This window comes from Chloroflexota bacterium, assembly GCA_020161265.1.
Classification (GTDB): Bacteria; Chloroflexota; Chloroflexia; order Chloroflexales; family Herpetosiphonaceae; genus Herpetosiphon.
This window is the reverse complement of record JAIUOC010000005.1, coordinates 173,014-230,684: the sequence shown is the minus strand read 5'-3', so window position 1 is coordinate 230,684 and position 57,671 is coordinate 173,014. Positions and strand designations below refer to the sequence as shown.

At 50.1% G+C, this 57,671-nt stretch carries 48 protein-coding genes and 1 riboswitch (2 of these 49 only partly in view); of the genes, 35 read left to right on the top strand and 13 right to left on the bottom strand.

The features are described 5' to 3' along the window. The 3 genes from cobN to hemW all read right to left on the bottom strand — a co-directional run. On the bottom strand, positions 1–2,387 hold the 5' portion of the coding sequence (gene cobN, locus LCH85_13080; GenBank protein MCA0352924.1) for a cobaltochelatase subunit CobN. It extends 1,921 nt beyond the left edge of the window; only the first 2,387 of its 4,308 coding nucleotides appear in the window; its start codon is at positions 2,385–2,387; its stop codon lies off the left edge, out of view. After that, positions 2,387–3,418: a cob(I)yrinic acid a,c-diamide adenosyltransferase gene (gene cobO / locus LCH85_13075; protein MCA0352923.1), complete on the bottom strand. Its 1,032-nt coding sequence runs from the start codon at positions 3,416–3,418 to the stop codon at positions 2,387–2,389. The genes cobN and cobO overlap by 1 nt, the downstream gene beginning before the upstream one ends. A 135-nt stretch (positions 3,419–3,553) precedes the next feature. Further along, a riboswitch (cobalamin riboswitch) is annotated at positions 3,554–3,698 on the bottom strand. Positions 3,699–3,934: 236 nt separating this feature from the next. Next, positions 3,935–5,209, bottom strand: coding sequence for a radical SAM family heme chaperone HemW (gene hemW / locus LCH85_13070; protein MCA0352922.1), 1,275 nt, complete (start codon positions 5,207–5,209; stop codon positions 3,935–3,937). A 318-nt stretch (positions 5,210–5,527) separates the two neighbouring features. Here hemW and acs point away from each other — a divergent pair, with 318 nt between their 5' ends. Then, a complete protein-coding gene (gene acs, locus LCH85_13065; protein ID MCA0352921.1) occupies positions 5,528–7,489 on the top strand; it encodes an acetate--CoA ligase in 1,962 nt (653 codons plus the stop codon). A 58-nt stretch (positions 7,490–7,547) separates the two neighbouring features. On the opposite strand, the gene LCH85_13060 is transcribed toward acs, so the two are convergent. Beyond that, entirely contained in the window at positions 7,548–8,222 is a 675-nt protein-coding gene (locus tag LCH85_13060) for a DUF4397 domain-containing protein (protein MCA0352920.1), read from the bottom strand. Between the two features lie 258 nt (positions 8,223–8,480). On the opposite strand from LCH85_13060, the gene LCH85_13055 reads away from it, so the two are divergent. Further along, the gene (locus tag LCH85_13055) at positions 8,481–8,921 is read left to right on the top strand and encodes a YccF domain-containing protein (GenBank protein ID MCA0352919.1); all 441 of its coding nucleotides are present in this window, start codon (positions 8,481–8,483) and stop codon (positions 8,919–8,921) included. Here LCH85_13055 and LCH85_13050 read toward each other — a convergent pair. Next, a complete protein-coding gene (locus tag LCH85_13050) occupies positions 8,918–9,130 on the bottom strand; it encodes a hypothetical protein (protein MCA0352918.1) in 213 nt (70 codons plus the stop codon). The genes LCH85_13055 and LCH85_13050 overlap by 4 nt on opposite strands. Before the next feature lie 262 nt (positions 9,131–9,392). On the opposite strand from LCH85_13050, the gene egtB reads away from it, so the two are divergent. The 6 genes from egtB (at position 9,393) to LCH85_13020 (ending at position 13,534) form a co-directional block, all read left to right on the top strand. Further along, positions 9,393–10,697 carry an ergothioneine biosynthesis protein EgtB gene (gene egtB / locus LCH85_13045; GenBank protein ID MCA0352917.1) on the top strand — a complete coding sequence of 435 codons (1,305 nt, stop codon included), beginning with the start codon at positions 9,393–9,395 and terminating at the stop codon, positions 10,695–10,697. Beyond that, complete coding sequence (gene egtD, locus LCH85_13040; GenBank protein ID MCA0352916.1) at positions 10,694–11,674, top strand: L-histidine N(alpha)-methyltransferase; 981 nt, start codon at positions 10,694–10,696, stop codon at positions 11,672–11,674. The genes egtB and egtD overlap by 4 nt, the downstream gene beginning before the upstream one ends. 79 nt (positions 11,675–11,753) lie before the next feature. Then, on the top strand, positions 11,754–12,062 hold the full coding sequence (locus tag LCH85_13035; GenBank protein ID MCA0352915.1) for a hypothetical protein: 309 nt from the start codon (positions 11,754–11,756) through the stop codon (positions 12,060–12,062). Between the two features lie 115 nt (positions 12,063–12,177). Continuing rightward, positions 12,178–12,585 (top strand): hypothetical protein, encoded by a 408-nt coding sequence (locus LCH85_13030; GenBank protein MCA0352914.1) that lies wholly within the window; start codon positions 12,178–12,180, stop codon positions 12,583–12,585. Positions 12,586–12,614: 29 nt separating this feature from the next. Continuing rightward, positions 12,615–13,082: a hypothetical protein gene (locus LCH85_13025; GenBank protein MCA0352913.1), complete on the top strand. Its 468-nt coding sequence runs from the start codon at positions 12,615–12,617 to the stop codon at positions 13,080–13,082. 38 nt (positions 13,083–13,120) lie between these two features. Continuing rightward, a complete protein-coding gene (locus LCH85_13020) occupies positions 13,121–13,534 on the top strand; it encodes a hypothetical protein (protein ID MCA0352912.1) in 414 nt (137 codons plus the stop codon). Between the two features lie 74 nt (positions 13,535–13,608). Here LCH85_13020 and LCH85_13015 read toward each other — a convergent pair whose 3' ends face one another. Beyond that, positions 13,609–14,649, bottom strand: coding sequence for a glycosyltransferase family 4 protein (locus LCH85_13015; GenBank protein MCA0352911.1), 1,041 nt, complete (start codon positions 14,647–14,649; stop codon positions 13,609–13,611). A gap of 26 nt (positions 14,650–14,675) precedes the next feature. Next, positions 14,676–16,136, bottom strand: coding sequence for a serine/threonine protein kinase (locus LCH85_13010; protein MCA0352910.1), 1,461 nt, complete (start codon positions 16,134–16,136; stop codon positions 14,676–14,678). Between the two features lie 141 nt (positions 16,137–16,277). On the opposite strand from LCH85_13010, the gene LCH85_13005 reads away from it, so the two are divergent. The 17 genes from LCH85_13005 to secF all read left to right on the top strand — a co-directional run bounded on the left by LCH85_13005 (position 16,278) and on the right by secF (position 40,430). Next, complete coding sequence (locus LCH85_13005) at positions 16,278–16,472, top strand: hypothetical protein (GenBank protein ID MCA0352909.1); 195 nt, start codon at positions 16,278–16,280, stop codon at positions 16,470–16,472. Positions 16,473–16,474: 2 nt separating this feature from the next. Next, complete coding sequence (locus tag LCH85_13000) at positions 16,475–16,696, top strand: hypothetical protein (GenBank protein ID MCA0352908.1); 222 nt, start codon at positions 16,475–16,477, stop codon at positions 16,694–16,696. Further along, positions 16,696–17,562 (top strand): alpha/beta hydrolase, encoded by an 867-nt coding sequence (locus tag LCH85_12995; GenBank protein ID MCA0352907.1) that lies wholly within the window; start codon positions 16,696–16,698, stop codon positions 17,560–17,562. Before LCH85_13000 ends, LCH85_12995 begins: the two co-directional genes overlap by 1 nt. A gap of 128 nt (positions 17,563–17,690) precedes the next feature. Further along, on the top strand, positions 17,691–20,309 hold the full coding sequence (locus LCH85_12990; protein MCA0352906.1) for a PAS domain-containing protein: 2,619 nt from the start codon (positions 17,691–17,693) through the stop codon (positions 20,307–20,309). Positions 20,310–20,320: 11 nt separating this feature from the next. Next, a complete protein-coding gene (locus tag LCH85_12985; GenBank protein MCA0352905.1) occupies positions 20,321–22,432 on the top strand; it encodes an EAL domain-containing protein in 2,112 nt (703 codons plus the stop codon). 415 nt (positions 22,433–22,847) lie between these two features. Further along, positions 22,848–23,888: a LacI family transcriptional regulator gene (locus tag LCH85_12980; GenBank protein MCA0352904.1), complete on the top strand. Its 1,041-nt coding sequence runs from the start codon at positions 22,848–22,850 to the stop codon at positions 23,886–23,888. A 23-nt stretch (positions 23,889–23,911) separates the two neighbouring features. Next, positions 23,912–24,910, top strand: coding sequence for a glycoside hydrolase family 130 protein (locus LCH85_12975; GenBank protein MCA0352903.1), 999 nt, complete (start codon positions 23,912–23,914; stop codon positions 24,908–24,910). 230 nt (positions 24,911–25,140) lie between these two features. Then, complete coding sequence (locus LCH85_12970; protein MCA0352902.1) at positions 25,141–26,493, top strand: sugar ABC transporter substrate-binding protein; 1,353 nt, start codon at positions 25,141–25,143, stop codon at positions 26,491–26,493. A gap of 47 nt (positions 26,494–26,540) precedes the next feature. Then, the gene (locus LCH85_12965) at positions 26,541–28,316 is read left to right on the top strand and encodes a DUF5060 domain-containing protein (protein MCA0352901.1); all 1,776 of its coding nucleotides are present in this window, start codon (positions 26,541–26,543) and stop codon (positions 28,314–28,316) included. Between the two features lie 146 nt (positions 28,317–28,462). Further along, positions 28,463–29,476: a cellulase family glycosylhydrolase gene (locus LCH85_12960; protein ID MCA0352900.1), complete on the top strand. Its 1,014-nt coding sequence runs from the start codon at positions 28,463–28,465 to the stop codon at positions 29,474–29,476. Continuing rightward, entirely contained in the window at positions 29,476–30,726 is a 1,251-nt protein-coding gene (locus LCH85_12955) for an AGE family epimerase/isomerase (protein MCA0352899.1), read from the top strand. The genes LCH85_12960 and LCH85_12955 overlap by 1 nt, the downstream gene beginning before the upstream one ends. Before the next feature lie 5 nt (positions 30,727–30,731). Then, positions 30,732–31,718 carry an acetylxylan esterase gene (locus LCH85_12950; protein MCA0352898.1) on the top strand — a complete coding sequence of 329 codons (987 nt, stop codon included), beginning with the start codon at positions 30,732–30,734 and terminating at the stop codon, positions 31,716–31,718. Beyond that, on the top strand, positions 31,715–32,695 hold the full coding sequence (locus LCH85_12945; protein ID MCA0352897.1) for a class I mannose-6-phosphate isomerase: 981 nt from the start codon (positions 31,715–31,717) through the stop codon (positions 32,693–32,695). The genes LCH85_12950 and LCH85_12945 overlap by 4 nt, the downstream gene beginning before the upstream one ends. 136 nt (positions 32,696–32,831) lie before the next feature. After that, positions 32,832–35,303, top strand: a complete 2,472-nt coding sequence (locus tag LCH85_12940) for a glycoside hydrolase family 2 protein (protein MCA0352896.1) — start codon at positions 32,832–32,834, stop codon at positions 35,301–35,303. Between the two features lie 483 nt (positions 35,304–35,786). Beyond that, complete coding sequence (locus LCH85_12935) at positions 35,787–37,685, top strand: M14 family metallopeptidase (protein ID MCA0352895.1); 1,899 nt, start codon at positions 35,787–35,789, stop codon at positions 37,683–37,685. A gap of 215 nt (positions 37,686–37,900) precedes the next feature. Then, positions 37,901–39,421 (top strand): protein translocase subunit SecD, encoded by a 1,521-nt coding sequence (gene secD / locus LCH85_12930; GenBank protein MCA0352894.1) that lies wholly within the window; start codon positions 37,901–37,903, stop codon positions 39,419–39,421. A gap of 40 nt (positions 39,422–39,461) precedes the next feature. Beyond that, entirely contained in the window at positions 39,462–40,430 is a 969-nt protein-coding gene (gene secF, locus LCH85_12925) for a protein translocase subunit SecF (GenBank protein MCA0352893.1), read from the top strand. Positions 40,431–40,502: 72 nt separating this feature from the next. Here secF and LCH85_12920 read toward each other — a convergent pair whose 3' ends face one another. After that, entirely contained in the window at positions 40,503–44,132 is a 3,630-nt protein-coding gene (locus tag LCH85_12920) for a GAF domain-containing protein (GenBank protein MCA0352892.1), read from the bottom strand. 126 nt (positions 44,133–44,258) lie between these two features. On the opposite strand from LCH85_12920, the gene LCH85_12915 reads away from it, so the two are divergent. Then, complete coding sequence (locus LCH85_12915; protein ID MCA0352891.1) at positions 44,259–44,876, top strand: sulfite oxidase-like oxidoreductase; 618 nt, start codon at positions 44,259–44,261, stop codon at positions 44,874–44,876. Between the two features lie 62 nt (positions 44,877–44,938). Here LCH85_12915 and LCH85_12910 read toward each other — a convergent pair whose 3' ends face one another. The 3 genes from LCH85_12910 to LCH85_12900 all read right to left on the bottom strand — a co-directional run bounded on the left by LCH85_12910 (position 44,939) and on the right by LCH85_12900 (position 47,204). After that, a complete protein-coding gene (locus LCH85_12910; GenBank protein MCA0352890.1) occupies positions 44,939–45,895 on the bottom strand; it encodes a hypothetical protein in 957 nt (318 codons plus the stop codon). Next, positions 45,882–46,040: a hypothetical protein gene (locus LCH85_12905; GenBank protein ID MCA0352889.1), complete on the bottom strand. Its 159-nt coding sequence runs from the start codon at positions 46,038–46,040 to the stop codon at positions 45,882–45,884. Before LCH85_12905 ends, LCH85_12910 begins: the two co-directional genes overlap by 14 nt. A gap of 72 nt (positions 46,041–46,112) precedes the next feature. Next, complete coding sequence (locus tag LCH85_12900; protein ID MCA0352888.1) at positions 46,113–47,204, bottom strand: methyltransferase; 1,092 nt, start codon at positions 47,202–47,204, stop codon at positions 46,113–46,115. Between the two features lie 116 nt (positions 47,205–47,320). Between LCH85_12900 and LCH85_12895 the strand changes: the two genes are divergently transcribed. From LCH85_12895 to LCH85_12855, 9 genes are all read left to right on the top strand, one after another. Further along, entirely contained in the window at positions 47,321–48,178 is an 858-nt protein-coding gene (locus LCH85_12895) for a DUF1028 domain-containing protein (protein ID MCA0352887.1), read from the top strand. Between the two features lie 285 nt (positions 48,179–48,463). Next, on the top strand, positions 48,464–49,558 hold the full coding sequence (locus LCH85_12890) for an ATP-binding protein (GenBank protein ID MCA0352886.1): 1,095 nt from the start codon (positions 48,464–48,466) through the stop codon (positions 49,556–49,558). A 176-nt stretch (positions 49,559–49,734) separates the two neighbouring features. After that, positions 49,735–50,532: a VWA domain-containing protein gene (locus LCH85_12885; GenBank protein ID MCA0352885.1), complete on the top strand. Its 798-nt coding sequence runs from the start codon at positions 49,735–49,737 to the stop codon at positions 50,530–50,532. Between the two features lie 206 nt (positions 50,533–50,738). Beyond that, positions 50,739–52,244, top strand: a complete 1,506-nt coding sequence (locus LCH85_12880; GenBank protein ID MCA0352884.1) for a S1 RNA-binding domain-containing protein — start codon at positions 50,739–50,741, stop codon at positions 52,242–52,244. 138 nt (positions 52,245–52,382) lie between these two features. Next, positions 52,383–52,781, top strand: a complete 399-nt coding sequence (locus tag LCH85_12875; GenBank protein MCA0352883.1) for a hypothetical protein — start codon at positions 52,383–52,385, stop codon at positions 52,779–52,781. Between the two features lie 12 nt (positions 52,782–52,793). Next, positions 52,794–53,162, top strand: a complete 369-nt coding sequence (locus LCH85_12870; GenBank protein MCA0352882.1) for a response regulator — start codon at positions 52,794–52,796, stop codon at positions 53,160–53,162. Between the two features lie 125 nt (positions 53,163–53,287). Then, the gene (locus LCH85_12865; GenBank protein MCA0352881.1) at positions 53,288–53,674 is read left to right on the top strand and encodes a response regulator; all 387 of its coding nucleotides are present in this window, start codon (positions 53,288–53,290) and stop codon (positions 53,672–53,674) included. Next, the gene (locus LCH85_12860; protein ID MCA0352880.1) at positions 53,671–54,816 is read left to right on the top strand and encodes an FAD-binding oxidoreductase; all 1,146 of its coding nucleotides are present in this window, start codon (positions 53,671–53,673) and stop codon (positions 54,814–54,816) included. The genes LCH85_12865 and LCH85_12860 overlap by 4 nt, the downstream gene beginning before the upstream one ends. Positions 54,817–54,912: 96 nt before the next feature. Further along, positions 54,913–55,794 (top strand): SDR family NAD(P)-dependent oxidoreductase, encoded by an 882-nt coding sequence (locus tag LCH85_12855; GenBank protein MCA0352879.1) that lies wholly within the window; start codon positions 54,913–54,915, stop codon positions 55,792–55,794. Between the two features lie 212 nt (positions 55,795–56,006). Here the strand turns inward: LCH85_12855 and LCH85_12850 are convergent, their stop codons facing one another. Together LCH85_12850 and nuoH are read right to left on the bottom strand one after the other, a co-directional pair. Beyond that, the gene (locus LCH85_12850) at positions 56,007–56,555 is read right to left on the bottom strand and encodes a GNAT family N-acetyltransferase (protein MCA0352878.1); all 549 of its coding nucleotides are present in this window, start codon (positions 56,553–56,555) and stop codon (positions 56,007–56,009) included. A 120-nt stretch (positions 56,556–56,675) separates the two neighbouring features. Next, positions 56,676–57,671, bottom strand: partial view of an NADH-quinone oxidoreductase subunit NuoH gene (gene nuoH, locus LCH85_12845; protein MCA0352877.1) — the 3' portion only. It continues 78 nt past the right edge of the window; the window shows 996 of its 1,074 coding nt (coding positions 79–1,074); its start codon lies beyond the right edge, outside the window — the gene reads right to left on this strand; it ends in the stop codon at positions 56,676–56,678.

Sequence of the window (57,671 nt, the reverse complement as noted above, 5' to 3'; positions counted from 1 at the left end):
AGCAAGTTCCAAATTTGGCGCTGCAACAAGGGCAATTTATTGGGGTCGAGTTGCTCAACTTGATAATATTCATTGACCAACTGCGCCAATTCGGCCAGCTGGCCATAAGCTCCGGCGCTGGTCATTGGCGGAGTCATATGGTCGATGATCACCGCATGGCTACGGCGTTTGGCTTGATTGCCTTCGCCTGGATCATTGATGATAAACGGATAAATCACTGGCAAATCGCCAATTAACGCATCAGGGAAGCACTCGCGGCTCAGGCCAACGCTCTTACCTGGTAGCCATTCCAGCGTGCCGTGTTTGCCCATATGCACCAGCGCATCGGCCTGCCAGCCATCGCGCAGCCAACGATAGAGCGCATAATAGCTGTGCGGCGGCGGCAAATCGGGCATATGGTAAATTGCATTTGGGTCCATGCCATAGCCACGCGGCGGCTGCAACGCCACAAACACATTACCAAACTCCAAGCCAGCCAAGGCTAACCCATGCTCGCTCAAATAGGCTGTGCCAGGCGCTTCGCCCCATTGTTTGATCATGCTGGCTTGTAAATTGGCGGGTAGTTCAGCAAACCATTGTTGATATTGATCGACTGGCACATGCACCGCTTGGGCTAATTGTTGCTCAGTCAGCCAGGTTTCGTCATATGAACAACGATCGATCAAATCGAATAATAATTGATCGCTGCTAACTGGCAATTTGCCAACCTGATAGCCCTCGGCTTGCATGACGTGGAGCAAGGTCAATAATGAGGCTGGCGCATCCAAGCCAACCGCGTTGCCAACCCGTGAGGCTTTGGCGCTGCTGTTGGTAAACACAAAAGCTATGCGTTTTTCAGCGTTTGGTTTGTGGCGCAAATTGACTAAGCGTCGCGTAATCCCGACCACTCGTTCAACCCGCTCAAGATCTGGCATATAGCGCACGCCACCAGAATTGGGGTCTTGCTCCTTGAACGAGATTGGCACGGTGATAATCCGGCCATCAAATTCGGGAATCGCCACATTGATCGCTGTATCCAACGAGCTTAATCCACGGCCTGCTCGTTGCCATTGCTCACGTGAGCGGCCACTAGCAATCGCTTGGATAATCGGCACATTCAGTTGTTGCAGCATATCGATTTCCGCGCCAGCGAGGGTTGGGCCTTCGGTATTGACATTACCCAAAGCAAACGACAAACTGCAAATCAAGGCAGCAATTGGCCCATCGGCTTGCAAACATTCCAAGGCAGCGGGCAGATTGTTGCTGCCGCCTTCCTTGAGCGAGTGGGTATAGACCGCCCGTGGTTGCATGCCCTGAGCTGCGATCGCCCGACAAATGGCATCAACAAAATCGGTGTTGCCGCTGAGCATGTGCGCTCGATAGAACAGCACGCCCACGGTTGGTTGATCGGTTTGCACATTCGTTTGGCATTGGGCAGCGGCGCAGCCTTCACAGCGATTTAATGCTGGCGTGTAGATGCCATGGCGTGGTAATTCCTGTGGCGCGTCGTAGCCCCAACCGGTGAGCAATAAGTGGTCGCTCAAGCAAGCCAAAGCATTGACGACATTTTCCAAACCACCCTGCATAAAATAGCTGCTGATTAGGTGCGCCAGCGGCACGCCAACATTCGAAAGCGCCATCAATTCAGGGTCAAGCGCCTCGAAGCCAGGCAAATACAGCACAAAGCCATTGGTTTGTTGCGTCCACTGTTGCAAGCGCTCGATGCCATGCTCAAAGCCCCGACTGCCCGTAATCAAACGGACAACCACAATTTCGGCTTGGGGCAATAAGCGATCAAGCAAAGTATCAAGCGCCGTTTGATCTTCGGCATCGCCCACATTGGCAGTTTGCAAATTGGCAAAATCGCTGGGCAATTGGCGACGCGCTTGCTCAATTAAAAGGATATCGGTATCCGCTTGGGTCAAAAATACGATGCTATTGCCAAGGCTGGGCGGGCTGGCTGGTAATGCTGGCGCTGGGCTGATTGCGGCGGTCGCCTGAGCATCCCATTTAAAGCCATTGAAAACATGCGGCTTGAGATTGGAGGGCGCAGGCAAGACCTGATCGGCCTGAATCATGGCTTCGATGTAGTCGTAGAGCGCCACCACCAACTCTGGCTGATTGAGCGAATGAAACCAAATCGGCTGGCCATCAAACATCAGCATGGCCACATTTGCCAATGGGCATGGCCCCAAACAACCGCCCATATTCAAATGCACAATATTGCGCAGCTTGCGGCTTTCCCATTCGTGTTGGTGAATTTCGGGCCAAACCGGGGCAAAACCACGCTCGGTAATCCCACAGCAGCAGCCATGAGCGCAGATAAATAACATTCCGCGTTTATAACCAGCGTTAACCATGCGCCCATCGATGCGCTCGACCATATTGCGTTGCAAACGTTCAGTCATCAGAAGTCAATCCCGATCTGGGCACGAATGCCTTGAGTTGTAAACGGATGTTTGATCTCGCGCATCTCGGTTACCAGGTCGGCGTGCTCGATCAGGGCAGCGGGAGCATCACGGCCTGTAATAATCACATGCAATAGTTCAGGCTTGTTGGCCGCCAACCAAGCCACAATCTCGTTGACATCAAGCCAGCCAAAGGCCATCACATAGGTAAATTCATCGAGAATGACGATCTGATATTGATTCGAGCTAATCGCGGTTTTAGCCAATTCCCAGCCATGCAAGGCTTTGGCTTTGGTCGCATCAAGGTCTTTCGAGGTCCAAGTGAAGCCATCGCCAGTGCCACCAAACTCAATTTCCATTTTGGCAGCAGCCCGCGATTCGCCAAACTTGGCATTTTCGTGTTTGAGAAATTGAATGACTTTAACCTTGAGATCGCGACCCCACGCCCGGGTCATCACGCCCAAGGCCGCCGACGTTTTGCCCTTGCCATTACCGGTGTTGACGATCACAAGGCCTTTTTTGCCTTTGCGCAATTTGCGTACTTGTTCGCGATAGCGCTGTTTTTCCTCGGTTGAATGCAGTTGCGTGCCAGCAGCAATAATTGGCTCCAATTGCTCAACCGCATCATCGGGTTGTAATTCAATTGGATTAAATGCTTGATCGCCGCGCACTGCCGGAGCGTATTCTGGCTCTTGGCCCGCTGGATACAGCCGATGAAAAATTGCTGCTTCAACTGGCTCGCCATTGATCAAATGCTCTTGAACGATTTGTTCAACTAAATCGTGATCAAGCTGCTGATACCAAATGCCTTCGGGGTAAACCACCGCAATTGGGCCGCGCTGGCAGACACCCAAACAACTGACCGTCGAGCATTTGACCCGTTCGGGATTGCGTAATTTGCGCCGATCGCCAAGTTGTTCGAGGGCGTGTTGGGCTAAGGCCGCACCATCGGCATCGCCATTACATTGATCACCAGTACAAATAAATAAATGGCGCCCATAGGCTCGCATCGTCAGTGGGGCATCGCTCATGCTGGCTCCGTTGGGCGACACACCAGCATGCAAACAGCCAAGAAAAAACCTCTTCGGCTCATGCCAAAGAGGAAAAGAGGCACTAAACCCAGCAGGGTCTAGCAACTCCTTCCCTGATCCGCGAGGGAAATGTTGGAGTGTCGATGAGTTTGTGGCGGGTTATCGGGCTTGAAGCGTGGGCTTCCTACCGTTGCGGGACAGCGCCAGACTCTAACTGGCTTCCCCCATTGCGCGTGTGTGTCATCCGGGACAGCAACGCACCACAAACAAACTTGTAAATTGCAGTCGCGATTATACGGGCAATCGTAAGTTAAAGTCAAAAGGCCAAAGATAAGGATGAAGGATAAATTAGGAGGGATGAAACGATTGGGCTATAGGCTTTTGGCTAGCAAAGATTGGATTGCAATACCAACCATTGTGCCAATTGTCTATAGCCAATAGCCTTACTTCGTGCCCTTCGTGTCCTTCGTGGATCAAAAAACTGATCCCTGACCCCTGAAAACTGATCCCTCGTCGTCAATCGACCAAAAAGCGTTCGATCACTTGATTGCCGACCATGCGCCCACGCGGCGTAAAGCGAATCGCGTTTGGGGTTTGTTCAAGCATGCCTTGTGCGATCAATTGATCGATCACTGGTTGATAGCGTTCGAGTAAATCGTGGCCAGTGCGTTGTTGAAAATGCGCCAAGCCTAAACCACAATTCAGTCGCAAGCCCATCATAATCGTTTCAAAATCGCGATCATGTGGTTCGCACTGTTGAACATCAATTAATGGTGCATGGCCACGTTCAACCTGCTGAGCAAACGGCTCCAACACCCGTTGATCAACCCAGCGCCAGCCGCGCCAATGGCTATGAGCGCCTGCGCCAACTCCCAGATAATCGGCGTTGAGCCAATAAGCCACATTATGACGTGAGGCATAAGCTGGTAAGCTCTCGCTTGGATTAAAAGTTGCGCTTTGGGTTTTAGCCCAATTAGAAATCTCATAATGGCCATAACCAGCCGCCCCTAAAATGTCCATTGCAGCCTCGTACATCTCGCCAGTTGCATCATCATTGGGAATGCTCACCCGACCAGCGGTTACTTGGGCTGCTAGTGGGGTAGTTGGCTCAACAATCAACGAATACAAGGCAAAATGTTCAGTATCCCAACTGACAATTTCCTTGAGCATCGCTCGCCATTGGGCAATATCTTGGCCCGGCAAGCCAAACATAAAATCAAGATTGATATTTTCAAAGCCAACCTTGCGGGCCGCTTGATACGAAGCATAAGCCTCGCTGGCAGTATGAATGCGCCCCAAAACGCGCAAGGTTGGATCATGGAGCGTTTGTACGCCCATACTTAAGCGATTAATCCCCATCGAACGCATGGCCCGAAGATAATTCAGGTCAAGCACTGTACCTGGGTTGGCCTCGCTAGTAACTTCGGCCTGCTCCAGCGGAATAATTCGCCCGATTGTTTGCATTAATTGCTCAAGCAAAGGCAAAGGCAGGGCTGTTGGTGTGCCGCCACCCAAAAACACCGTTGCTGGCAAATCGGCTTGCTGCAATGGCCCAGCCAGATCCTGCAAGCGGTAGCTGGCCCATGGCATAGGTTGGGCAGTGGTTGCGGGCCAAGTTGGGTCAGGTGTAGTTTCGCCGCTCGCCATGCGCTCAAGGTGCAAACACAACGCATCGATATAGCGCTGCATAAAATCTTCACGATTGGCAAACGTATTGAAATCGCAGTAGGCACAACGAGTTTGGCAAAACGGAATATGAATATAGAGATGTTTTAAATCGTGTGTTGTCATAGCATTATTGTAGTGCGATTTGAGGCTTTGCGCCATGAAGAACTACTGAGATGCGAAAATTTAATCCACGAAGGACACGAAGAGCACAAAGGCTGTTTTAGCCACGAATTGCCCGAACTATCCATTTTATCTCGCATCATGCATCCTGTAGCTTTATTTCCGATCCCCAGTCCCCAACGACCAGTCCCCAAGCCCTCTGTTCTTTGCTCTATGTTCTCACTCCTGAGAACTTTGACATAACCCAAGCATCGACGCTACAATTGGGGCAGACCTCGCACTTGTCCCGCCGCTTGTGAGTAATAATTAGGAGGCATCTCAATGACTGAGCATGCTGCACCAACCACTGTTGGTCAATTTTCGGCAAGCAACGACGCTGAATCAGCATTCTACTACCCACCTGCTGCCTTGGTTGAAAACTCGAACGTGCTGGCCTACGCTCGTGAAAAAGGTTTCGCCGATGTCGAAGCAATGCGTCAATGGTCAATTGAGCATTACCAAGATTTCTGGGCCGACATGGCTACTCGGATGGTCGATTGGTATGTGCCATTTAGCAAAGTGCTCGATGATAGCAAAGCGCCGTTTTACCAATGGTTTAACGATGGCAAGATCAACATTGTGCATAATGCGCTTGATCGCCATGTCAAAACCTGGCGCAAGAATAAGTTGGCCTTGATTTGGGAAAGTGAAAAGGGCGATAACAAGACCTACAGCTATTGGCAATTGTTCAAACGGGTCAATAAATTTGCCAATGTGCTCAAATCGATGGGGGTCAAAAAGGGCGATACCGTGACGATCTATTTGCCACGGGTTCCCGAAATTGTCATTGCGATGTTGGCTTGTGCCAAAATTGGCGCGATGCATAGCGTGGTCTATGGTGGTTTTAGCGTCGAAGCGCTGCAAACCCGCATCCAAGATGCCCAATCGCGGGTGGTGATTACGGCTGACGGCGGTTATATGAATGGCAAGGTCGTTGAACTGAAAAAGATCACCGACGATGCGATTAAACATTCGCCAGTCGTCGAAATTGTGATTGTGGTCAAGCGCACTGGCCACGAAGTCGAAATGCAACAAGGCCGCGACTTGTGGTATGAAGAATTGATGGCCCTGCCGATCGCTTCGACCAAGTGCGAAACCGAGCAACTTGATGCTGAACATCCTTTATATATGCTCTACACTTCGGGGACGACTGGCGCTCCCAAAGGCTTAGTGCATACCCATGGCGGCTATCAGGTTGGAGTTGCGACAACTCTGCACTTTAATCTTGATATCAAAGAAGATGATGTGTATTGGTGTGCCGCCGATCCAGGCTGGGTCACGGGCCACTCCTACATTGTCTATGGCCCCTTGATGCTTGGCGCAACTCAGGTGATGTACGAAGGTGCACCAACTTTCCCCTTCCCCAACCGCTGGTGGAATATTGTCGAGCGCTATGGCGTAACCGTGCTCTACACTGCTCCTACCGCAATTCGCGGCTTGATGCGCTTTGGCGAAGCTTGGCCTAACCGCCATGATCTTGGCTCATTGCGTTTGCTTGGCTCGGTCGGCGAACCAATTAACCCCGAAGCATGGCGTTGGTATCATAGGGTAATTGGCCGCAACAATTGCCCAATTATGGATACTTGGTGGCAAACTGAAACGGGTAGCATGATGATCACGCCCAATCCAACCACGCCACTCAAGCCAGGCTCGGGCACTCGTGCCTCGTTTGGCATCGATGCCGATGTAGTCAACGATCAAGGTGAACACGCCAGCGACGATGAAGATGGCTTGTTGATTATCCGCAATCCATGGCCTTCAATGTTGCGCACGATCTATAACAACCCTGAGCGCTATATCGAGCAATATTGGAGCCGAATTCCAGGCGTGTACACCGCTGGCGATTCAGCTCGCAAAGACGAAGACGGCTATTTCTGGGTAATTGGCCGGATCGACGATGTAATCAAGGTTTCCGGCTATCGGCTGGGCACGGCTGAAGTCGAATCGGCTTTGGTCTCGCACCCATCAGTTGCCGAAGCCGCCGCGATTGGCTTGCCTCACGAAGTCAAAGGCAATGCGATTCATACCTTTGTAATTTTGAAGAATGGCTACGAAGCCAACCAAGATCTTGAGGATGCGCTGATTGCCCACGTTGGCAAAGTGATGGGACCAATTGCCCGACCTGAGGCTGTGCAATTTGTGCCAAGTTTGCCGAAAACCCGCTCAGGCAAAATTATGCGGCGGGTGCTTAAAGCTCGTGCCCTAGGCTTGCCCGAAGGCGATTTGAGCACCTTGGAACAATAAAAAATCAGCCGTGTGGTGATGGACAAGATCACCACACGGCTGATTCAATCAATTCAGTTTATTTCACCATATCGACGCGTGATTGAACCCAGAAATTCTTGCTGGCGAAACCGCTAGCGACCAAGCTATAGCCCCAACCTGATTCGAAGCGTAGGGCTGGCGTGGTAAACAACACGGTTGAGCTACCAGCTGGGCTGATATCAAAGCTATAGCTCCCTGCTGGAACTTCTAAAGTTGCTGCATCGCCGAATTTAGCCCCTTTGACTACAACATTTTGCGTGCCAGCAATTTTGATATCGACGGCTGGTGCATCGGGTGAGCCGTGAATAACCCGCACGCGGCTCATCCCAGCGCCAGTCATCGAGTAATTATCTTCATACAATTTGACATCAAAATTACCTAAACCCAAGCTGCCAACTGCGGCAACCGTGCCAGTATAGCCACCTTCAAGCGTTAATTTGGTTTCAAAGACTGATGCTGCGACACCTGCGCCAGCTGGAGCAATATCAATTGTATAGGTGCCATCTGGTAAGGCTAATTGGCCGCTCAGCGCAAAGAATGGCACGCTGGTTAACACGGCTTTGCCATCGACAAAAATATCGACTGCTGGAGCATCGGGTGAGGCGTGCATAACTCGAACATAATTCATCGTGGCGGCTTTGCTTGCCTGTGGTGTGCTTAACCCGACAACTGCTAACAAAGCCAATGTCATCAACATCAAACGTCGTACCATTTTAGAATCCTCCAAAAAACAACAATCTTCAGCGAAACTGGTTAACCCTGACCTATCTCAACTCGTTATAGCGCTATTGTCTTGTTTTACGCGAGTGAGCTTTTGATGGATGTACAAACTATCGACAAATCATGAACAATTTCTAAAACTCATCAATAATTAATCAAAATCTGATCTAGTTCAAGTACATAGCCCACATTTGTGAACATTGCATAGAGTATGCTAAGCCCAAGCATCTAGAGTTAGAAAGGGAATCCAATGAGTTATCCACCGCCAACCGTGATCATCAACAATGGCAATGCTGGGCCTGGCTGCTTGATTCGTGGCTTGTGGTTTATTTTTGTCGGCTTGTGGTTAGGAGCAGTGGTCACAGGCTTGGCATGGTTGTTAATTGTCAGCATTATTGGCTTGCCACTTGGCCTGATGTTGCTCAATCGGCTGCCGCAAATGATGACTTTACGCCCAAATCCCGCCAATGCCCAAATGGTGGTGCTCTCAAATGGACAGGTGGTCGTTGGCCACAGTCGCCCTCAACAATCATTCATCATTCGGGCGATCTACTTTATCCTCATTGGTTGGTGGTTTAGCGGCATTTGGCTGGCAACCGCATGGGCAATCGCTGGGTTTAGTTTTGGCTTAGGCTTACCGTTATCATTTTGGATGTTCAACCGCGTACCAGCGATTACGACTTTAGGCTAAGCTCGCCCACCGCTGGTTTTAAGGCTTGCCCGTGTTACTTCCAATTGTGGCACGGGCAAGCCATGCTGAATGCAATAATTTTGTAAGGCGGCCAACGCAGCATCCAAAGCAGCTCCAGGGCTGGCTCCATAGCCTACCACCCCAGCAATTTGCGGGCAGATTGCGCGATATTGCCCAGCCTCAACGCGCACAACAAGTTCATACTGCATCGAAAAACTCCTTAAAGAATGCTTGAACAAATTTGCGGATTTTGCTATGTTCAAGCGACTTGGGTTATGCTACACTGCCTTCGTCCATTTGTCATGGCATTGCCGGCTGCTATGACAACGCCGTTTATTTGGCACTCATCCCACCTTTTATCGCGTCGCGACACCAAGAGTTGCCTCACGTTGGTTACCGACCAACTGACCTCTGTTCGTCACCCGCCGCCCTTGAGTGTGTACTTCGGGGCAATAGCAAAGGATGCAGTCGATGGAGACACTGATGGATTCGTCGCTTTCAGCGATGCCTGTGCAAGCCCGCCAAGCTCGTTTGATTGAACACTATCAGGCAGTGCGCCAATTCTCGGAGTATCTTTGTGAGCCGCTTGTAACCGAAGATTATGTGATTCAGTCGATGCCCGATATTAGCCCAACCAAGTGGCATCTCGCCCATACCAGTTGGTTTTTTGAAACGTTTGTACTGACCCAAGCCGTGCCTAACTACCAAACATTGCATCCCCAATATGCCTACCTCTTTAATTCATATTATGTAACGCTCGGCAAACGCCATTGTCGCCCCAAACGCGGTTTGATTTCGCGGCCAACCGTCGAGGAAACCTACCGCTACCGTGCCTATGTTGATCAGCAGATGTTGGCCTTGTTGATTGCGATGGATGCCGAAACCTTTGCCCGTTGGGAGCCAATTCTCGATTTGGGGATTCATCACGAGCAGCAGCATCAAGAATTAATGTTGACTGACCTCAAGCATGTTTTTTCCGAAAACCCCTTGCGCCCAGCCTACCGTGAATTTGCCCTAAGCAACCACCAGCCTGCCGCGCCATTGCATTGGCTCAGCTATCCCGAAGGCATTATTTGGCTTGGTTACGAGGGTCAAAGTTTTGCTTTCGATAATGAATCGCCACGCCATCGCCAATTTGTACACAATTTTAAATTGGCCTCACGGCTTGTCACCAACGGCGAATATTTGGCCTTTATCGAAGATGCTGGCTATGCCCGCCAAGATTTGTGGCTCTCATCAGGCTGGTACACCCGCGAAGATGCTGGCTGGACTGCGCCGATGTATTGGGAGCAACTCGATGGGGTATGGCAGCAGATGACGCTTGGGGGTTTGCGTCCGCTTGATCTAGCCGAGCCAGTTTGTCATCTCAGCTATTACGAGGCTGATGCTTTTGCTCGTTGGGCGGGCAAGCGCTTGCCAACCGAAGCCGAATGGGAGTTGGCAGCCCAAACCGTAGCGCTCGATGGATCATACGCTGATGCAGGCCGCTATCATCCAGCAGCACTCAATCTTGATAGCAGCAATTTACCTCAACAAATGTTTGGCGAAGTTTGGCAATGGACTCAAAGTGCCTACTCGCCATATCCTAGGTTTCAGCCAGCAGCAGGTGCACTGGGTGAGTACAATGGCAAATTTATGTCGGGGCAATATGTGTTACGCGGCGCTTCATGTGCCACCTCGCGCTCCCATGCCCGCCTGACCTATCGCAATTTCTTTCCGCCCGATGCTCGTTGGCAATTTAGTGGTTTGCGCTTGGCAGCAGATGGTGAAGCATGAGCGAAACCCAACAAGTAGCCAAAGTACGTTTGCTTGATGCCGCCCCCACTGTAGCCTGCTTTCGCAGCGAAGTGCTTGAGGGCTTGCGTCAACCAATCAAAACCTTGCCTTGTAAATTTTTCTACGATGCAGAAGGTTCGCAGATTTTCGATGCCATTTGCGAACTAGTCGAATATTACCCAACCCGTACTGAACTAGCAATTTTGCAGCAAGCCATGCCCGCAATTCGCCACTGGGTTGGGCCTGATGTGCGTTTGGTTGAATATGGCAGCGGAGCCAGCCGCAAAACCCGTTTGCTGCTCGATCAACTTGAAGCGCCAGCGGCCTATCTGCCAATTGATATTTCGCGCGAACATTTGCTCGCCGCCAGCCAAGATTTAGCCGAGCGCTATCCAGCAATCGAAATTTTGCCCATGTGTGCCGATTATACCCAGCCATTGAGTTTGCCCCAGGCTCAACGCCCAGTTGGTCGCACGGTGGTGTTTTACCCAGGCTCAACAATCGGCAATTTTCACCCCGACGAAGCCTTGAGCTTTTTAAAGATGATGCGTGAACTATGCTTGCCTGATGGTGGCGTGCTGCTTGGCGTTGATCTTAAAAAAGATCCGAGCCTGTTGCATGCGGCCTACAATGATGCGGCTGGAGTGACTGCGGCATTTAATCTCAATCTACTGGCGCGAATTAATCGTGAGCTTGATGCCAACTTCGCGCTAGCCAACTTTCGCCATTATGCCTGCTACAACCCAATTCAAGGCCGAATTGAAATGCACTTGGTCAGTTTGCACGATCAAACAGTGTGGATTGGCGATCAGCAAATTGATTTTCGCCGTGGCGAGCCAATTTGGACTGAATGCTCTTACAAATATCATCTGCAAGAATTTGCCGCGTTGGCAGCCCAAGCCCAACTTGCGGTAGCCGAGGTTTGGACAGACCCCCAAAACCTGTTCAGCGTGCACTATTTACGCCCGATTGCTTAAACGAAAGCCGCCGATTGGCCAACAACATGCCGATCGGCGGCGTATTGAATTGCGAATTATGCTACGAGAGAGGACAATCATGATGCAACGTGATCATTCAGCGTCACTTTTTAGCCCAACCTCTTTAGGACTTAAGTTAATTGGTTGGCGCTATTACCTCAGCGCGGCAACAACCGTCTACCCGCTCATCAAGAATAGTGCTGCCTTTGATTTAGGGCTATGGCTGTTTATGAGTGGCTTGTTTGGCGCGATTGCTTGGCTGCTGGCTTGGGTTGGCAATGGCCTGATCAAGCGCAAATCCGAAGCTCACCGAACTGCGGTAATACTCGAAACCCGACGGATCATTGGTTGGTTATGGAACATATCGTGGTTTGGGCTGATCGATTAGGTCGTAAGTTGGGTTTGCCTGTGGTATCTCACCCGCCAAAAGCTTGTAGCGTTGTGCAACCATTAAGCAGATTGTGCGTATCAACCTGAGAATATTAATCTGAATTGGAGAGAGTATGTATAGCGTTCCCACAAATCAAACCAAATTGCCTGCCCCGCTTGGGCTGAAGCTCGTTGGCGTGCGATATGGCTTAGGCTCACTGTTGCTAGCAGTTCTAACGGTTTTATTAGGCTCAAGGTTGCAGACATGGTTTGGATCAGACTTCTTCATTCCCTTACTACAATTGTTGCTCTATGCTGGCATGACGATCTTATACGCAATCATTACATGGGGCATTTTCAAGCAACGCGAGCGAGTGCGCCGACTTGGTGTTTTTATTGAATGTGTGTCGTTGGCGTTTTCAGCCTTTGCTCTGCTGACAGGTGATTTTGAAGCATCGGATTGGTTTTCGGCTGGCCTCAGTATTGTCATCATTTGGTATTTACGCCGAACTGAAACCTTAGATTATTTCTATGGAGCCTAATCGCACTACAAACTAGAGGAGTGAGAATCATGCTACGAGGCTATTTTGTCCCATCATTAAAGCCAACTCCCTTACCAATCAAACTGATTGCTGGCTACCAATTTGTCACTGCACTCTTTGGTGGCTATGCCCTATTTTGGGCCTTACAACAAGGATCAGGTGTAGTTGACCCGCTAAGTGGGGGTAGTACGGGCGTAGATTTACTGCAACATTGGATTCAAACTCGCCATTGGTTGGCGTTGGTGTTTATCGGAGCGATCGGCGTTGCCATCACAATTCATAGCTTGCTCGGCATAGGCCTACTCAAAAAATACCCTTTCGCACGAAATGCCACAATTTGGTGGGATTGGACAGTGATTGGGTTGGCTGGGTTCAGTCTGGCTCAATCCAATTGGTATTTTTGGATTGAGGCTGCGGTGATAGCAATAAGTTATCTGATTATTCATTATTTGCAGCAACCGGAAATAATCGATGTGTTTCAGCCCGAAATAAATTAGCACTTGAATATTGATAAAAACAACGAGGAATAGTAGGTATGCAACAGATTCAGCAAGTAAAATATGGCAAAAAACCATTGGGAATTCTTTTGATTGGCTTTCTTTTTGCAGCACGAGCTACCTTTACAGGCGGTATGATGTTGATTTTTGCGCTGAGATTTCTTGACCTGCCGCCAGGCTATTTGCTGCCATATGGCTTTATGGTACTGTTTTATGGAGCTTTTACATTTTTTCATATCAAAATCGTCCAAGGTATATTTGGGTTTCGTGAAAAAATCAGGAAGCTTGTAGTTATCTTGGAATCAATTATTGTGGTTTTATATTGGATTTTACGATTCCTCTTTGATTATCAACCAGAACTAGCACAAACTATTTCGATAATAATTAGTATGGCGATTATTTGGTATTTATCGCGTGATAAAACTCGTGCATGGTTTGCCCCAAACAAGTAAAATTAGCAACATTAAATTAAACAAAAAAGCAGTAGTATCAAACTACTGCTTTTTTATTACGCAATAGCTAGTTTCTAGGCAGTGCCAAATAAAGCACGACGATACACTACTTCTAGCTCTCGCGCCAAGACATCGTAGCCAAAATTGCTGGCTACGCGTTCGCGGGCAGCTTGACCCATCTGCAAACGCCGTGCTGGATCTTCGCCCAACTCTTGGATGGCTTGAACAAAGGCTTGGACATTATCCAATTCGCAGAGCAGCCCAGTTTCGCCATGATTAACCACTTCGGGCAAGGCTGAGGCGTTGGTGGTGATGACAGGCTTGCCACAAGCTCCTGCCTCGGCTGCAACAATCCCAAAGCCTTCAACTCGCGCCGGAAACAGCAATACATCACAGGAACGATAGGCCGCAATCAAACCATCACGGTCGGGCGTGCCGATCCGCACCATCTGCGGATGCGGCGGCGCTGCCTGTACCCCTTGAAACGACTCGGTGTAATACAGCACATATTGCGGCCCCAGTTGATCCATAATTTTTGGCAGCAGATCAAAGCCTTTGCGCCGCGTGCGATTGCCAACAAACAGCAAACGAATCGGTGCGGTATGCTCAGGCAAATCGTTGGTGCGCTGAAACTCAGGAGCTGGAGTAAAAGCTTCAGTATCAATCCCATCATAAATCACGGTAGTTGGGCGATCGCCATAGGTCAGGCGGGTTTGCTCCTGCGTGTAACGGCTGACACAAATCACTTCATCAGCCAAACGTACCGATAAGCCATCGTAGGTTTTTTCAACCAAGCGATAAAACAAACGTTGTTGCGGTGAGCTATAAGGCTGGAGTAGCGGGTCAGTCACGATGTGATGCACCGTCGTGATGAGTGGCAAGCCAGGTGCGCGTAAGGCCCATGCGCAACGTGAACGTGCCTGAACCAGATCATGGCCTTGCCACCAATTGCGGCCAAGTGCTAATTTCGCTGCCATCGGGGCAAAATTAAATAGGTGCGATAAACGGCGTAAACTTGGTTGATGGCCAGCTCGTTGCATCGAACGGGTGATATTTTGAATGCCAATATCAACGCCGCCCTTGCCGAGCGGCGAAATGTAGAGTGGCTTTAGCATAAATGTCTGCAACTTCCTCGTGCGGATTAGGGCTTAGGAATGGCAACCGAGGCGCGAATTGTTACTTCGTAGCGGATGCCACTAGCATCAGTGCCGATATTGCGGGGATTTCCACCGACAAAGGTCAGCAATGCCTCGTTGATTTTAGCAGTATTGCCAAATTCAGCAACTATCGCTTGGCGATATTGCTGTTTCAATTGATTGGCAATCTCAGTATCGCTTGTGCCCTCAGCAACACTAACCACAATATTGCGCTCAACCCAGCGGGTGGTGGCCGCTTGCGGAATTGGCGTAACGCTGGTGGTAGTGCTTGAGTTGAACAAATTCAAAATCTTTTGATCCATGCCTGGAATGCCGAGCGCCAATAACACCCCGACAATGATAATTGTTAGCAGGGGAATCCATGGCCGAAAGCGCTTTTGCGGCTTGGCGGCTGGTTTAGGTTTGGCAGGCAAAGGCTGGCTTTTGGGCTTGGGTTTGGGCTTGGTGCTCGTGGTTGGTGCAGCCTTTTGCGGTTGCGGAATCGCGCCAACGCTGGCGGCCATGGCTGGTTTTTGCGGTTTTTGCTCCAGAATCACCGTTGCTTGTGGTTGAGGCTTGGGCTTAGGCTTAGGTTTGCGCAATGATTCCAAGGGCAAAGCGGCGCGAAAGGCTGCGGCACTTTTCCAACGCTTGCTAATTTCCATTTCCAAGGCTTTGCTGATAGCCTGCTCGGTGGCCGCCGAAACCTTGGGCGCAAGCTGGCGCACTGGTGGAAAGGAAAACGGCGCTTCATCGCGTGGGTCGCGGCCGGTTAATAAATGATGCAAGGTCGCGCCCAAGGCGTAAATATCCGATTGCGGGGTAGCTTGGCCTTGATATTGCTCAGGCGGCGAATAGCCAGGTGTGCCAATTAATGTGCCGCGCTCGTTGGGCTGAAATAATTTGGCAATCCCAAAATCAACAACTTTAACATCACCAGTTTTCCGTTCGATCATAATATTAGATGGCTTGACATCGCGATAGATCAAACGCCGTTCGTGCAAATAATCGAGTACATTGGCAATTTGCTCAGCCCAGTGCAACACAGTTGGTTCATCGAATTGTTCGTTGGCTTGATGGCGCTGCAAATCTTCTAAATCGTCGCCCTCGACAAAATCCATCGCGAGGTAGTAGCGCCCACCATGCAAAAAATCGCCATACACATGGGGAATTTGCGGGTGCTGCAATTCACGTAGAATCGAGGCCTCTTCTTTAAAACGTTCAATTGCCTCGTCACGTTCGGCTTTATCGTTAAACCGATCGATCAATGATTTAAGCGCATAGCGTTTACCACTTTGATCGGTGGCAGCATACACCGCGCCCATGCCGCCTTCCTTGATGGCACGGGTGATGCGATAGCGATTATTCAAAACTATATTATTGCCACATTGCTGGCAGAATTTGGCATCATTGCGATTATCGGTGCCACAGATTGGACACAACGTTCGCTCGGTTGCTATACTCATATCTATGGTTCCTTAGGCTCAGCACCATTTCCTGCTGTATGCTACGCTATGCTATGAGCAACTGTTGCACAGTCTAACACAGAAGTTTCAATGATGGCAGCAATCCTCAATTAACAAATTATTGGTGTATGGAGGTTGATGATGGCTTTATCGATTGATGCTATTTACGAGTATGCCGAGGCCTTGATTGCCCGTAAAACGCTTGATGGTGGCCAAATTGAGTTACGCCAGATGCAGCGTTTATGTGAATTTTTGGCCGATCTAGCCCGCCAAGCCGATGATTCAGCCAATGCCCAACGCTTTGCTCATTTAGCGCAGGCCGTGAAAGGAGCTTAATTATGTTAACAATTGAGTTTATTCAACAACACTTGCGCCAAGCAATTGCCCAAGCGATCGAGGCCAAAAACCCAGCCGAATTGGCGCATTTGCAGCAAATGGCTGGCCTATTGATGAAGCCGGCCCACTTGCATAACGATTCAGAAACCGAATATGCCTTGCGTTTGCTCGCTGCCAAAGCCGCCAATGCCCGCGAAACCTTACTGAAAAAAGAGGACGATTAATGGAACTTGAACATGCAACAGCCTTGATCAATGGGCTTAATTTGCATTATGTACGAGCTGGCAGCGGGCCGTTGGTGGTGCTGTTGCATGGCTTTCCCGAATTTTGGTATTCGTGGCGGCATCAAATTCCAGCCTTGGCCGAAACCCACACGGTCGTTGCACTCGATCAACGTGGCTATAACCTCTCGGATAAGCCAGCGTTGTGGCAGCACTACACAATTGATCTATTAATTGATGATGTACGGGCGCTCATCGAGCATTTGGGCTTTGAGCGAGCAACAATTGTCGGCCACGATTGGGGCGCAGCGGTAGCGTGGATGTTTGCCATGCGCTATCATGGTTATGTTGAGCGCTTGGTCATTATGAATGTGCCGCATCCGCTGCTCATGGCCAAAGGTCTTTTGACTAACCCACGTCAGATGCTGCGTTCGTGGTATATGTTTGCCTTTCAAGTACCTCATTTGCCTGAGTGGTCGGCCAAACGCAACAACTTTCAAGTGCTGACCAAAGCTTTAACTGGCGCGGTGCAACGGCCTGGCGTGTTTAGCGCTGAAGATATTCAGGCCTATCATCAGGCTTGGGGCCAACCTGGGGCATTACGGGCGATGATTAATTGGTATCGCGCCTATATCCGCCAAGGCTCGCGCTATCTCCGTCAATTATCGACGTATCATATTCATGTGCCAACGTTGTTAATTTGGGGCACTGCTGATACAGCGCTGGGCCAAGAATTAACCTATGGCACTGAGCGCTATGTAACCGATTTACGCATCCGCTACCTGAGCGATGTGAGCCATTGGGTACAACAAGAAGCGCCCAATGAGGTGAATGCTGTGTTGATCCCATTTGTACGGGGTGAGTGGTAGAACCATGGTGAAGCAGGGTAGACCAGATGTCTACCCTACAAATAAGGCGCTAGTCATCCTGACGAACCTGTGAAGCCTTGCTATGATCTGCCTTGCGCAATTGGCCGATTATGAAAGGTGGTAGCTGCATGAGTTTTCTGCAACAATCTGATGCCGATGCTTTGCCAACTATCGCCCTAGGCCAGCAAGCTACGCCTTGGCAATTGGCGCTTAATCAGTTTGTGACCTTGGTTGCCAATGAAAGTTTAGCTGGCGAAAGCCTGTCCCACTATTTTAAACCTTGGCTGACCCATTTGACCACTTGGCTGCTATTTATCCCCACCGATCCGAAAACATTGCTGCAAGGTTTTGTGCTCGGCCAAGCAGATCACTATCAACTTTTAGCTCAAGCAACCCGTTTAGCTTGGCTGGAACAGTATTATTTCAGTGCTCCGCAGGCACTTTTGGCTCCTCAACGCTTGGCTAAACCAACTGAATTTGGTTTACCACTGCCTAGCACAAACGAACCTGTGTGGCTGATTCCTTTGCAAGCCTATGGTCGTTTGTGGGGCATCGTTGTGCTCGAAGTCGCCGAGGCTAGCCCACCCAGCGAACATCCACTTTATGTTGTGTTAGCACAAGCAATTGCTAATCTCAGCCTGCATTTGGATGCTCGCTATGCCCGCGAATACGAGGTGCAAGCCTACCAGCGCATGCAGATGATGAGCGAATCGTCGCATATTTTGGCTCGCACTGGTTTGAATTTGGATCGTATGCTCATGGCGTTGAGTAAGCATTTGTGCCAGCATTTTAGCGATGGCTGTATGATCCAAATTCTGAGTATGAGCCAAACCAACCAGATTCAGCAAGAGATTTTTCATCATCATCAAGCCGATTATCGCACCCAACTCTATCGGATGTCGGCAGAATGGGCTGATCAATTATCACCAGATTCGTTACGCTATCAAGTGCTTATTTCTAATCAACCTTTAGCATTAAATATCTATGAGCATCAATTACTACTTGAATCAAGCGAATTTCAACCGCTATTAGGTGAATATAAATTACACAGCATACTTATGGTTGGACTCTATTGGAATGAACATCCAGTTGGAATCTTAAGTTTATTGCGTACTCACATCAATTTGCCATTTATGCAAGAAGATCTTGAGATTGCGCGTGATATTGGCACGCGTTTTGTTGAAGCACTCGAACAAACCCGTTTATATGCTGAGTTGCGCGAACAAGAGCAGGCATTAATGCTGATGGTTCGTCGTTTAGAAGAACAGGTTGAAGAACGCACAAATGAGTTATCAAATAAAAATGTCCAGCTCAATCGTGAACTCGATCGGCGACGTAAAACCGAAGAGGCCTTAGTCGAGAGCCAAGCCTTATTACGTAGTTTTTATGCTAGTACTCCCGTAATGATGGGAGTAGTTGAAATTACGCCTGAAGCTGATTTAGTGTTGTTGACCGCCAATACAATGACGGTTAAGCAATGGCAACTTGCAGCTAACTATGCTGAAATGACGATGAGCCAGCTTGGAATACCCCAAGCAGATATTGATCGTTGGATTCAATATTTTCAGCGCAGCCGAACCAAAGGTCAGCCTGAACGCTTTGACTATAACGATCCATTCGATTCGAACATTATCTATACTGCAACAATTGGGCCAGTTGTCATCACTTCGCCAATTGGCCAACGTTTTTGTTTTGTGCTCGAAGATATCACCGCGAGTCGTAATCTTCAGCAATCGTTGGAAGAAAGTAAGCATCTTGTTGAGCAAATTAACGCTTCGATTCCCTGTATTGTCTATAAATATGATGTAAAGCTCAATCAAATAACGTATATCAATCGCTCATTAGAATCGATGCTTGGGTATGGGACAAACGAAATGCTCGAAATGCAAGAAATGGATTTACGTAGCTTAATTCATCCTGATGATTTGATCCAAATTGATGCTTATTTGCCAAGTTTATATACTTCCAAGCCAGGTACAATTATTCAAAATCGCTTTCGCATTAAGCACCGCGATGGTCAATGGCGCTGGATTATTGGCTACGATACAGTATTTCAAACTGATGAAACTGGGTATGCCAGCTCAATTTTATCAGCATTGCAAGATGTTAGCGAACTCTATTCGCATCGTGAACAATTGCAAGCATCGTTGGAAGAAAAAATGGTGCTCCTACAAGAAATTCATCATCGAGTTAAGAACAATTTACAAATTGTTTCAAGCTTGCTCAATTTACAAGCTCGCCAAATTAGCGATCCAAATACCCGCGATCGTTTTCTCGAAAGCCAAAGCCGCATTCATGCAATGGCACTTGTTCACGAACAATTGTATCGTTCATCAGATTTACGGTATATCGATTTAGCCGAATATATCAAGCATCTTGTGCAGTTTTTCCGCCGTTCACATACTAATCGCCCAACAATTTCAATTAATATCCAGCTTGAGCCAGTAAACCTGAATACTGATACAACGATTCAGCTAGGATTAATTATCAATGAACTTCTGACGAATAGTTTCAAACATGCCTTTGTCGCCCAAGAGACTGGCCGGATTTGGTTGAAGGGCAGCTATGATCAGCAGTTTGTGGAGCTAGAAATTGGCGATGACGGCATCGGGATGCCAACTGATCGTCAACCATCCAACTCGATGGGGCTTGAATTAGTGCATGCCCTGATTCGCCAACTTGGTGCCTCGATTCAGCAACTTTCAACGGCTGGCACTGTGTTTAAGCTAACAATTCCACGTAAATAAAGGACCAGCATATGAGCAAAGCAAGCATTGTCATTGTTGAAGATGAAGTAATTGTGGCCTTGGATATGGCGCAAGCGCTCAAGGCAGCGGGCTATAACGTGATTGGCAGCTTTAGTTGCGGTGAGGCCGCGCTCGAATTTATTGCCGAACAATGCCCCGATTTGATCGTGATGGACATTCATTTGCAAGGCCAACTTGATGGCATCAGCACCGCCGAACAAATTCAAAAACGTTATGGTTTGCCGATTATTTATCTTACCGCCTACTCTGACCCTGAAACCTTGAGTCGCGCCAAGGCAACCGAACCGTATGCCTACTTGGTCAAGCCCTTTGAAGATCGTGATTTGCTAAGTGCAATCGAAATGGGCTTGTATCGCCATCGCGTGGATCAGCGCTTGCGGCGCATGGAACGCTTATATTCAAGCACTTTGAACAGCGTTGATGATGCAATTATTACAACAGATATCTATGGCTTGATTAAATTCGCCAATCCGACCGCCAGTAGCTTGTTAAATCGACCGAATGATGCATTAATTGGCCAATTTATAGGCGATGTGGTTAATCTTATGGATCGTGAAAGCAAAATAACCTATCAATTTGATTTGCCCTATCTAATTCAACAAGCTAATCATCATGTATTACTCCCGCGTCAAATTCTGATAAACGAGCAAGAAGAATTAGTAGTTGCACCGAGTATTTCGCAAATTCGCGAAGAAGATGAAGCTATTGCTGGAATTGTATTAGTGCTGCGTGATATGCGCGATCTTGATGCGGCAGAGGAGCATATTCGCCATCAAGCTTTGCACGATGCCCTAACAGGCTTAGCCAATCGGAATGTTTTTATCAATCGTTTGCAATATATTCTTGATCATTATCATTTACACCATCACCACGCCGTGCTATTTATCGATCTTGATCGCTTTAAAATTATCAATGATAGCTTAGGCCATATTGTTGGCGATAAATTGTTAATCCAAGTTGGTCAACGATTAGAGCGTTGTATTCGCTCCCATGATTTAGTAGCACGGCTGGGCGGCGATGAATTTACCATTTTACTTGATGGCGTTAATGATCTGCATGATGTTCTACGAGTTACCGATCGTTTATTAAGCGTTGTTGCTGAGCCATATCATATTGATGGCTATAAAGTTTTTACCGCAGCCAGCATTGGAATTGTGGTGATTGACGATCATTACAAGCATTATCACGAAGTGTTGCGCGATGTGGATAGCGCGATGTATCGGGCTAAATCACAAGGTCGTGGTTGTCGCGCCGTCTTTGATGAAGAGATGCATGTTGAGGCCTTGCGTACATTGCAACTTGAGGTTGAATTACGCCGCGCGGTCGAACGCGATGAATTGTGCTTGCATTATCAGCCAATTATCAAACTAGCCACGGGCGAGTTATCGGGCTTTGAGGCGTTGTTGCGTTGGAATCACCCAACTCAAGGCGTGATTGGCCCAGCCTCGTTTTTTGCTATTGCCGAAGAAACTGGGATTTTAGCCCAAATTGGCTGGAAGTTGTTACGCGAATCGTGCCAACAAATTTGTGCTTGGCAAAACGAATTTCAGTTTCATCCGCCTTTGGAATTGAGCGTTAATTTTACCCATCGCCAATTTTTCCAAGCCAATCTGATTCAGCAAGTTCAAAGCATTTTGGCTGAAACTGGCATGCCTGCACGGCATTTGTGTGCCGAAATTACCGAAGGCGTGATGATGCAAAGTAATCGTGCGGTCGAAGTGATGCACGAATTGCATGATTTGGGCGTCCAAGTGCATATCGACGATTTTGGCACTGGCTATGCCTCACTGAGTTTGTTGCATAGTGCCCCAATTGATGTTTTGAAGATCGATCGGACGTTTATTCAGCCTGAGAGCGGAGCCAGTAAGCACTCAATCGCCCAGTTAATTAGCTTGATGGCACGCTCGTTGGGTTGTGCCGTGGTCGCCGAGGGCGTAGAAGATGCCCAAACCGCGCAGATGTTGATCGAAATGGGCTGCGATTTTGGCCAAGGCTGGTGGTATTCCAAAGCGTTGCCACCAGAAGAGGCGCGGGCATTGATTCGCAACTTTGCCCAAGGCACGGTCATGGTTCCGGTTCCACTAAATGCCAAAGTTGCCTAAACGCAGTTTTGGGCATAACTGTATTCTCCTAAACTAAGCATCAACATAACAGAGGCGTAAGCGGGAATTAAACAACCTGCTTACGCCTTAGTCATGCGTAAAGCCCTAAAATCAACCGCTTAAACCAGCCTAAAACTCCATGCAAAGATTCGATCTAATTGCTAAAATTTAAGCTTGACATTTAGGTTGCAATACGCTATATTTAGTGAAATTCTACTAAAATTTTTAGATAAACTTTACAGAATTTTACAGTAGCAGTTGGGTTATGGCCGAAACAGCTAGCAATCTAAGCGGCTCCATGACCTACATTGAGTTGCTGAAACTATTCTAAATTTTTCAATAAAGTTGCTTGATAACCAAAGCGTTATTTTATGGCATCATGAGAGCCTATTCAAAGGTGACTAGGAGAACATGTATGACACAGCGGATCACGATGGAAGACATTGCGCGGCAAAGCGGTGTCTCGTTGGCCACAGTTTCATTAGTATTACGCGACAAGCCTGGGATTAACGACGAGACACGCCGCCGCGTGTTGGATATTGCCCGTGATCTTGGTTATCGCAAGCGCTTGAATCATGAGAAGTTGGTTTCGCAATCGTTGCACAACGCAGGCGTAATTGTTAAGGCCTCAATTGGCGACGATAGCCCACTGACCAACCCATTTTATGCCCCGATTGTCGCAGGTATCGAGGCCGCCTGTCGCAAAATGCATATTAACTTGATGTATGCCACTGTGCCAGTTGATATGGATAATCATCCTCAAGAGATGCCCCGTTTGCTCTCGGAAGATCACCTTGATGGGGTGTTGTTGGTTGGCGCATTCGCCGATGCAACTATCACCAAGCTCTTGCAACGTGAGGGCATTCCGGCGGTTTTGGTCGATGGCTACTCACACGAACATGTCTACGATTCAGTGGTTTCAGATAACTTCCGCGCGGCCTATGAAGCGGTCAGCTATCTGATTAGCTATGGGCATCGTCATATTGGCCTGATTGGGACAACCAAAGAGGCCTACCCTAGCATTGCCGAACGGCGCAAAGGCTATATTCAAGCCTTAACCGATCATGGCATCCATGATCAGTATTTTGGCGATTGCTTGCTCACAATGCATGAAGGCAGCGATACATCGAGCATTCTGTTGCAGCGCCATCCGCAGATCACCGCGCTGTTTTGTGCCAACGATATTATGGCAATTGGCGCAACCCAAGCTGCCAGGGCGTTGCATCGCCAAATTCCCCAAGATTTATCAATTATTGGTTTCGATAATATTGATCTGGCTCAGCATGTTGCGCCAGCGCTTACCACAATGCATGTCGATAAAGTCAGCATGGGGCGCTTTGCGGTGCAATTGTTAGCCAATCGAGCCGAATATCCAGACCAGGCTCCGGCGACAGTCTCGCTGCGGCCAAGGTTGCTTGAACGCCAATCAGTTCAACGTTTGCAACCACCAAAGTAGGTTGCCTTGTAGGAGTATCAGCTATGGAAGCAGCGACGCTTCAATCCACCACCATCCTTGGAAGTGCGCTCCCCTCAATTCCATGGGAAGAACGTCCGGTCGGCAATTCAGATGTTGTTTGGCGCTACAGCGGCAATCCTGTGATTCCGCGTGATGCCATTCCCACCTCAAATAGTATCTTCAACAGCGCTGTTGTGCCCTTCAAAGATGGCTTTGCTGGCGTGTTTCGCTGCGATGATAAACGCCGCGTGATGAACATTCACCGTGGCTTTAGCAAAGATGCCGTCAATTGGGAGATCGATCCCAAGCCATTGGAATTTTCGGGCGATCCCGAAGTTACGGCCTTTGAATATCGTTATGATCCGCGGGTCTGTTGGATCGAAGATCGCTATTATGTCACCTGGTGTAATGGCTATCACGGCCCAACTATCGGTGTGGCTTATACCTACGATTTTGAAACCTTCCATCAGTTAGAAAATGCCTTCTTACCGTTTAATCGCAATGGGGTGCTCTTCCCACGCCGAATCAATGGCAAATATGCCATGGTCAGCCGCCCCAGCGATAATGGCCACACGCCATTTGGCGATATTTACTACAGCGAAAGCCCCGATATGGAACACTGGGGCAAACATCGCTTTGTAATGGGCACGAAAGGCGGCTGGCAAAGCACCAAAATCGGCGCAGGCCCAACCCCGATCGAAACCACCGAAGGTTGGTTGTTGTTCTATCACGGCGTGTTGACTTCGTGCAATGGCTTTGTCTATAGCTTTGGGGCCGCCTTGCTCGATTTGGAGCAGCCTTGGAAAGTGATTTATCGCACCGCGCCATATCTGCTTGCGCCCCAAACCTTGTATGAATGTGTTGGCGATGTGCCGAATGTGGCCTTCCCATGTGCGGCCTTGACCGACGCTGCCACAGGCCGAATTGCCATTTATTATGGCTGTGCTGATACTGTTACCGGTATTGCTTTTGCCCAAGTTGATGAAGTGCTGAGCTTCCTTAAAGCCAATTCAGAGATCTAGAATGTTCTAGTACTAGGCCATTCGGTCTAGGGCGGCGTTCCAAACGAGGTAGGTTGTTCACCTAACGTACCTACCTCGTAATAGGAAGATTGATGCTGGCCCAAGGGATAGCGCTAGACTTGCACTAACATATATACTTAATTATGTTTGGGAAGGGTTATCGATGCACAACCTGCCAATACCCAAACAACCTGCATCGATGCATGTATAGGCCAAGGGAGGTCAGCGTTATGCACCGTAAGCCATCTCAGCCACCCCGCACAGTTCGGAGCCTCGGATTCAGTTTGATCGTTCTGCTGATTTTGGCAGCTTGCGGTCAAGCAGCCACGCCACCAACCCAAATCAACCCAACCAGCTTACCCACCGACACGCCGCCAACCGCCGTACCAGCCCTCGCCAACTCGGCAGATAAGGCCTTGGTTATTTGGTCAACTGGCTCAGAGGTCGAGGCACTTTCAATTCAAGCAGCAGCAGATGTTTTTGTGCAGAAAAATCCTGGGGTCTTGATCAAAGTTCAAGCCTTGCCTTGGAGCGATGCCCATACCCAAATTCTTGAGGCCATCGCCGCCGATCGCGGGCCAGATCTGATGGCTGGCGGCATGTCGTGGGGCATCGAGTTTGGCAAATTGGGCGGGATGATCGATCTGCAAAAGGCCTATCCTGATGTGGTAAGCGATGTTAAGCAAAAGATGTTGCCGCAACTCCAAGATTCGTTGATTTTGGATACAGGCGAGGTCTATGCATTGCAACTCGATGTGGCGTTGATGGGAATGTTCTATCGCACCGATCTGCTACGCGATTTAGTCGGTATGCAGCAAGCTCCCCAAAACTGGACTGAACTGACCAAAGTGCTAGAAAAAGCTCGCACGATCAATAAAAAAGGCTTTGCGATTGGCTGGGATAACGCTGGCTGGATCAGCTACTTTACCTTTTTATATTCAGCTGGTGGCAGTTTGTATAACGACGATTGCTCCAAAGCCACAATTAATTCGGCGGCTGGCTTACAAGCATTGACCTACTTCCGCGATCTCTACACCAAATATCAAATTCCCACCGATACCGCCCTCGATATTGAAGGTGGCCTCGAAAGTGGCGATTATCTGGTGAGCTATGCCGGAACATGGAGCGTTGCCAGCATTGAATTTAATCGGCCTGAGTTGGCGGGCAAATGGGATTTAGCTCCACTGCCCAAAAGCCCCAAAGGCCAAAGTGTCTCGTTCCTTGGCGGGCGGGTCATCGGCGTAATGGAAGCCTCGCAGAACAAAGATTTGGCTGCCGAATTTATTCGCTTTTTGTATACCGAAGAAGCGGTCGCCGCTCAATCGACCTATGCCCAAAGTGCCAGTAACTATTATGTGCCGCCAAGTTTGCCCTTGCTGAGCGCCGCCAAAATGCCAACCCATATCGAAGCTGGCTTCCGTGGCTTGTTGGAGCAATCGGCAGGTCCGCCCAAGTGCGTTGGCTGGGAAGAAAGCACCACCGATGTCCAAAAATTATTGCAAGAAGTCGTCTACAACAACGCTGATCCCCAAGATGCTTTAGATCAAGCAGCGGAGATCATGAATCGCAATTTACAACCATAGGGCAGTAATTGCGCCGCTTCGGGATTTGAAGTTGTACAGGGGGAATTATGCGTCGATGGCTCTATCGTTTGCACCTATGGATGGTTCTGCTGCTGTTGATTGCAGCCTGCACCCAAGCTGACGAATCGGGCGGCAACCAAACGCTCGGCTTACGTACCTTAACCGGCAATGCTGCGGTTTTTGGCACAATTGAGTTGGCGATCGATACCAATATCAAAGTTGCCAATCCTTACGATCCAAATCAAATCGATCTAATGGTGAGTTTTATCTCGGCAACCGGCCAAATTTATCGCGTGCCAGCCTTTTGGTATCAAGATTTTGATCAACTTTCGCTGCAACCCAAAGGCAACCCTGAATGGCGGGTACGCTTTACGCCGAGCGAACCAGGGGCATGGCAAGTAAAGGCCGAGCTAGCCAAGCCAGCGCTGAGCAGCGACGTGATTACGATTGAAGTTTCAGCGAATAAGCAATCGCCAGGCTTTGTACGGATCAACACCAGCAATCCGCGCTATTTCGCCCGCCAAGATGGCACCTTCTTTATGCCAATCGGCCTCAATTTGGGCTGGTCAACCCAACAAGGCACGGGCATTTTGCGCGAATATGAACACTGGTTTGATCAATTAAGCAAAAACGGTGGCAATATTGCGCGAATTTGGATGGCCTCATGGTCGTTTGGCATCGAATGGCAAGATACCGGCTTAGGCGATTATTCCAAACGCATGCAACAAGCGTGGATGCTTGACCAAATTTTCAAATTGGCCGAACAGCGCAACATCACAATTATGTTAACGCTGATCAACCATGGCGCATTTAGCACCACCACTGATTCAGAGTGGGCCAGTAATCCGTATAACGCTGCGAATGGCGGGCCAATTGCCGAGCCGCGCTTGTTTGCCACCGATATTCAATCGCGCGAAGTGTTCAAGCATCGAGTGCGTTACATCGCGGCTCGTTGGGCACATTCACCCAGCCTATTCGCTTGGGAATGGTGGAACGAAGCCAATTGGACACCAATCAATGATGCTTTGATGCAGCCATGGATCAGCGAAATGACCCGTCATTTGGCCCAGTTTGATCCCTATCAACATTTGGTTTCAACCAGCTATGCCAGCAATACCAGTACCTCGATGTGGGTACAACCAGAGATCAACTTCACCCAACACCACGATTACACAGGCCGCGATTTAGGCCAAGCCTTCCCCTTGGTAATCCGTGAGTTGAACGCGGCAGCACCACAAAAACCAGCCTTGGTCAGTGAACTTGGCTATGCTGGCACTGGGCGCGACGAGGTAATCAATCGGGATGTTTGGCAGTTTCATCAAGGCTTGTGGGCTGCGCCATTCAGTGGCTTTGCTGGCAGCGGCATGTATTGGTGGTGGGATACTTTGGTCGATCCCGACAACTTGTGGAGCGAATACAGCAAGTTGGCCGAATTTTTCAAAGACCAAGATCTCACGATCTACAGCCCAGTTGTGGCCCAAGTTTCACCGTTGAAAGCGCGGGCCTTGGCCTTACAAACGCAATCGCAGGCTTTAGTCTGGGTGCGCAGCAACGAATACGAGCCTGAAGCATTAACCAAAGCCTATGAAGAAGCGCTCAAAAAGCGTGAATTTAACGATACATGGGAATATGTACCACCAACCTACGCCGATTTGACGCTTAAGTTGAATGGGCTTGAGGCCGGCAGCTACCAAGCAACGTGGTACGACCCGCAAACTGGCGCATGGTCGCAACCAACGACGGTAACCCTTGAAGCCGACGCAGCCAGCATTGCGGTGCCAAGCTTCAACTACGATTTAGCCTTGAAATTAGTCAAGCAATAAACCTTATTGCGGGGCAAGCATTGGCCATGTAGGTGTTGGGTCGTCGCTATCAGTTGCACAATTATCAATCAGTGGCGTGCGTGATAGTGGCGCTCAGCGGCCTATGTGGCTTTTTATTGGCAAAAAATAGCCCGAAGGATGGTTTCATGCCACATTATGGCTTCAATTTACAATGGATGTATCATTATGTTCCAGGCAAGTTGCCAGCCGAGCCAGACCATAAAGCCTTAACCTGGATCGCCAAACAGGGCTTTAATTTCATTCGGATTCCAACCAATTATTGGTTTTGGACTCGCGATTGGCACTATACCAATCCCGATGAGACGATCATCGGGTATATTGACCGTTATATCGCAGCATGTCGTGAATATGGCCTGCATGTCAGCCTAAATTTGCATCGAGCGCCTGGCTATTGTATCAATGGGAACGATCTCGAACGGCATAATTTATGGCTGGATGCCGAAGCTCAGGCAGGCTTCGTGTGGCTGTGGGAGTATTTCGCCCAACGCTACAAGGGTATTTCGGCTAGCCAATTAAGCTTCGATTTGCTCAACGAACCGCCCAATGTCGATCAGTATGGCTTGACGCGACTCAACCATGCGGCGATCATGCAACGGACGGTCGCAGCAATTCGCGCAATCGACCCACAACGGGCGATTGTGATCGATGGGCTTGGTGGTGGGCACTTGGCAATGCCCGAACTCGCTGATTTGGGCGTAACCCACAGCGGTCGCGGCTATCAGCCAATGGCGGTGAGCCACTATCAAGCAAGTTGGTGGGATGGTCACGAAGGTTTAGCGGCACCAACCTACCCTGTAACCTGGCACAACCATTATTGGGATCGGGCCGGCTTAGTTGAATTTTACCAACCATGGCGCGACGTACAAGCGCGGAACGTCGCCATCCATATTGGTGAATTTGGCTGCTACAACCGTACCCCCAATGATGTTGCTTTGCGTTGGTTCCGCGATCTGCTCAGCGTTTATCAAGAATTTGGTTGGGGCTTCGGTCTCTGGGAGTTTGAAGGAGCATTTGGAATTATTAATCATGGCCGACCACATGCTCGCTACGAAGTTGTTGATGGCTATTCCGTTGACCGTGATTTACTCGATTTGCTCCTCGCTGCCCGTATACCCGAAGCGCCAGAAGGAATAAAATAATGGCGAATCTCGTAGATGGCGGCTTTGATCATGGCTTGCGCGAAATTTGGCAAGCCCAGTTTCGCGATGAAGTGTTGGGCAATATTTTGCCTTTTTGGGCAAACCACACGCTTGATCATGAGCACGGTGGCTTTTATGGCGGCTTAACCAACGATCTGACAATCCATAATGAGTTTCCTCGCTCAGCCGTATTATGTGGCCGGATTCTCTGGACGTTTGCCTGTGCCTATCGCATGCTTGGCGATCCCCGCGATTTGGCGGTGGCTGAGTATGCCTATGCCTACCTCAAACAGGCTTTTTGGGATCAAACATACGGCGGATTGTATTGGTCGATCGATGCCAACGGCCAGCCTTTGGCCGACCATAAACAAACCTATGCTCAATCGTTCGCCATCTACGGGTTGGCTGAATATGTCCGAGCTACAGGTGATCAGAGCGCCTTAGAATTGGCGCAAACCCTGTTTCACTTGATCGAAAATCATGCCTTTGATGCGGTTTATGGTGGCTATATTGAGGGCTGTGATCGGGTTTGGCAACCCTTGGGCGATAGCCGGCTGAGCAAGCTTGAGCCAGAAGCTCGCAAAACCATGAACACTATGTTGCATATGATGGAAGCCTATGCCAACTTGGTGCGGGTTTGGGATGTGGCTGATGTGCGCCAGCAATTGGCTAGCCTGATCGAGGCCTGCTGCGAACATATCATCGATCCGGTTCAAGGTCGTTTTCATCTCTTTTTCGATGACCAATGGAACCACCACGAACATGGCATTTCCTATGGCCACGATATTGAAGGCAGTTGGTTGTTGATGGAAGCCGCCCATGTGCTGGGCGATGCTCGGTTGATTGCCAAGACCGAAACTTTAGCCCTTGGCATGGCCGATGCGGTCTATCGCAATGGTCGCCACGCCGATGGCAGCATTATTCACGAACGCGCTCCCGATGGCTCAATTAATTTAGAACGCCATTGGTGGCCCCAAGCTGAAGCCGTTGTTGGCTTCTACAACGCCTATCAGGCTACTGGCAAACCTGAGTTTGCTCAAGCCGCCTATGATAGTTGGAGTTTTATTCAACGCTATTTTATCGACCACGATCATGGTGATTGGTTCAAAATTCTTGACGCTCAAAACCAGCCGTTGGGAGCGATTCCAAAAGTTGGCCCATGGGAATGCCCGTATCACCATGCCCGCGTTTGTTTTGAAATGATCGAACGTTTAGCTGAACACAATGTGAGTGTTCAGATGCGAGGGTAACTGCCATGCATTTTGATATGCCCTTAGAACAACTGCGCGAATATCGGCCTGATCGCAACGAGCCAGCCGATTTTGACCAATTTTGGCAAAGCACTTTAGCCGCTGCCCGCCAATATCCATTAAACGCCAGCTTTGAGCCTTACGATATGGGCTTGCCCTTGATCGAAGCCTACGATGTGACCTTCAACGGCTATGGTGGGCAGCCAATTAAGGGTTGGTTCTTGCTGCCACGCAATACCACCAAGCCAATTCCCTGTGTGGTTGAATATATTGGCTATGGCGGCGGGCGTGGTTTGGCGATCGATTGGCTGCTGTGGCCAACCGCAGGCTATGCCGTCTTCGCCATGGATAATCGCGGCCAAGGCTCGAATTGGCGCACTGGCGATACACCTGACACCGAAATTGAGGGTGGCAATCCCCAAATTCCTGGCTTTATGACCCGCGGCGTACTCAACCCACAAACCTACTACTACCGCCGCTTGTTCACCGATGCGGTGCGGGCAATCGAGGCCGCTCGTTCACATCCCTTGGTGGATGCTGGCAAAGTGGCTTTGGCAGGTGGCAGTCAAGGTGGCGGCATCTCGCTGGCAGCGGCTGGCTTGCAACCAGATGTTGCGGCAGTGCTGCCCGATGTGCCATTTTTATGTCACTATCGCCGTGCCACCACCATGGTTGATACCTACCCATATGCCGAAGTGGCCCAATATTGCGCCCGCCATCGCACCAAAATCGAGCAAGTATTCAACACCTTAGATTATTTCGATGGCATGCAATTCGCTGCTCGTGCTACCTGCCCAACCCTTTTCTCGGTTGGCTTGATGGATGATGTTTGTCCGCCATCGACCGTTTTTGCTGCTTACAACCATTATGCAGGGCCAAAAGAGATCACGGTTTGGCAATTCAATCGCCATGAAGGCGGCGAGAACTTCCAAACCTTGGAAAAACTCAAATTCCTTGCCAAACTGTGGGGCAACGAGGAACGCACTGCATGAGCGTGATCGAGCTCTATCCGTTGCTGACCCAAGCACGCTATGTCGAGCCAATTTGGGGTGGTCCCCAATTGGCTCGCTGGCTGCACTTGCCCGAAGCCGAGCAAAGCAAGCTGGGCGAAGTTTGGCAGGTCTACGATCAAAATCTGATCGTCAATGGCGCGTTGGCTGGCCAAAGTTTAGCCCAAGTTACCAGCCAATTTGGGGCGGCCTTGGTTGGCACAACCACCAGCGAACGCTATGGCAACGATTTTCCGTTGTTGTTGAAATTCATCGCCGCTGCCCAACCGCTCTCGGTGCAGGTGCATCCCGACGATGAGTACGCCCACAGCCGCGAGGCCGCCACCGGATTTCACGGCAAAACCGAGGCTTGGTACATTCTCGAAGCTGAAAACGGAGCCGAGGTTGTGCATGGCTTTCGCGAGGCAACCAATCGCCAAGCCTGCGAAGCGGCCTTAGCCACCAATACATTGCCCGATTTATTACGTCAAGTCGCAGTACAAGCAGGCGATTTGGTATTTGTGCCAGCCAAAACGATTCATGCGATCAATCCTGGGGTGGTGCTGTTCGAAATTCAGCAAAAATCAGATCTGACCTATCGGGTTTACGATTACGATCGGCGTGATGCTGCCACAGGCTTGCCGCGCCAACTGCATCTTGAGCAAGCTTTCGAAGTGTTGGATTTTGCGGCAACCGCGCCAGCCTTAGTAACACCAACCAAACTGAATGCTGAGGTACGTTTGCTGGTACGTTGTCCATTTTTCAGCTTGGAGCACTGGCAACTCAACCGCATCCAAGCACTGAGCACCTCGGTAACCAGTTTCGATTGTTGGACGGTGATCAATGGCGCTTGTAGTTTGGTTTGGGACACAGGCAGCCTTGATCTTAGCCATGGCATGTCGGTGATTGTGCCTGCTCAATTAGGCCAATACCAACTCTACCCTGAACCAAGCGCCGAATTGCTTCGGGCGTATGTGTAGCCGAGGGATCAGAGGTCAGGATTCAGGGATCAGCTATAAGGATTAGCTTTAGATCTGATCCCCGATCCCTAACCCCTGCCCCCTACTCTATAGCTTGCCACAACCAAATTGGTGGCAGAGAAAGCATCAATAATTCATGCAAAAGCTCGCATTGCAGCAGGCATGGCAGGCCAAACAACGTGATCCACAACGCACTGTGTTCGCTGATAGTACGAGTAGCGAAGGCTGGATGGCAGCGCCTGTGCCTGGAACAATTTACGAAGCCTTGATCGCCGCCGAGCGCATTCCCGATCCCTTCGATGGCTTGAATGAGCTGGCGGTGCAATGGGTAGCTGAGGTCGATTGGCTCTATCGTTGTGATTTTGAATTAACCGCTGAGCAAGCCAACCAACCAGCCGCCTTGCACTTCGCAGGCTTGGATACGATCGCCACGGTTTGGCTTAATGGTCAAGAAGTATTAAACAGCGACAATATGTTTGTGCCGCAACGAGTAGTGGTCAGTAACCAAATCCACGTTGGCGCAAATCAATTGCTGATCGAATTTCGCTCGGCGTTAAAGCATGGCCATGCCTTGCAAGCCAAAATGGGCCAACTCGGGGTGTGGAACGGCGATCCCAGCCGTTTGTATCTGCGCAAAGCCCAATATCATTATGGCTGGGATTGGGGTCCAGCCCTGTTGACGGCTGGTCCGTGGCTGCCCATCACCCTTGAATTGGGCGCAACTCGTTTGAGCGATCTGGCTTGTCCAATCAGCGTAGCTGATGATTGTAGCACGGCGGTTTTTGCTGTAACTGCAACCGTTGCGGATGCGCAAGCCGATACTGCGGTGCTGATTCAATTATGGAATCCAGCAGGCGAGTTAATCGCTGAAGAACAACAATTGGTTGTTGCTGGCAATGTCCAACATTCAATCACGCTTGATCAGCCAAACTTATGGTGGCCACATGGCTATGGTCAACAACATCGCTATCGCTTGGCAGTCAAGGTCTTTACTGGGCAAACGGTGCTCGATCAAAAAGAATTACAGCTTGGCGTGCGGCGTGTGCGCTTGGTGCAAGAGCCATTGCTCGATGAAACAGGCGAAACATTTTTGTTTGAAATTAACAATGTGCCAATGTTTAGCGGCGGAGCCAATTGGATTCCCGCCGATCTGCTGACCAATCGTGTAAGCAACGAGCACTATCGCCGCTTGTTGCAGGCAGCGGTTGATAGCCATATGTTGATGATTCGGATTTGGGGCGGCGGAATCTACGAAGTTGATCATTTTTACGATCTTTGCGATCAGCTAGGTTTATTGGTTTGGCAAGATTTTATGTTTGCCTGCGGCATGTATCCCGCTCATCCAGCATTTTTGGCCAGCGTTGAGGCCGAGGCAATTGCCCAAGTTCAGCGCTTGCGCCATCATCCCTCGATTGTGCTGTGGTGTGGCAACAACGAAGATTACCAAATTGCCCAAACTTTCAAAGCTTATGATCATAGTTTTCAGGGCGATTTCACCAAAACCAGCTTTCCAGCCCGCGAAATTTACGAACGCTTGTTGCCCAAAGTCTGTGCCAATTACGATCCGACCACAATTTATTGGCCTGGCAGCCCGTATGGCGGAGCCGATGTCTATGATAAAACCCGTGGCGACCGCCATACCTGGGATGTTTGGCATAGCACGATGGCTCCCTACCAAGATTATCCTAAATACGAAGGGCGTTTTGTCAGCGAGTTTGGAATGGAATCATGTGCAGCGTTGCCAACCTTGCTGAGCGTCATTCCTGAGCATGAGCGCTATCCCCAAAGCCGCACGGTCGAGCACCACAACAAATCGGAGGGTGGCGCACGCCGTTTGGCGGTGTATCTCAACGATACCTTGCGCTTTGAAAACACCCTCGAATCGTATGTGTATGCCACGCAATTGATGCAGGCCGAGGCTTTGGCGGCAGCCTATCGCGGCTGGCGACGACGTTGGGGCGGCGCAGGCCGCTATGCAGTGGCAGGAGCTTTAGTTTGGCAACTTAACGATTGTTGGCCAGTGATTAGTTGGGCCATTATCGATTCGGCCTTGCGCAAGAAACCCGCCATCTATAGCATTGGCCGCGAGCTAGCACCAATCAGCGCTGGATTACAGCGCAATGGCGCAACAATCGAGGCTTGGGTGGTCAATGGCACAATTGAATCAAAACTGGCAACGATTCAATTAACTGGCTACGATTTGCAAGGCAGATTACTTTTTGAGCAAACCATTGAATGTGAATTAGCTGCCAATCAAGCCAACCCGATTTCCAGCCTCAACCTAGACTTGACCGAACAAAGCGTGGTTGGCATGCAAGTCTTGATTGATGGAGTGGTTGTGGCGAGAGCCAGCGCATGGCCCGAGCCATTCAAATATCTCCCAGCCTATGATCCGCAAATTAGCGTCACCCGACTTGCCGACGATTGGCTAGAAATCAGCAGTCAACGCCCGGCCAAAGGGGTTTGGCTACAAACTGCGGCTGAAATCAATTGGAGCGATAATCTGCTTGATCTGTTGCCCAACCAACCGCAACGAATTCAAGCGTATGGCTTAGGCCAACAGCCAATTGACATCAAGTGGCTACATTGGGATCAAGAAAGAACATAGAGCATAGAACATAGAACATAGATTTTGATCCACGAAGGACACGAAGCGCACGAAGGATGAGTAGGCTATTGACATGTGGGTCTTGAATGATCCAATAGCCAATAGCCTACAGCCCATAGCCATTTATGCGCTACACTTCTATGCTAAAAAAATCCCCTTTGAATTACAAATCGCCTGAATTTCACCCCATGTTCCGCTAGCCCTCAGCCCATATATCGCCATTCAACGCTTTGCGCCTCTGCGTTAATTAATTTTCGATCCCCAACTCCTATGTTCTTTGCTCTTTGTTCTCTTCGCCTATTAATACTTTTTTGACAATTTTATTAAGATCATTTAACATATTTGCTATCCACCCCAAACCATCAAGCGACACCACTAGCAAGTGACAACGCCACCTGTGTCGAATTAGTGGCATTTGGACACTATCGAGCGAACAAGGTTGTTCGTGTGGTTGGTGCAATCCCTATCTCTACAGGAGGGTTCATGAAGCCGTCACGCATCGTTCGGTTGGTTGGTTCACTCGCATTAGCCGTAGGGCTGATGGCTCCGCTGAGTGCTTTAGGGCAAACGCGGCAGCCAGTTCAGCAAACGGAGCCGCTTGATCAATCGCGGGCCTATCATATTGAAGGCGTGACCACGCGCGAAGATCGCAATGCGATTGCCGCAACTGGTGCTTCGATTGATGCCGTTCATGGTAAGGTATTGGATGTTACCGCCAATGCCGAAGAAGCTGCGGCGATTGAGCGCTTAGGCTTTAAATTGGTCGAACTCCCTGAATTGACCGATTTTCCAGGCGCAGATTCGGCCTACCACAATTATGCTGAGATGACCAGCAACATTGCGGCAGTTGTTGCCAGCAAGCCGAGCATTGTGAGCCGCTTTAGCATTGGCCGCTCGTATGAAAACCGTGATTTGATCGCAGTTAAAATTAGCGATAATGTTGCAACCGATGAGAACGAGCCAGAAGCCTTGTTCATTGGCCAACACCATGCCCGCGAACACTTGACGGTTGAAATGACCCTGTATCTGTTGCATTTGCTGGTCGATAACTATGGCATTGACAATCGAATTACCAATATCGTCAATAGCCGCGAAATCTACATCGTCTTTAGCTTGAACCCTGATGGCAGCGAATATGACGTAGCCAGTGGCAGCTATCGTAGCTGGCGCAAAAATCGCCAACCCAACAGCGGCTCTTCCTACGTTGGCATCGACCTTAACCGCAACTATAGCTACAAATGGGGCTGCTGTGGTGGCTCAAGTGGTTCCACCTCAAGCGATACCTATCGGGGCACGGCGGCCTTTACTGCTCCCGAAACCCAAGCTATTCGCAATTTTGTCGCAAGTCGGGTGGTTGGCGGCAAACAACAAATCAAAACCTCGATTTCCTTCCACACCTATAGTGAGCTGGTGTTATGGCCATATGGCTACACCTACGATGCCTATCCCAGTGATATGCAGCGCGACGATTATGATGCGATGGCCGCGCTTGGCCGCAATATGGCCTCAAGCAATGGTTATACGCCACAACAAGCCAGCGATTTGTATGTAGCTGATGGTACATACGAAGATTGGGCGTATGGGGTACATCGGATCTTTGCCTATACCTTTGAAATGTATCCTCGCTCTTCTAGCCCAGGTTTCTACCCACCTGACGAAGTAATTAGCCGTGAAACCACTCGTAACCGTGAATCAGTCTTGTATTTATTGGAACAAACTGATTGTCCATATCGCGTGATTGGCAAAGAAACCCAATATTGTAGCGGCGGTGGAACACCAACTCCAACCGCTACGCCTGCACCAACGGCAACCCCAGGCCCAACCGCCACACCAAACCCAGTCGTCACCGTATTTAGCGATGATTTTGAAACCAACCAAGGTTGGACAACCAATCCCAATGCGACTGATACGGCAACCACCGGCGCATGGGAACGTGGCGACCCTGAAGCAACCGATAGCAGCGGAGCCAAGCAGCTTGGCACGACGGTCAGCGGCAGCAACAACCTTGTAACGGGCCGTTTGGCTGGTAGCTCAGCTGGAGCATACGACCTTGATGGTGGAGCGTCGTCAGTCCGTTCGCCAGCCTTCACCTTGCCAAGTTCTGGTAATTTGAGCTTGAGTTTCAGCTACTACTTGGCTCATGGCTCGAATGCAAGTAGCGCCGATTACTTCCGCGTATCGCTCGTCACCAGCTCAGGCACGGTCAAAGTCTTTGAAAAATTGGGCAGCGCAACCGATGTTGATGCTGCTTGGACAGCCGCTACTGTGAGCTTAAACAGCTATGCTGGCCAATCGGTGCGAATCTTGATCGAGGCTTCCGATGCCAGCACTGCTAGCTTGGTAGAAGCTGCTGTGGATAATGTTAGCGTTACCCAACGCTAACGCTCTAGCCCGGCGCAATTTCCAGCTAGCCCCGCCTGTGCCTAAACCACACAGGCGGGGTCTCTTTAACTCGTCATAATGTGGAAGGGCGTTTGACGCGAGTGGGTATCGCGCCTATAATGCGCTGTTGCGATGGGAGTTTCTTTAGGTATCTCTGGGTGGGCTGTATTCCTCGCCACGCCCATCCTTCACCAAACACGGAGGCAGCGTTCGTCGTGCGTAAGCAAGTAATTAGTGCCCTCGTCGTGACGATTGTGGCAGTTGCTTTAGCGACTTGGATTGTATTCTTTCCTAAGTCGTTCCAAAGCCTGACCGGTCGCGATGTTTCAACCCACTTAGGTCTCGACCTACAAGGCGGCTCGCAAATCTTTTTACGTCCCGCCGACCCTAACGAAGCCGATTTGGCCGCCAAACTCGAAAATGCCGCTGGTGTGATCGAGCGCCGCGTCAATGGCTTGGGCGTAAGCGAATCGGTTGTTCAAGTTGTCAACAGTGATAGTATTGTGGTCGAATTGCCTGGGGTCAAAGATCCTGCGGCAGCTTCGGAAGCGCTCAAAGGCGCTGGTAACCTCGAATTTATTGATCCTCAAGGTCAGTATTTGCCCGATGGCACCGAAGTTTGTACCACCGCTACACCACGTTACCCAATCACTGTGCAGTTGCCAAGCAGCGTCACTGGCACAACTGGGGTAACCACCACCGACAGCTTGAGTAGCACCAATCCGTTGTCATCAACCAATAATTTGACGACTACAACCCCAACTACGCCTACTGAGCGGCCTTGTGAAGCGCCCTATACCACGATTGCCCGTGGTAGCGATCTCGACACCAGCCAAGTTGCTTTGACAACAGATCAAGCTGGCCGTCCAGCAGTGTTCTTCCGCTTCCAAACCAACTCAGATTCAGCCACCCAAATCGCCAGCTTCACCAGCCAAAACATTGGCCGGCCTATGTCGATTGTGGTTGATAACCGCGTGATTTCAAGCCCCCAAATTAATGGCTCTTTGCCTGGCGAAGGGATCATTACCATGGGTTCAACTGGCACGACGGTTGCTGAGCAAAATTCACAAGCGCAAGCATTGCAAAACCAGCTCAAATATGGGGCTTTGCCAGTAACCTTGATCGAAGATAGTAACCGTAGCATCAGCGCAACCCTAGGCAACGACTCAATTGACGCAAGCAAAATTGCTGGCGCGATTGGCTTGATTGCGGTTATGCTGTTTATGTTGATGTACTATCGCTTGCCTGGCTTATTAGCCGACATTGCCTTGATCATCTACACCATCCTCTCGTTTGCGATTTACAACTTGGTTCCGGTCACATTGACCTTGCCAGGCATCGCAGGCTTTATTTTGTCGATTGGTTTGGCCGTTGACGCGAACGTGTTGATTTTCGCGCGGATCAAAGAAGAATTGCACCGTGGCCGCTCATTGGAACGGGCAGTCGAAGATGGCTTCAACCACGCTTGGCCATCAATCCGCGACTCCAACGCTTCAACCTTGATTACAAGCTTTATCTTGTATGTCTTGGGCAACGGGCTTGGCGTAAGTATCATCCAAGGCTTTGCATTGACCTTGGCCTTGGGGATTATCGTCAGCTTGTTTACGGCAATCACCGTTTCGCGCATGTTGTTGCGCTTGACGATTGATCTTGGGGTTTCGAATCCACGTTGGTTTGGGGTTAACCCCGAAGAAGATGCTGCTGAAGTGGCAGCCTTGTCGTCAGAGCAAGCTTAATAGTTGATTTTCAGCTATACCATCGATAAAGGATTGGGCTATGTTAGATTTAGTGCGTCGGCGCTATTTATGGTTTGCGATTTCAATCCTGACAATTATTCCAGGCTTGATTAGCATGCTGGTATTTGGTTTGAACCTTGGGGTAGACTTCTCGGGTGGTGCTCGCTGGGAAATTCACATCCCAAGCATTAGCGAAACCCGCGATGGCTTAGAAAACGATGTCAACGCAGTATTTGCTGAAAGTGGCATCGAAGGTGCGCGAACCCAGTTATCACAAGGTTCGACCAACAATCAACAATTTGTGATTGCCTTTGTGCGCTCAAAGTCGGTGCAAAGCGATTCGGCTGAGCGTAAAGCGGTGGAAACTGGCTTGACCAGCAAGTTCGGCGCTGATACACGGATCGAAACGGTACAAACCGTCGGTGAAACCGTGCGTGGGCGCTCAATTCGCAATGCGATTGTGGCTGTCTTTATTGCCTCATTGGCAATCATGGGCTATTTGTGGGCAGCCTTCCGTGGTACTCCCAACCCCATTCGCTACGGCGTGTGTGCAATTATCGCGATGTTGCACGACGTATTAGTCGTGATCGGGTTGGCTTCAATTCTTGGCTGGTTAATTGGCCTCGAAGTTGATGCACTGTTTATGACCGCTGTCTTGACCGTGATTAGCTTCTCGGTGCACGATACAATTGTGGTGTTCGACCGCGTGCGCGAAAACGTGCGCCGCTCAAGCGACGATTACGAACGGGTGGTCAACCGCTCGATCGTTCAAACCTTGACGCGTTCGATCAACACCCAATTTACCTCGTTCTTTACCTTGACCGCCTTGTTGCTGTTTGGTGGCGAAAGCATTCGCTCGTTTGTCTTGATTCTGTTGCTTGGTTTGATCAGTGGTACCTATTCGTCAATTTTCAACGCTGCCCAATTGTTGGTGGTGTGGGAAAATCGCGAATGGCGCAACTGGTTTGGCCGTGGCAAAGATAAAGTTAAGCCAGCCACCGCTGCCTAAATTGATCCTGCCCATCGCAGATCCAAAAATGCCCCGCTCGTTGTTACGAGCGGGGTTTTCTGTTATGTAATGTTAGGCTATCGGAATAGTCAGCAGGAAGAGTGCGCCTGGGCCATCATCATTGGCAACCCAAATCCGTCCGCCGTGGGTTTCGACCGCCAAACGACAGTAGGTCAAGCCCAACCCAGTGCCTTTGATCCCAGTTTGTTTGACTTGGGCAAACTTTTCAAAAACCCGTTCGCGATATTGGGCTGGAATGCCAGGCCCAGCATCGCGCACGCCCAGCAAAATCCATTGACCGTTGGGATGATCGCTTGGTAGTTGATTGGCTTGAACTTTGTTGGCGCTAATTGTGATTGTTGATAACGCTGGGCTGAACTTAATTGCATTATCCAGCAAGTTTTGTACAACCCGCTCGAGAGTTTGAATATCGACTGAGGCTTTAGGGGTGTTTTCAGCAATATTCAGCGCTACATGGACTTTGCGCTCGTTGAGCAATGGCTCATAATTTTGCATCACCGAACGCACCACATCATCAATCGCCACCGTAATTGGCGTGATTGGCATCTGGCCTGCTTCAAGTTTGCTAATATCCATCAGCAAATTAACCATATCGAGCAGACGTGCGCTGCTGCGCAAAGCGATTTTAACAATTTTATCTTGGCCTTCGCTCAGGTCGCCAACCATCTTTTTGGCCAGCATATCCAACGAGGTCATCACCGAACTCAATGGCCCACGCAAATCGTGAATCATCATATACGTCAGGTCGTGGCGCAGGTTTTCGGCCTCGATCTCGGTGGTAATATCGCGTAGCACAATAATAATTGGGTGAGGGCTTTGGTTGGCCGCGCTTTGAACTGGCAGGGTTGTCCATTCGAGCCATTGGCTGCGCAAACCGCCCAATTCCAACTGGCCCCGCGCCTCAGCCAAACGCCCGCGACTAACTTTGTAGATCGCCAGCGTTAGTTCGCTCCACGCTTCCTCGGATTTATTCCACTGAGCGCACCAATGGGTCAGCAGCAAATCGACTGGCTCGCCCAGCAATTCGGCGACTTCGTTGCTGCCGATCATGGTTTGAGCGGCGGCATTGACTTCAACCACCCGCAAATCGGCACTGAGCAAAATAATGCCTTCTTCAGTAGAAGCCAAAATTGAGGCTAAGCGATCACGGCCATTGCTGACTTCTTCGGCCAAACGCCGAGTTTCGACCGCCACAGCGGCCTGGCCCACAAACAGCGAGAGCAAATCTTGGGCTTCGCGGTTGGGCAAGGTTTCGGGATACCACAAGTAGATCACGCCCAAGGTTTGGTGCGTCGCCAGCAACGGTAACATCACCAAGGCTTGACCACCTAAATCGCGCAAGACACTCGGCAATTTGCTGCTATCGCCAAGCAATAAGGGTTTATCACGCTCCAGCACTTTATGGGCAAATTGAATAATCGCCTCGTCAGGTGTATGCTCGATCCCCAAGCCAACAATTGGTTGCAATGTTGTAGGATCATTGGGATCGCTGAGCAATACCCCAGCGCCAAGTGCGCCAGTCCAATCGACCATCCCGCCAACCGTAAATTGCCAAATTGATTGCGCATTGCTAAAGGTGCTGTTGATCGCCATGCCAAGCGCACTCAAAGCAGTCAAACCTTCGACCGTTTGGCGTTGGCGTTCGTAGAGCCGATTGTTTTCGAGCGCAACCGCCAATTGCGTGGCGAAGATCTCCAGCATTTGAATTTGATCGGTGGTTGGCTGAAGACCATTTTTGGGTGCATAGACCGTCAAAAGGCCCAACAAATCGCCATTGGTGCTGCGTAACACCGCAAATAAACTATCGTTAGGATGCCACATGCCAGTCCGTAGCTCTGGCACATCGACTCCATTTGATGGATCAGGCCACAAACGCGCATCGCCATTGCGCCGATGATCGATATAATAGGTCGATTCGCCACGGCGATATTGCGGTTTAAGCAAGGCTTCGACCCGCTCAGGCTCAATCGTAATGCTGGCTTGAGCCTCGAAAATTTGGCGATCAATGCCAACGCTCGCAACTCGTTTGATAATCGCTTTATGACCTGGGGTCGTTTGGACGAGGCTAATCGTCACTTGGTTGAAGCCCGTGGCACTTTGCACGGCCTCGGCTAAGGCTGGCAAAACCGATCCAAGATTGGAAGCGGCTTTGAGCGCATTGCCAATTTGCACAATCTCTTGAAATTGCTTGTTACGCTGGTCGAGTTCGCTGATGCGGCGGGTCAGAGCTTGGTCGGTTTGGGTATAGAGATTGGAGTTTTCAATCGCAATCACGGCTTGGTCGGCCACCGCTTCGAGCAAAGCGCGGTCGGCAGCAGTAAATGGCAAACCATTGCGATGATTGAGAATTTCGATCACCCCTTTGACCCCGCCAGCGCCAAGCAACGGCACACACAGCAGATCGCGGGTTTCGTGGCCCACCAACATATCAATGCCAGTATAAAAAGCTGGATGATCGCCAGCACGATTGGCAATCAATGATTCGCCTGTGCGCAACACCAAGCCCGCGATCCCTACATTGGCAGGGATGCGATTACCCAAGAGTTGCTGGCCCACCGGACTCAGGCTATAGCGAAAGACTAATTCGTTGGTTGCTTCATCAAGCAATAATAACGAACCCTCTTCAACATTCAACAGCTCTTGAACCCGCCCCATGATCAACGATGGCACGGCCTCAAAATCGAGGGTTGAGGTGATAGTGCGGCCAAGTTCATTTAATAATTCAAGTTGACGAGCTTGGCGGGTGGTGCGTTCGTAGAGCCGTGCCTGCTCAAAATTATCAGCAGCGCGATGAGCCAACATCTCCAATTTGCGTAACGTGTCGGCGTTGTAGCGTACCTCTGGCTCAAGCGTATAGATCACCAAGGTGCCAAGCACGCGTTCGCCGAAGCGCAGCGGCACGCCCGCCCAAAACAGCGGCGGAATATCATCATCGATAAACAATGGCGTGACATGATATTGAGCACAGGTTTCGAGATAGCGATCGGTGATAATTGGCTCGTTGCGCCGAATAATTACCCCAGTTAAGCCATGGGCAACTGTCCATTGCGAATTGGGAGTCGTGCTGCGGCCATCAGCATAAAAATGCGCTGCCACTTGAAACAACTGCGACTCAGGATCATACAACGAGACAAATAGATTTTGCGGGCCAAACATCTGTTGGATACCGCGATACACCGCCTCGATCAATGGCCCAAGTTCTAGCGAGCTATTCAGGCGTTGACTGATCAGATTAAATTGGGTCAGTTCGCGCAGTTCAGCCACCAATTGTTGATTATTGCTGATCGTGCACATGCTGGCGGCGGTTTGCAGCGCCAAGGGCAAGAGCAATTGATCATTCGTGGTTGCTTCGGGCAAGGCCAACCAACCGCGCAAGGTAATGTGCAAGAGTGGCAACATCGTCCATTGCGTGGCATCAGCCGTAGTGATGGTTAAAATCGCACCTTGCTCAAGCTGCTCTTGTTGGTTGCTGGAGAGCATTAATTCTAAGGGAATTTCGGGCTGAGTTTCGGCCAGATCAAGCCAAACCAAATGATAGTGGGGATTATGGCGAAATTGATTAAGGGCGGCGCTCAAACTTGTGTGCAACCCATTAATGCTCGTGGCGGTTGCCAAACGCGGGAGCCACTCGCGCAAAAAGTGGGCTGAGGAATCTTCAAATGCCTGTTTTTGGGATTGCATACACATCACGCCTCACATGTGACTGGCCTATCTTACCAAACCTTAGGTTTTTTGACAAAGCTCGTGGCTTGGTTGCTGGCATAAGCAGTGCTACAATAATGCTATTGTGCAAGAAGGAGTCAATTCATGTTTGATGCATTTAAAAGAAAGTTTGATGCAACCCCCGAAGGAATGGAAGAACGCGTTCCACCTGGCCAATATGTTACCCAGAAATTTCCAGTCTTGCACTATGGCGAGACTCCGATCTACAAAGAGCTTGGGCAAACCTGGGATTTACGGGTTTTTGGCGAAATTGAAGCCCCAAAAACCTTTTCATACAACGAATTTCGCGCTTTGCCAACCGTCACAATCGAAAATATCGATATTCACTGCGTCACCCGTTGGAGCAAACTCGCCACAACCTGGACGGGTGTGCGCTTTCGCGATTTTCTCACCCATATTCCAGCGCTCAAGCCCAGCGCCAAATATGTGCTAGCCCACTCTGAGGGCGGCTACACCGCCAACATGCCCCTAGAAATTATGTTTGATGATGATGTGTTGCTGGCCTATTTGTACGAAGGCGAGGAGCTAGCGCCGGATCATGGCTTTCCGTTACGTTTGTTTGTGCCGAAAAAATACTTTTGGAAGAGCGCCAAATGGCTGCGTGGCATCGAATTTATGAGCGCCGATCGCTTGGGCTTCTGGGAGCGTTACGGCTACCACAACAACGCCGACCCCTGGCAAGAAGAACGTCACGCTGAATAGATTTAAACGCAAAGAACGCTGGTTATAATTTAACCAGCGTTCTTTATTGGTTTTCGTTAATTTTAGCGGCTAATCGGTTGGGTTGAATTGATCAATTCACTAACATCAACCAAGGGGGTTGCGCCGCCGCCGCTAAACACTGGCAATTTACCATCCCAGCGCAGCGCCATTTGATAGCGAATTAGCGCTTCGGTAACGCTTTCGGCCAGCAAGCGGTTGGCATCGGCTTGAGCTTCGGCGCGAATCAAAATCGAGTCGGCATCACCCTTAGCGGTAGCGCGTTGGGCTTCAGCACGACCTTGAGCCTCAACTTTATCTTGTTCGGCCTTGATTTGAGCTTGTTCAAGCTCGTATTTTTGGCGTTCAGCTGCTTGTTGAGCAGTGATTTTGTTTTCCAAGGCTTGCTTCAAATTATCAGGCAAGTGCACTTCGCGAATCACAAAATCTTCCAAAATCAAGTGGCGGCGCTCAAACTCAACTGCTAATTGTTCTTTGACTTTTTCAGCCAATTCAGCCCGTTTATCACCGCTGATACTTTCCCATGAGTAGCGCCCAGCCAAGGTAGTTAAGATTGAACGGCTTTGTTGACGCACAACTTGCAGCTCAATCACATCAAGGCTTTGGCCACCCCAATCGGTATAGAGCGTGGCAGCTTCTTCTTTTTTCACCCGATATTGCACCGCCACATCAAGGTTAAGCTGTTGAGCTTCGCTCGATTGAATTTTAATCGAATCATCGCCAACGGTTTGACCTTCGTTATTGCTTTGAACCATGATGTAGGTCTGGATGGTCACCGGATATTGCTGGATAGCAGTGGTAAATGGATTAATCAGCGTCCAACCTGGCTCAATCGCGGTGGTGACATTATTGTTAGCCTTGTTGAAGGCAATCCCGACATAGCCTGGTGGAATGGTTTTCCACGATGCCGTGAGCAAGACTAAGCCAATCACAGCAATGACGAGCGCAATGGCAATGCTACCAATGCGACGGCCCGACGGGCGATTTTTAGTGTTGCTCATGATCATTCCTTTCAGTGTCATCAGCGCTATCGGAACGGAAACCACGCCACCAATCCATAATCATGGGTGCTAGTTCAAGTCCTAAGCGATAGCATAAGACCAGCACGACGATGGCTATAACGATTTCGCCTAATGTTCTACTCATACGAGCCTCCTGTGAGCACAAATACTCACAGCATGAAATACGCAATTGCTAAAACTAGGTTGCATTAATGAGCTAATTTGCTTTTGTGCCAACCAAAACTTTGTAGCGTTGATCGCCTGCGAGTTCATGTACATTGCTCAAAACAGTTTCTAGTAATGGTTCATAACGCAAAAAGCGATTAGCAACAATCACCAATTGGCCTTGCGGAGCCAACACTTGCGCAGCCTGTTTCAAGAGATTTTCGGCCAGTTGTGGGCTTTGCACTCGACCAACATGAAATGGTGGATTCGATACAACCAGATCAAATTGCTCGCCATTGACGGCCTGAATGCCATCAGATGCCAGCACTCGGCCTGCTAATTGGTTGGTTTGTAAGTTTCGTTTGGTGGCTTCGATTGCTACCATGGTACTATCGATGTAGGTTAAAGCAAGAGTGGCTTCGCGCTGTTGCAAAAACATGCCCAATATCCCAGCACCACAGCCAAGATCAAGCACCCGTTGGTTGGATTGAATTGGCACTGCATCCAATAACATGGCGCTAGCTGGATCAAGCTGGCCTTGAGCAAATACGCCAGCAGTTGCTTCGATGGTTAATTCATGGTCACCATGATTGAGTTGATGCTGGGTTGTTTGGCTTGGCTGAGCTTGCCAGTGCAAAGGCCGAAACGCCATCACCACATGATGACCTTTTTTATAGAGAGTTTTGACGCTTGTCCCGACAATCTGTTCGAGCAGCGTGGTTGCTCCACTTAATCCAGCTTGCTTACCACCGCCAATCGCCACAATACCACCAGCATTAGTGTGTTGCGCCGCCAGATTAATCAGTTCTGCGCCACGCTGGTTATCGCTCCACCACAAAATGTTAATCAACACCAAATCAAACGGCTTGCTGGGCGTTAAATCGGTAGTACTAAAAAATTGGGCTGGTAACTTGGCTTGGGCAAAGCTTTGGCGAGCAGCGGCCAAGGCCACAATCGAATCATCAGCAAAACTGACCTGTGCACCTGCTCGCGCCAACGCCAAGCCAATCCGGCCAGTGCCTGCGCCAATCACCAAGGCTTGTTGGCCTGGCGTAACCACGCTGGCTCCCCATTCAGCCAATAATGTTGCGCCCCAATCGTCGCGTTCGGTATCAAAGGGTACTGGCAACAACCATGCATTCATATTCATCGCATCCTTAAAATAGTACAGCGGTAGCCCACCTGCTTTTGGTAGAATAGCTGCATCATTTTAATCGCGATTGGCTGGTTGCGCTATTGATCGTTTTGAGGAAGGCTAGCATGACATTTTCGATTGTGGGCTACGACCCGACGAATGGTGATTTGGGTGTGGCGGTCGCTTCTAAATTTTTGGCGGTTGGCTCGGTGGTTTCGTGGGCGCAGGCGGGGGCGGGCGCGATTGCCACCCAATCGTATGCCAATATTAGTTTTGGTCCCGATGGCTTGGCGTTGTTGGCTCAAGGAACCTCAGCTCAAGCCACGCTTGATCAATTATTGGCTGCTGATGCGGGTCGTGAGCAACGCCAAGTTGGGGTGGTCGATGCCCAAGGTAACGCCGCAACCTGGACGGGCAACGCTTGCCATAGCTGGGCGGGTGGTCGCACTGGCGCTAGTTATGCAGCCCAAGGCAACATTTTAACTGGAGCCGATGTGGTTGAAGCCATGGCAACGACCTTCGAACAAACCCAAGGCGAGTTGGCTGAGCGTTTGCTAGCGGCCTTGCTGGCTGGCGATTTAGCGGGCGGCGATCAGCGGGGACGACAATCGGCGGCACTGTATGTGGCGCGGCAGGGCGGAGCCTATGGCGGCGTGCTCGATCGCTATATCGATCTGCGGGTTGACGATCATCAAAATCCAGTGCCCGAACTCCAACGTTTGCTGCAATTGCATCGGTTTTATCTTACACCACCCAAGCCCGAAGATTTGCTGCCAATTGATCAGGCGATTGCCCTAGAAATTCAGACGATTTTGCAACAGGTGGGCTATTATCAAGGTGAGCTTTCGGGCACGTATGATGCTGCGACCCATGCCGCGTTGCAGGCCTATGGTGGGGTTGAAAACCTCGAAGAACGCTTGGTCAGCGCAACCCACATCGATCAACAGGTCTTAAATTATTTGCGACAGCACTTTGTGCGCTGATTGAATAAACGCTTGGGGCCAAAATTGGTTAAAAAAAGCGCCAAATTGGCCCTAAAAACGGCCTTGAGCTAGTTGACTCAGGCTCTGGTGTATGCGATAATGGCGCGTGCGGTGTCTGGAAGGGCCAGACAGTAGGGACATGCGTTGGGATCGTGAACATTGACGGGATTCATCCTCTGCCTCAAAAGCGTAAACACATTCCCTCACTATTTGGAATCCTCCAATTGGCAGCCCTGTGATGCGGGCTTATTTTTGTGTAACCGCTTGTGGTAACGAAAGACGACTATGCAACCATATATTCGACCAACCTACCCATTTAGTGCGCTTGTTGGTCAGCCTCGCTTGAAACAAGCACTGGTGCTTAATGCGGTCAATCCTCGAATCGGCGGTGTGCTCATTCGTGGCGAAAAAGGCACTGCCAAATCGACGGCTGTACGGGCTTTAGCACATTTGCTACCATTAATCACGGTAGTAGCCGATTGCCCTTATAGCTGCCCGCCAGATCAGCTTGATCGTATGTGTGGTTCATGTCGTGGTCGTTTGCAAGCTGGCGAAGATTTGCCGTTACAACAACGGACAACCCGCTTGGTCGAATTACCTGTCAGTGCCTCGGAAGATCGTTTGGTTGGCTCGCTTGACCTCGAACATGCCTTGGTCGAAGGTCAACGCCGTTTCGAGCCTGGTTTGTTGGCTCAAGTTAATCGTGGCTTGCTGTATGTCGATGAAGTGAATCTTTTGGATGATCACTTGGTTGATATTTTGCTCGATGCTGCGGCAATGGGCATCAACACGGTCGAACGCGAAGGCATTTCGATTTCGCACCCAGCTCGCTTTATTTTGGTTGGCACCATGAACCCCGAAGAAGGCGAACTGCGGCCTCAATTGCTTGATCGCTTTGGCTTGGTGGTTGAAATTGGTGGCTTGAAAAATGTGCGCGAACGGGTTGATGTGATTCAACGGCGCATGGAATACGATGCTGATCCTGAGCAATTTGTGCAACGCTGGAGCAGCAACGAACATCATTTGACTAAAGAAATTGCGGCGGCCAAAAAACTCTTGCCCCAGGTACAAATTTCTGAGCAAGATATGGCAGCGGTGGCAATGCTCTCGCTTGAATTGGGCGTTGATGGTCATCGTGCCGACTTAGCGATTCTCGAAACAGCGCGAACTCATGCCGCCTTAGAGGGTCGCACCGCGATTTCGCTCGAAGATATTCGGGTCGCTGCCCAATTGGCCTTGCCTCATCGGATGCGTCGCCAACCGTTTGCCGAAGTGCGGCTCGATGAGCAGCAACTCAGCGATGTGCTGAATAAGGCGGCTCAAGAGCGCCAACGCGGCAACGAAGAGACAGCGGGGCGTGACGAGCTAAAAAAAGCTTAGCCCCGTCGGAGGAAGCGTCCAGCGATAGCGAAGAAGCGGGCGATGAAGAACCACCGACTGGGGCACCGAAAGGCTCGCCACCCCAAACCAGTAGCCAAGCAGAAAAAGGCGATGGCAAAGTATTTAATATTGCCCAAGAATATCGCCCCAAGCGTTTGGAGACCCAAGCCGATTCAATGCGGCGCAAGGCTGGTGGTCGCCGCACCCGCACTCGAACTGAGCGCAAGCAAGGCCGCTATATCACCAGTCGCGTGCCACGCGGCGAATTAACCGATGTGGCATTTGATGCGACGCTACGGGTGGCCGCACCCTTTCAACGCCAACGCCGCCAGCCACATATCAAACGGGCTGTGGTGTTACATCGCAGCGATTTACGCGAAAAAGTGCGCGTTCGTCGCACGCGTAATGCTGTTTGTTTTGTGGTTGATGCCAGCTGGTCGATGGCCGCCGAAACGCGGATGCAAGCGACCAAAGCGGCGGTGCTCTCGCTATTGCGCGATGCCTATCAACGGCGCGATTTGGTTGGCTTGGTGAGCTTTGCCCGTGATCGGGCGACGGTGCTCTTGCCACTCACCAACAGCGTCGAAATGGCTCAGCAACGCCTGCGCACGATGCCAACTGGTGGCAAAACCCCGCTGAGTCGCGGCATGATGGCTGGTTTTGAATTATTAGCGCGAGCCAAATTGCGTGATCGCGAAATTTTACCCTTGATGGTGTTGTTGACTGATGGTCATGCCAATGTCTCGATGACGGGCCAGCCACCACAACAAGAAGCCTACCAACTGGCCGAGTTTATCGCCAGCCAACAAATTCCGACCGTGGTGATTGATACTGAATTGCCAAATTTCTATCGCGGCCTAGCCAAAGAGCTGGCTGATCGCTTGAATGGCTCGTATTATCAACTGGAAGAACTAAGTGTTGGCCTCGCCGAACTGGTACGCTCACACCAAGAATTATCACGTATTAATATTTAGTGCGTGTAGCTCGACGATACATTTTGGTCTTTACTCTGATGATTGTGAATGCAGCGTTTCCCCACAATCATTGAGCTGAAGCACCATTAGTTGGATTTGATGGCACGATCTTGCGTTGCTATGCCACCCAACATGGCAACAACAAGGTCGCGAAGGCTGCGGTATTGGGTTGGAAACGCATGTGATCTGCTATGGAGGCTGCTCGAATGACGGACGAAGCGCAAAATGTCAGCGCGACTAACGGTGGAGAGGAACAAGAAGAGGGCGTATTGCAAAAGCTGGCCGACAAAGCCCGCGAAGTAGTCGCCGAAGTGAAGGAAGAATTGGCCGAAGTGAAGGAAGAAATTGGCGAAGCATTGGCTGAAGCCCGCGAAAAAGCGAGCGAAGTCTTGGCTGAAGTCAAAGAGCGAGTTGGCTTAGGTGGCGATGATGAAGCTACCGAAGAAGCTGGCGCAACCTTTGAACCAAGCGGCGACGAAGATGGCACTACGCCACGTCGTTTGGCCGACTTGCATGCTGGGATGGAGCTTGATGGTAAGGTCACCAGCACCGCCTTGTACGGTGTGTTTGTTGACATCGGTGTTGGCCGCGATGGCTTGGTTCACATCTCAGAAATGAGCGACCAACGCATCGAATCACCAACCGATGTTGTACAAATTGGTGATATTGTCAAAGTTCGCGTCAAGAGTGTTGATCCAGATGCTCGCCGTATCAGCTTGACAATGCGCTCGCCTCGTTCAGAAGGCCGCCGCCGCGCTCCCAAACGCCCTGAAGTCAACAACGACAAATTGGGCGAATTGAAGCCAGGTGATTTGGTTGATGGTACGGTTAACGGCATCGCGCCATTCGGCGTGTTCGTTGACATCGGTGTTGGCAAAGATGGCTTGGTTCACATTTCTGAGCTTTCAGAAAACCGCGTGGAAAAAGCTGAAGATGCTGTCACCGTTGGCCAAAGCTATACCTTCCGCGTGTTGGAAGTTGACACTGGCGCTCAACGCATTAGCTTGAGCTTGCGCCGCGCCAAGGAAGATTTCCAAGAACGGCCAAAAGCCCCACGCCGCCGCGAAGTTAACTTAGATGTGATCGCTCCAGGCACCGTGCTCGATGGCAAAGTCAGCGGGATTGCTCCTTTCGGCGCATTCGTTGACCTTGGCGTTGGCCGCGATGGTTTGGTTCACATCTCAGAGCTTTCCGAAGGTCGGGTTGGCAAAGTTGACGATGTGGTTAAAGTTGGCGATCCAGTTAAAGTTCGCGTGTTGGAAGTCGATCCCGATTCAAAACGGATCAGCTTGACCATGCGGGTTGAAGAAGCTCCAACCACCCCCATCTCAACCAGTGGTTCATCACGCTTGGATCGCGACTGGACAAACCCAGCAAGCCGCGAAGAACGCCCACGCGAAGAACGCCGCGCTGTTGGTGGTGGTAACCCTGGTGGCAACGCTGGTGGTGGCCGCCGCAACGAACGCCGCGAACGCCCAGCCCGCGAACCCGAAATCTATAGCGTTGGTGGAACTGAAGAAGAAGATTTTGGTGGTAATGCAACCCTCGACGACTTGTTGTCGAAGTTTGGTTCAGGCCACGATGATCGCCGTTCAGCTCGCCGTCGCTACGAAAAGCCTGAACAAGAAGAAGAAGACGGATTTGAAAATCGTGAATCACGCGCCCGCCGCGATGCAATTCGCCGCACCTTGCGCGATTCACAAGAAGACTAAATTCGTTGTGAAGCTTCAAGCAACAGGGATGGGCTTTGGCTCGTCCCTGTTGGCGTTTAAGCGTATACTTAGTGCAACCTATCAAGCATCAGCGACGTTTGATAGCTACTGGATTTTATGTTGTGAGGATTGGATGCCATGCGGACGTTTCGCATGATTTGGGCCAGCGCTGCTGGTTGGATGGTTGATTATTTCTTGACCATGCTGATTGTGCCGCTTGGCTATGCTGCGCTTGATATTAGCACTATCAGCGATATTCAATTGAATAATCCGTTGCATATTGTGGTGGCGCTGATCTTGCCGGCCTTGATGACCACCATTGGCGGTGGCGTGGCTGGTCGGCTATCGTTGGAAAACCCCACGCCGGCGGGCGCGTTGGTTGGCGGTTGGGGCTTGCTGATGCTGTTTGATTCGCCGCTAGAGCAAAATAGCTTTACTCTGGCGATGTTGATTACCCAATGTGTGGCAACGCTGGGCGCGGCTTTGGCAGCAAATTATATCGCCAAACGAACTCTGCAAAAAAGCTCACTAGAATAAGGAAATATTCTTATGTCAACAATCGTGGCTTATGTGCCAGATTTAATGTTCGGGGTGCGCGTGCGCGATGTACTGCAACAACTGGGCTATCAGGCCTTGGTTGCTGATAGTTTGGCCGCTGCCCAACAAGCTTTAGCGCCAGATTTGGCTTTGCTGATTGTTGATCTGCGCGGTGAAACCACGGCGACCAGTGCGCTAGTGCAAGCCGCTAAGGCCTTAGACCCCAACTTGCCAGTGCTGGCTTTTGGCTCACATGTTGATGTCGAGCGCCAAAAAGCCGCCCGTGAGGCTGGTTGTGATAAAGTGGTGGCAAATTCCAAATTCAGTAGTGATCTCCCGGGCTTAATTGCTACCCTAGTACGCCAGCCAAGCGCAAGCTAAGTACTAGTTTCGTGCATTGCCTAAGATCGCGCTATCCGTTATACTGCATCTGTTTTTATGGCGCACGTTTGCACCTGAAAAAAGTTTAATTACGCTCGCTTAGAGGTACCTTTGTGGAGGCGACGATGACGAATGCTGTTCGCAACCCCGCTATTATTTTGGTTGAAGACGAACCTGATATCTTGATCATTTTGCATCGGATTATGCGCGATTTGACTGGTGGCTACGATATCGTCACCGTCAATAGTGCCCAAGATGCGCTTGGGGTGCTGACTGAACGCTCATGCCCTTTATTGATCACCGACCATAACATGCCAGGTATGACTGGAACTCAGCTAACCCAAGTGGTCAAGCAAGATTATGTTGACACGAAGGTGATCATTATCACGGCTTATGCAACTCCTGAGGTCGAGCGAACTGCCCGGACTGCTGGCGTTGATTACTTCCTGACCAAGCCCTTCTCGCTTGATCGCTTGGAGCAAATTATCAAGGAAGTGCTGGGCAAAGTATGAGCGTTGGGCTGTGGCAAACCCCTGAGCCAACAGCCCAGCCCAAGCTTGTACAAACCTTGGTGATTGGTGCGGGCTTGATTGGCTCGTACTTAGCGCTCCAAAGCCAAGCCGACGTTGTGCTCGATGCTCGTCACGTTGCTGGCGGCGCTTCGGGGCGCAATGGTGGTTTGTTGCTAACTGGCATTGCCAATTCGTATCAGGCGGCTTGCGCTGAATATGGCCGCGATTTAGCCCAAAGTTTGTGGCGCACAACAATTCGTAATCGTGAGTTGATGATCGAATGGGCGACCAAGCTTGGCTCGCCGGTACGGCGTTGTGGTTCGTTAATTTTTGCCTATAGCGAGCAAGAACATGCCGAGCTTGCCAATTCGGCAGCCTTGATGCATGAAGATGGTTTTAGCACCGAATGGCACGCCGAAGATCCAACCAAGCGTGGTTTTTGGGGCGCGTTGCACAACCCCGATGATGGTGCGATTCAAGCCGCCTTGTTAACTGCGGCGCTCCTACGCGAAAGCGGCGCACAGCTCTATGAAGCTAGCGAGGTTTACGCGCTCGAATCAACCGCTGATGGCGTGTTGGTACGAGCACGGACTGGCAATTGGCTAGCTCAACGGGTTTTAGTGGCCACCAACGCTTGGACAGGCCTGCTGTTGCCTGAATTTAGCCAGTTGGTGATTCCAGCTCGTGGCCAGTTGTTGGCAACCGCCCCAATCGAGTTAATTTTGAGCCAAGCCTGCTATTGCGATTATGGTTTTACCTATTTTCAGCAAACGCCTGCTGGCAATTTGGTGCTGGGCGGTTTTCGCAATCGCGCGGTTGCCGAAGAGCAAACCTTTGCCGATTGCACAACACCGTTGATCCAAGATTTGCTTGATGGCTTTTTGCAGCGCCACTTCCCTGAGGCTACCAATACGCCGATTGAGCGGCGTTGGGCTGGCACAATGGGCTTTGCACCCGATCATCGACCCTTGGTTGGACGATTACGTCGCGATGACCGGATTGCCTTTGCGGTGGGGTTTAGCGGCCATGGGCTTGGATTAGGCTTGGTTGCCGCCGATGAACTGCTAGCCGAGTTAGCTGGCACACCTGCCGCCTTGTTTAGCGCTCGACGTTTTAGCGAAACTGCCCACCTGTTCAGTTGATCAGGCTCAAACATCGGTCGCACGACCGTTGAGTGATTGTGCTCTATGCATTACACTCTGCGTTCGTGCGATTGTTGTTTTAGGAGGATCAGCTTGATGACAACCAAACCTTTAGCTGGAAAAGTGGCCTTGGTGGCTGGGGCAACGCGTGGTTGTGGCCGTGGCATCGCGGTAAGTTTGGGCGAGGCTGGCGCAACCGTCTATTGCACAGGCCGTACTACCCGCAATCAGCGTTCGCCAATCAATCGGGCGGAAACAATCGACGATACTGCGGAAATGGTGACGGCGGCTGGCGGTCAGGGCATTGCCATCCAAGTTGATCATAGTGACCCTGCCCAAGTTGCCGCATTAATCGAGCGAATCAACACTGAGCAATCAGGTCAACTCGATCTTGTGGTGAATGATATTTGGGGTGGTCAACATGCCTTGGTTTGGGAGCAGAAGTTTTGGCAAGGCGATATTCACACAAATCTAAACCTCTTACATAACTCAATCGATACCCACTTAATTACCTCATTTTATGCCGCGCCACTGATGGTTGCCCGTGGTCAGGGCTTGATTATCGAAGTAACTGATGGCGATACGCTGAATTATCGCGGCCATAGCATCTACGATTTAATCAAAACCAGCGTTATGCGGATCGCAGTTGGCATGCACGAAGATTTGAAAGACCATGGTGTAACGGCCTTAGCAGTAACTCCAGGCTTTTTACGCTCTGAAGAAATGCTTGATCATTTTGGGGTCAGCGAGGAAAACTGGCGTGATGCCATTGCTCAAGATCCTCACTATAGCGAATCAGAAACGCCTTATTATCTGGGTCGGGCGATTGTAGCTTTGGCAAGCGACCCCAACGTTGCCCAAAAAGCTGGTAAAACCTGGGCTTCTTGGACCTTGATGGAAGAATATGGGTTCTTCGATGTTGATGGCCGTCAGCCCAATTGGGGCGCGTATTATGCCAAAGTCTTGAGCGAAGGATGAATTATGAAGGATGAGGGATGAAATTTAACCACGAAGAACACGAAGTTTGATAAGACTCTAGGCTATGGGCTATTGGGGTTTGGTTCGTGTAATTCGTGTAATTTGTGGCTAAAATTAGGATAACGTTTGGAGAATGAAATTTAACTACGAAGAACACGAAGAGCACGAAAGTTAGATTTCATCCTTCATAATTCATCCCTCATCCTTCATCCTTACTCAACTGCCGCATTCAAAAGCACATAATGGATATGATCTTCCCACGTACCATTGATTTTGAGATATTTACGAGCGAGGCCTTCGTGCTCAAAGCCTAATTTTCCGACTACCCCAATCGAGCGTTGGTTGCGCGGCATAATGTTGGCTTCGATGCGGTGCAGACGTAAATCCACAAACGCATATTCCACAACAGCCTGCAAGGCCTCGCTGATATAGCCACGTTTGGCATAGGCGTTATGAACTTCGTAGCCAAGATGGCACGACCAAAACGCCCCACGCACAATATTACGCAAGGCCACCATGCCAACTAGCTCAGGTTGATCGATTTCGGTCAACCATAACGCAAGGCCTTGCTCACGATCGCGGCCAATCCGATCGCTGCGTAGGCGTTCGCGTTGGCCTTCAAGCGTCAGAAAACTCGCATCCATTGTTGGCGACCAAGGTTGGCGAAATTCGGCATTCGCCTGATAAAACTTCAATACACGTTGGGCATCGTATTCTTCGAGCACATGCAATTGAAGCCGCGCTGTTTGACGTAAAAGCATCGCCATTCTCCTGAAATCTAAAATGTAGGTGCAATGAGCCTTGAGCAGGCTAAAATCTTGCAGAGCACAAAAAAACACTGGTGTAATTGCTACACCAGTGCTTGAAACGAAACGTTGTGCTTAGAGTGGGTTGGTCAAGACGATAATCACAGCGGTTGCGGCAACCGTTGCCAAGGAAACTGGCAACAAGCGCTTCCAACCAAAATCCATCAGTTTGTCGTAGCGAATCCGTGGTAAGCTAGCGCGAACCCAGATCGACAAGAACAAGAAGAAGAAGATTTTGGCGGCGATCACCAAGAAGCCAACCAATGCGCCCCAGTTGCCCGTAATGTCTTCGAGGTAGGGCAAGCGCCAACCACCGAGGAACATCGTCGCTGCAAAGCCGCTCATGGCGATCAATTTCATATATTCGGCCATGAAGAACAGTGCAAACTTCATCGAGCTATATTCGGTGGCATACCCACCAACCAACTCTTGTTCAGCTTCAACCAAGTCGAAGGGAGCGCGGGTCACTTCAGCGGTGGCCGCAATCAAGAACAAGAAGAAGGCGATAAAGCCGGTTGGGGTAAAGACAAACCACTTGGGAATAAAGCCCAACCATGTACCAGCCTGCGCATTGACCATTTGAACCAAATCGAGCGAGCCAAGGCCATCGGCTGAGCGCGAGGCGGTCAACATCACCGGAACCAGCACCGAAAGCCCAAAGGCCAATTCATAGCTGATCATCTGGGCAGCTGAACGTACCCCACCAAGCATCGAATATTTGTTATTCGATGCCCAACCAGCGAGGGTAATCCCATACACGCCGATTGAAGTTACCGCCAAGAAATAGAGCAAGCCAATGTTCAAACTAGCGAATGCCAAAGGAATCCGTTCGCCGAAAACCACCAAATCGGGGCCAAGCGGAATCACCGCAAAGATCACAATTGCTGGAATCGTGGCCAAAATTGGGGCAATAATAAAGACCCACTTATCGGCCAGCGACGGCATAATATCTTCTTTGAACATCAACTTGACAGCATCAGCCAATGGTTGCAAGTAGCCATTGGGGCCAGCCTGGTTAGGGCCGACCCGATGTTGCAACTTGGCTAAGACTTTGCGTTCCATCAAAGTGAG

Coding starts and splice junctions, on each gene's coding strand:
- cobO (MCA0352923.1), bottom strand. CDS start 3,418: ATGAGCGATGCCCCACTGACGATGCGAGCCTATGGGCGCCATTTATTT.
- hemW (MCA0352922.1), bottom strand. CDS start 5,209: ATGACAACACACGATTTAAAACATCTCTATATTCATATTCCGTTTTGC.
- acs (MCA0352921.1), top strand. CDS start 5,528: ATGACTGAGCATGCTGCACCAACCACTGTTGGTCAATTTTCGGCAAGC.
- LCH85_13060 (MCA0352920.1), bottom strand. CDS start 8,222: ATGGTACGACGTTTGATGTTGATGACATTGGCTTTGTTAGCAGTTGTC.
- LCH85_13055 (MCA0352919.1), top strand. CDS start 8,481: ATGAGTTATCCACCGCCAACCGTGATCATCAACAATGGCAATGCTGGG.
- LCH85_13050 (MCA0352918.1), bottom strand. CDS start 9,130: ATGCAGTATGAACTTGTTGTGCGCGTTGAGGCTGGGCAATATCGCGCA.
- egtB (MCA0352917.1), top strand. CDS start 9,393: ATGGAGACACTGATGGATTCGTCGCTTTCAGCGATGCCTGTGCAAGCC.
- egtD (MCA0352916.1), top strand. CDS start 10,694: ATGAGCGAAACCCAACAAGTAGCCAAAGTACGTTTGCTTGATGCCGCC.
- LCH85_13035 (MCA0352915.1), top strand. CDS start 11,754: ATGATGCAACGTGATCATTCAGCGTCACTTTTTAGCCCAACCTCTTTA.
- LCH85_13030 (MCA0352914.1), top strand. CDS start 12,178: ATGTATAGCGTTCCCACAAATCAAACCAAATTGCCTGCCCCGCTTGGG.
- LCH85_13025 (MCA0352913.1), top strand. CDS start 12,615: ATGCTACGAGGCTATTTTGTCCCATCATTAAAGCCAACTCCCTTACCA.
- LCH85_13020 (MCA0352912.1), top strand. CDS start 13,121: ATGCAACAGATTCAGCAAGTAAAATATGGCAAAAAACCATTGGGAATT.
- LCH85_13015 (MCA0352911.1), bottom strand. CDS start 14,649: ATGCTAAAGCCACTCTACATTTCGCCGCTCGGCAAGGGCGGCGTTGAT.
- LCH85_13010 (MCA0352910.1), bottom strand. CDS start 16,136: ATGAGTATAGCAACCGAGCGAACGTTGTGTCCAATCTGTGGCACCGAT.
- LCH85_13005 (MCA0352909.1), top strand. CDS start 16,278: ATGGCTTTATCGATTGATGCTATTTACGAGTATGCCGAGGCCTTGATT.
- LCH85_13000 (MCA0352908.1), top strand. CDS start 16,475: ATGTTAACAATTGAGTTTATTCAACAACACTTGCGCCAAGCAATTGCC.
- LCH85_12995 (MCA0352907.1), top strand. CDS start 16,696: ATGGAACTTGAACATGCAACAGCCTTGATCAATGGGCTTAATTTGCAT.
- LCH85_12990 (MCA0352906.1), top strand. CDS start 17,691: ATGAGTTTTCTGCAACAATCTGATGCCGATGCTTTGCCAACTATCGCC.
- LCH85_12985 (MCA0352905.1), top strand. CDS start 20,321: ATGAGCAAAGCAAGCATTGTCATTGTTGAAGATGAAGTAATTGTGGCC.
- LCH85_12980 (MCA0352904.1), top strand. CDS start 22,848: ATGACACAGCGGATCACGATGGAAGACATTGCGCGGCAAAGCGGTGTC.
- LCH85_12975 (MCA0352903.1), top strand. CDS start 23,912: ATGGAAGCAGCGACGCTTCAATCCACCACCATCCTTGGAAGTGCGCTC.
- LCH85_12970 (MCA0352902.1), top strand. CDS start 25,141: ATGCACCGTAAGCCATCTCAGCCACCCCGCACAGTTCGGAGCCTCGGA.
- LCH85_12965 (MCA0352901.1), top strand. CDS start 26,541: ATGCGTCGATGGCTCTATCGTTTGCACCTATGGATGGTTCTGCTGCTG.
- LCH85_12960 (MCA0352900.1), top strand. CDS start 28,463: ATGCCACATTATGGCTTCAATTTACAATGGATGTATCATTATGTTCCA.
- LCH85_12955 (MCA0352899.1), top strand. CDS start 29,476: ATGGCGAATCTCGTAGATGGCGGCTTTGATCATGGCTTGCGCGAAATT.
- LCH85_12950 (MCA0352898.1), top strand. CDS start 30,732: ATGCATTTTGATATGCCCTTAGAACAACTGCGCGAATATCGGCCTGAT.
- LCH85_12945 (MCA0352897.1), top strand. CDS start 31,715: ATGAGCGTGATCGAGCTCTATCCGTTGCTGACCCAAGCACGCTATGTC.
- LCH85_12940 (MCA0352896.1), top strand. CDS start 32,832: ATGCAAAAGCTCGCATTGCAGCAGGCATGGCAGGCCAAACAACGTGAT.
- LCH85_12935 (MCA0352895.1), top strand. CDS start 35,787: ATGAAGCCGTCACGCATCGTTCGGTTGGTTGGTTCACTCGCATTAGCC.
- secF (MCA0352893.1), top strand. CDS start 39,462: ATGTTAGATTTAGTGCGTCGGCGCTATTTATGGTTTGCGATTTCAATC.
- LCH85_12920 (MCA0352892.1), bottom strand. CDS start 44,132: ATGCAATCCCAAAAACAGGCATTTGAAGATTCCTCAGCCCACTTTTTG.
- LCH85_12915 (MCA0352891.1), top strand. CDS start 44,259: ATGTTTGATGCATTTAAAAGAAAGTTTGATGCAACCCCCGAAGGAATG.
- LCH85_12910 (MCA0352890.1), bottom strand. CDS start 45,895: ATGAGCAACACTAAAAATCGCCCGTCGGGCCGTCGCATTGGTAGCATT.
- LCH85_12905 (MCA0352889.1), bottom strand. CDS start 46,040: ATGAGTAGAACATTAGGCGAAATCGTTATAGCCATCGTCGTGCTGGTC.
- LCH85_12900 (MCA0352888.1), bottom strand. CDS start 47,204: ATGAATGCATGGTTGTTGCCAGTACCCTTTGATACCGAACGCGACGAT.
- LCH85_12895 (MCA0352887.1), top strand. CDS start 47,321: ATGACATTTTCGATTGTGGGCTACGACCCGACGAATGGTGATTTGGGT.
- LCH85_12890 (MCA0352886.1), top strand. CDS start 48,464: ATGCAACCATATATTCGACCAACCTACCCATTTAGTGCGCTTGTTGGT.
- LCH85_12885 (MCA0352885.1), top strand. CDS start 49,735: ATGCGGCGCAAGGCTGGTGGTCGCCGCACCCGCACTCGAACTGAGCGC.
- LCH85_12880 (MCA0352884.1), top strand. CDS start 50,739: ATGACGGACGAAGCGCAAAATGTCAGCGCGACTAACGGTGGAGAGGAA.
- LCH85_12875 (MCA0352883.1), top strand. CDS start 52,383: ATGCGGACGTTTCGCATGATTTGGGCCAGCGCTGCTGGTTGGATGGTT.
- LCH85_12870 (MCA0352882.1), top strand. CDS start 52,794: ATGTCAACAATCGTGGCTTATGTGCCAGATTTAATGTTCGGGGTGCGC.
- LCH85_12865 (MCA0352881.1), top strand. CDS start 53,288: ATGACGAATGCTGTTCGCAACCCCGCTATTATTTTGGTTGAAGACGAA.
- LCH85_12860 (MCA0352880.1), top strand. CDS start 53,671: ATGAGCGTTGGGCTGTGGCAAACCCCTGAGCCAACAGCCCAGCCCAAG.
- LCH85_12855 (MCA0352879.1), top strand. CDS start 54,913: ATGACAACCAAACCTTTAGCTGGAAAAGTGGCCTTGGTGGCTGGGGCA.
- LCH85_12850 (MCA0352878.1), bottom strand. CDS start 56,555: ATGCTTTTACGTCAAACAGCGCGGCTTCAATTGCATGTGCTCGAAGAA.